This is a genomic window from Streptomyces sp. NPDC028907, from assembly GCF_055564995.1.
Genome location: NZ_JBVHVE010000004.1, coordinates 285545 through 342384 on the forward strand (window position 1 = coordinate 285545; position 56840 = coordinate 342384).

The following is a 56840-nucleotide window of genomic DNA, read 5'->3' on the forward strand; positions in this document are numbered from 1 at the left end:
GTCACCGGCGACCACGAGGGCGCCGCGCTCGCCTTCGACGCGATCTACGACGCCTTCCCCGGCGAGCCCGCCCCCAAGCTGGCCCTCGGCCTGTGCGCGGAGGTGCTGGGCCAGTTGGACAACGCCGCCGAGTACTACCGTCTCGTGTGGTCCACCGACCCCAGCTATGTGAGCACCGCCTTCGGCCTCGCCCGCGTCCAGCTCGCGACCGGCGACCGCGGCGGCGCCGTACGGACCCTGGAGTCCGTTCCGGAAAGCTCCATTCACTACACGGCCGCCCGGGTCGCGGCCGTCCGCGCCCGGCTGCGTGGACGCACGGCCGCCGCCGCTGACGTACCGTTCCTGGACGACCTGACCGCCGCCGCGAGCCAGGTCGAGGCGCTGGACGCGTACGGTCTGGACCCGGCGCGCCGGGAGCAGTTGTCGGCGGAGGTCCTCGGCTGCGCGCTGGACTGGATACTCTCCGGTGGCCAGGGTTCCGCCCCTCCCCCAGCCGCCGGAGGACGGACGCTGCTCGGCAGCGGCCTGGACGAGCGGGAACTGCGTTTCGGTCTGGAGCGCTCGTACCGCACGCTGGCCCGGCTCGCTCGGGGCGGCGAGGAGAGGATCGACCTGGTGGAACGTGCCAACCGTTACCGCCCCCGGACGTGGGTGTAGTTGATGTCGCAGATGCCCCAGTTGTCCGCCTGCCCGAGCTGCGAATGGCCGCTCGAGTCGGGTGACCGTTTCTGCGGTGCGTGCGGATACGACCTGTCCGCCGTGCCCGTACGGCCGGACGACAACCCGACCATCGCCATGAACGGCTCGTCGGCGCCCCCCGGCGTGCCCGGCATGGGCTGGCCCGCCGCCCCCGCGCCCGACGCCGGGGCCCACGGCCTGCCCCCGGGCACCCCGCCGCCCCCGCAGTCACCGCCCCCCGCGGCGCCGGTGCCCCCGGCGGCGAGCGGCCCGGACGGACCACCCGGACCCCGGACGCCCCCCGACCCGACCGGCTCCCCCGTCTCCCCGGCCTCCGGCGTCCGTTTCGACCGTCCCGCGCAGCCCGACCCGTACGCGCTGCCCGACGAGTTCACCCTTCAGGCGCCCGACCCGCGTGTGGCCCCCGCCGCCCCACCGACCCCGCCGGAGGGCACCAAGGTGTGCGTGGCGTGCCGCGCGGGCCGCGTCGACCACGACGGGTACTGCGAGAACTGCGGGCACGCCCAGCCGCGCGAGCGGGACCACATGGAGCAGGACGCCGGTCCGGTCGCCGCCGTCAGCGACCGCGGCCTGCGCCACCACCGCAACGAGGACGCGTTCGCCGTCGGCGCCACCACGCTGACCGACGGCCGGCCCGCGGTCCTGGCGGTCGTCTGCGACGGCGTGTCCTCGGCGACCCGCCCCGACGACGCCTCGATGGCCGCCTCGCGGGCCGCGAGCGAGTCGCTGCTGGCCGCCCTGCCGCGCGGCACGCACCCGCAGCAGGCCATGCACGACGCGATCATCGCCGCCTCGAACGCGGTCAACGCGCTGGCGGCCGAACCGGCCACGGCCCGCGAGCAGGGCCCCCACCAGAACGCGCCCGCCTGCACGTTCGTCGGCTCGGTGGTCACGCCCGAACTGCTGATCGTCGGCTGGGTCGGTGACAGCCGCGCCTACTGGGTGCCGGTGGACCGCAGCACTCCCCCGGCCCGGCTCACCGAGGACGACTCCTGGGCGGCGCAGATGGTCGCCGCGGGCCTGATGAACGAGGCAGAGGCGTACGCCGACGAGCGCGCCCACGCCATCACCGGCTGGCTCGGCGCCGACGCCTACGAACTGGAGCCGCACACCGCGTCCTTCAAGCCGGACCGCCCGGGTGTGGTCGTGGTGTGCACGGACGGGCTGTGGAACTACGCGGAGGCCGCCGAGGACATGGCCGACGTCGTGCCGCTCGACGCCGCCGTACGTCCCCTGCACAGCGCGCAGGTCCTCGTCGGTCACGCGCTCGACGGCGGGGGCCACGACAACGTAACAGTGGCCGTCCTGCCGTTCCCGGCACCGCCGATGGGGGCAGGATCGGCCTGAGGCCGCATCGCGGGGGCGGCCTCAGCGGACCGGAGGGGACCGGTCCGTCGACAGCCATTGCCCCACCACGGGGTGCTTTAGGGGGATTTGAGAACGCATGGCCAATTTCTCGAAACCAAGCGTGCCGCAGTTCTCGGTGGACGTGTACCAGAACGAGTACCTGCCGGAGGGCGGGCGCGAGGTCAACGCGATCGTCACGGTGACCGCGACCGGCGGCGGCACGATCGGCAGCGCCGTCGGCGCACCCCACCTGTACGCGCCGGGCGGGGGCCCGTCCGCGGCGGTGGCGATCATGGTCGACTGCTCGGGCTCGATGGACTACCCGCCGACCAAGATGCGCAACGCCCGCGACGCCACGGCCGCCGCGATCGACACCCTGCGCGACGGCGTGCACTTCGCGGTGGTCGGCGGGACGCACGTGGCCAAGGAGGTCTATCCGGGCGGCGGCCGCCTGGCCGTGGCCGACGCCACCACCCGCGACCAGGCCAAGCAGGCACTGCGCCGGCTGAGCGCGGGCGGCGGTACGGCCATCGGCACCTGGCTGCGGCTCGCCGACCGCCTGCTGTCCTCGGACGACGTCGCGATCCGGCACGGCATCCTGCTCACCGACGGCCGCAACGAGCACGAGTCGCCGGAGGACCTCAGGCGGACGCTCGACGATTGCGCCGGACGGTTCACATGTGACGCACGCGGCGTGGGCACCGACTGGGAAGTGAAAGAAGTCACAGCCATCGCCTCCGCCCTGCTCGGCAGCGCCGACATCGTCGCCGATCCGGCCGGACTCGCCGCCGACTTCACGCAGATGATGGAGACGGCGATGGGCAAGGAGGTCGCGGACGTCGCCCTGCGGGTGTGGACGCCGGTGGGCACCACCATCAGGTTCGTCAAGCAGGTCGCGCCCACGGTCGAGGAGTTGACCGACCGCCGCACCGAGGCCGGCCCGCGCGCCGGGGACTACCCCACCGGCTCCTGGGGAGACGAGTCCCGTGACTACCACGTCTGCGTCGAGGTCCCGGCCGCGAACCTGGGCCAGGAGATGCTCGCCGCCCGGGTCTCCCTGGTGGTCCCGCAGCCCGACGGCACCGCCCGGAACCTCGGCGCACAGGGTCTCGTAAGGGCCGTGTGGACCGACGACATGGTCGCGTCGACCTCGATCAACCCTCAGGTGGCCCACTACACCGGCCAGGCCGAACTGGCACAAGCCATCCAACAAGGCCTCGATCTTCGCAAGTCGGGCGATATCGATGGAGCAACGGCCAAACTGGGCCGCGCGGTTCAGCTCGCCAGCGCGTCCGGAAACGCGGATACGGCGAAACTCCTTGCGAAGGTGGTGGACGTGGTCGACGCCGCGACAGGTACTGTGCGACTGAAGGCGAAGGTCGCGGAGGCCGACGAGATGACTCTCGAGACACGGTCGACAAAGACTGTTCGTGTAAAGAAGTGACCGAGTAACGCCCTAGTAGTGCCTCAGCAGTGCCCTAGCAGGACCCTGAAAAGCAGCGAGCCTGACCCCTTGGGGTTGGAGAAATCCGGTCGAAGCGGCCGGAAAGGAGAGGGGGAAGCGCCGACATGCCGACCTGCCCGAACGGACACCAGTCGGGTTCCGACGACTGGTGCGAGGTCTGCGGTCACCGCATGGCCGGTGCCGTTCCTCCGCCCCCGCCACCGCCGCCCCCGCCCGGTGGCGGCTACGGCTTCCCGCCGCCCGGCGGCCCCGGTGGCCCCGGTCCGGGCCCCGGCCCCGGCGGTCCGTTCGGTGGCCCGAACACCGGTCAGCCGGGCGGCCCGCCGCCCATGTCCGCCGTTCCCGAGCCGGAGCTCTGCCCGCAGTGCCGTACGCCCCGTGAGGGCGGTGCGCCGTTCTGCGAGGAGTGCCGGTGGAACTTCCTGACCAACACGGCGACGTCGTACACCCCCGCCGCCCCGCGCCAGCCGGCCCCCGGCCCTGGCCCTGGTCCTGGCGGCCCGTTCCAGCAGCCGCCGGGCCCCGGCCCGTCGTACGGCGGCGGTGACTCGTACGACTACCAGAGCTCACGCCCGTCCCAGGTGAACCGCCCGGCCGAGCCGATCCCGCCGTTCGGCGGCGAGCCGCAGGGCCCGGGCGGCCCCGGCGGACCTGGCGGCCCCGGGGGCTTCGGTCCCGGCCCGGGTGGCCCCGGTGGCCCTGGCAACCCCGGTGGCCCTGGCGGCCCGGGTGGCTTCGGACCCGGCCCCGGCGGTCCTGGTGGCCCCGGCGCTCCGGGCGGCCCTGGCGGTCCGGGATCCAACGGTCCCTCCGGCCCGCCCGCCTTCGGTGGCGACCCGTCCCGTCCGGCTCCGCCCCCACCCGGCCCCACACCTCCCGGCGGCCCCGGTGCCACCGGCGGCCTTCCGCAGGGGTTCATGCAGGGCGCTCCGGCCGGTCCGCCGGCCCCGCCCGCCTTCCCGCAGGAGACGAACCGCCCGCAGCAGGGCGGCCCGTCCTTCGGCGGCGGTGACGACGACTGGGTGATCTCCCCGCCGTCGTCCGGTCCCGGAGGCGCGCCGGGCGGTCCCGGTGGCCCCGCGCAGGGCGGGTACGGCTACCCCCACCGCGGTGCCACCCAGGCCCCGCCGCCGCCCGGCCCCGCCTTCCCGCAGCAGCAGCAACAGCCGCTGACCTGGATGGCGACCATCGGTCCCGACCGCGAGTACTTCATGGCGATGATGCAGCGCTCCGGCCCGGAGGCCGCGGGCCTGAACCTGCCCGCGTACTCGCCCGAGCAGCAGCGCACGCTCACCGGCAACCAGGTCACGATCGGCCGTCGCCGCCACTCCACCGGCGACACCCCCGACATCGACCTGTCGGTACCGCCGGAGGACCCGGGCGTCTCGCACCAGCACGCGGTCCTGGTCCAGCAGCCGGACGGCACCTGGGCGGTCGTCGACCAGAACTCGACGAACGGCACCACGGTGAACGGCTCCGAGGACCCGATCCAGCCCTTCGTGCCGGTGCCGCTGCAGGACGGCGACCGGGTGCACGTGGGGGCCTGGACGACGATCACGATCCGGCGCGGCTAGATCCGTCGCTCTCTCGACACCGGGAGGGGGGGGGGGGGGGGGGGGGGGGGGGGGGGGGGGAGGCCCCCCCCCCCCCCCCCCCCCCCCTCTTTTTTCTTTTTTTTTTCTTCCCCCCTCTTTGGGGGGGGGGGGGGGGGGGGGGGGGGGGGGGGGGGGGGGGGGGGGGGGGGGGTGTTGGGGGGGGGGGGGGGGGGGGGGGGGGGGGGGAAAAAAAAAACCCCCCCCCCCCCCCCCCCCCTCCCGCGTCTCAGCCGGGCAGCGGCCACGCGTACGGCCCCTCGGGGTCGTCCAGCCAGGCCCACTCGTGCTCCCCGCGGACCGTGATCCCGTAGCGCTCCCGCTGCGGCTGCCCCTCGCGCTCCCACAGCGCGTACGCCTCCTGTGGATCGAGGCTGCCGCGGGTCAGGGCCAGCAGGAAGCGGAACAGTTCGTGCTCCCGGGCCCGGCGCGGCAATCCGCCCACCTGCACGGCCTCCGGCTCGGACCGGGTGCCGCCGCGCAGCGGCACGAAATAGGCGGGCGTGTGCAGGAAGCGCCCTTCGGCGTGCTCGGCGTCCCGGACGGCGAGGGCGATCAGGCCCGTGGCGAGCGGGGTCAGGACGCGAGCGCCCGGGCGGCACTGGGCGAGCCAGGCGCGCGGGATGGACGGCAGGGTGCAGGTGGCGATGACGCGGTCGAAGGGGGCGCGTTCGGGCACACCGCGTGCGCCGTCGCCCGTGACGACGACCGGGTGGTATCCGGCCGCCTCCAGGTGCCGTCGGGCGGACTCGGTGATCTCCGGCTCCAGGTCGACGGTGGTGACGAGGTCGTCGTCGCCGAGCCGGTGGGCGAGCAGGGCGGCGTTGTAGCCGGTGCCGGCGCCGATCTCCAGCACCCGGTCGCCGTCCGCCACCTGCAGCGCGACCAGCATCATCGCCATCAGGGACGGCTGGCTGCTGGAGGAGAGCAGCTCGCCGTCGCGCAGCCGGGTGGCCAGCGGGGTGTCCGCGTACGCGCCGCGCACCCAGCGCTCCCGCGCGGCCGGGTCGGGGCTCTGGCCCCAGCGCCGCTCGTAGCCGCCGACGACGCCCACGTAGTAGTACGGCACGAACAGATGCCGTGGCACGGCGGCGAAGGCGTCCCGCCACACGGGATCGCCGGCCCAGGCCCCGCTCAGGTCGATCTCACGGACCAGCGCGGCCCGCGCCGAGGCGGCGAGGTCCTCCAGGTCGGGGTCGAGAGCGTGCGCGGTCATACGTCCACTGTCCTGCGGGAGACGACGCGAGGCGAGCGCCCCGCCGGACGATCACATGGCCTGGGAGCGCTGGTCCTAAGCCTTGAGTCCTCGGTCGCCGCGTCTGAGACCATGGACGGGTGAATGAGATTCGGCGCGGCACGCTTCAGGAGCAGACCTTCTACGAGCAGGTCGGCGGGGAGGAGACCTTCCGCCGCCTCGTCCACCGCTTTTACGAGGGTGTCGCCGGGGACCCGATCCTCAAGCCCATGTACCCGGAGGAGGACCTGGGCCCGGCCGAGGAGCGCCTCACTCTGTTCCTGATCCAGTACTGGGGTGGCCCGACGACGTACAGCGAGAACCGCGGCCACCCCCGGCTGCGGATGCGTCACGCCCCGTTCACCGTGGACCGCGCGGCCCACGACGCCTGGCTGAAGCACATGCGGGACGCCGTCGACGAGCTCGGCCTCTCCGAGGAGCACGAGCGGACGCTGTGGAACTACCTGACGTACGCGGCGGCGTCGATGGTGAACACGGCGGGCTGAACGCGGCGGGCTGAACGCGGCAGGAGCCGCTCTCAGCGCACGCTGACGTCGAGCGCCCCGAGCCCCGCACGCCGTACCGCGATCGAACCGTACGGCGTGCGCAGCCGCAGCCACGCGCCGGACGAGAGCAGCGCCAACTCCCCGTTGGCGCGCAGGAATCCGAGCGACTGGGCCGCGTGCAAGGCCCGCACCGGCAGCTGGGTGTCCCCGACGGTCCGGGACCAGATCTCCCGCCCGATCCGGTCGAGTTCGTTCCGGGTGCGCCGCTCTTCCGGCAACTCCTGTGTACGGGACCGGAATTCGGCGATCCCCGCCCCGATCATCGCCCGCAGCGCATCAGGCGCGGGCAGCCCCGGCACCGGCCGCCAGCCGCCGCGCGGCGGGAGCACCCCGGCCCAGGGCGGCCCGGTCACGGCTTCCGGTACGAGGGCGGTGGCCGCCGACTCGTCGACGGACTCCAGCAGTTCGCCCGCGGAGACGGTCACGTCCAGGGTGACGTCGAGCCCGTTCTCGTACGGCTTCGCCAGCCGTACGGCGCGGATCGCCAGCACCTCGAAGGACGGCGGGCGCCCGAAGACGGCGAGCGCGGTGCCCGCCGCCTGGAGGCGTACCGCGGCACCGCGGTCGTAGTGGAGCAGCCGGGAGAGGAAGGCCGCGAGGTCCGCCGCCTCCCCCTCGTCGGCGAGGTGGAGCACCGTCATGCGGCGACGGCCTCCTCCTCGTCGGCTCCGTCGGCCACGTCGTCCATGTACTCCCGGAGGAACTCCTTCTCCTCCGCGGTGATCCGGCGCGGCCGTCCCGCCTCGAAGTCGAACGGCACGACGACCGTCGAGGCCCGGACGTAGAGCAGGTCGTCGTCCTTCACCTCGTAGGTGATGGTGAAGGACGCCGCCCTTATCTCACTGACCCACAGCTCGATGTCCACCGGGTGGTGCCGGTGGACGAGCTGCCGCTTGTAGTCGATCTCGTGGCGCGCCACCACGGACCCCTGCTTGAAGTCCTTCTCGGGACGGAACAGGAAGTCGATACGGGCTTCCTCCAGGTAGCGGAGGAAGACCACGTTGTTGACGTGGCCGTACGCGTCCATGTCCGCCCAGCGCAGCGGGCAGCGGTAGATGTGCCGCAAGATCGATCAGCCCCGGGTCAGCTTCTTGTAGGTGGCGCGGTGCGGACGGGCGGCGTCCGGACCGAGCCGCTCGATCTTGTTCTTCTCGTAGGACTCGAAGTTGCCCTCGAACCAGAACCACTTGGACTCACCCTCGTAGGCGAGGATGTGCGTGGCGACCCGGTCGAGGAACCAGCGGTCGTGGGAGACGACCACGGCCGCGCCCGGGAACTCCAGCAGCGCGTTCTCCAGCGAGCCGAGGGTCTCGACGTCGAGGTCGTTGGTCGGCTCGTCGAGGAGCAGCAGGTTGCCGCCCTGCTTGAGGGTGAGCGCGAGGTTGAGACGGTTGCGCTCACCACCGGAGAGCACACCGGCCGGCTTCTGCTGGTCGGGGCCCTTGAACCCGAAGGCCGAGACGTAGGCACGGCTGGGCATCTCGACCTGCCCGACATTGATGTAGTCGAGCTCGTCGGAGACGACCGCCCACAGGGTCTTCTTCGGGTCGATGTTCGCGCGGCTCTGGTCGACGTACGAGATCTTGACGGTCTCGCCGACCTTGATGTCGCCGGAGTCCGGGGTCTCCAGACCCTGGATCATCTTGAAGAGGGTGGTCTTGCCGGCGCCGTTCGGGCCGATGACACCGACGATGCCGTTGCGAGGCAGCGTGAAGCTCAGATCATCGATCAGGACCTTGTCGCCGAAGCCCTTGGTGAGGTTGGAGACCTCGACGACGATGCTGCCCAGGCGCGGGCCCGGCGGGATCTGGATCTCCTCGAAGTCCAGCTTCCGCATCTTGTCGGCCTCGGCTGCCATCTCCTCGTAGCGGGCGAGACGGGCCTTGGACTTGGCCTGACGCCCCTTGGCGTTCGACCGCACCCACTCCAGCTCTTCCTTGAGCCGCTTGGCGCGCTTGGCGTCCTTCTGGCCCTCGACCTTGAGACGGGTCTGCTTGGTCTCCAGGTACTTGGAGTAGTTGCCCTCGTAGCCGTGCAGGCGGCCGCGGTCGACCTCGCAGATCCACCCGGCGACGTTGTCGAGGAAGTACCGGTCGTGGGTCACGGCCACGATGGTGCCCTCGTACTTGGCGAGGTGCTGCTCCAGCCAGTTCACCGACTCGGCGTCGAGGTGGTTGGTGGGCTCGTCGAGAAGCAGCAGGTCAGGAGCCTCAAGCAGGAGCTTGCAGAGCGCCACGCGCCGCCTCTCACCACCGGAGAGGTTGGTGACGGCCCAGTCGCCGGGCGGGCAGCCGAGCGCGTCCATGGCCTGCTCCAGCTGAGCGTCGAGGTCCCACGCATTGGCGTGGTCGAGCTCCTCCTGGAGCTTGCCCATCTCGTCGAGCAGCGCGTCGGAGTAGTCGGTCGCCATCAGCTCGGCGATCTCGTTGAACCGGTCGAGCTTGCCCTTGACCTCGGCGACACCCTCCTGGACGTTCTCCAGGACGGTCTTGTCCTCGCTCAGCGGCGGCTCCTGCAGGAGGATGCCGACGGTGTACCCCGGCGACAGGAAGGCATCGCCGTTCGACGGCTGCTCCAGCCCCGCCATGATCTTCAGAATGGTCGACTTACCGGCGCCGTTCGGACCGACCACACCGATCTTCGCGCCGGGCAGGAAGTTCAGCGAGACGTCGTCAAGGATGACCTTGTCGCCGATTGCCTTGCGCGTCTTGCGCATGGTGTAGATGTACTCAGCCAAGAGAAACCGTCCGGCAGCTTGAAATCTGGCAGTGGGCAGATACACCCCATCTTGCCGGATCGCCACCCCTGGGGGGAAACCAGTATGGGTGAGCGGCCATGACCTGGGCATTCACCGACCCCGGCATGCGCCGACCGCACCGGTAGCCGTCCCGTCACCGAGTGTCATCACTCCCCCAGGCATTCCATCGTAAGGACATACTCCCGACGGGTGTTCATCGGAATACCCGTCCGGTGAACTAAAGCCCCCACATGGCTCATCCGTTCGAGTCGAACCCCTCGAACGAGGTACACGCCGTCAATTCTGCGACGCGTGATCAAGAACCTCAGACGCATCGCACCGGCGGCCGCGCTCCTACTCGCGGCCCTCGCGACACCCACCCCGGCCCATGCCCATCACCGCCCGGCCGAGACCTACACGCTGCCCATGGCGGCCTCGGTCCATCTCCTCCCCGTCGCCGCGGAGGTGAGGGACGGCTACCAGCGCACGAGCTTCAAGCACTGGAACGCCGGCCAGCACCCCACCGACGGCTGCAACACCCGAGCAGAGGTCCTGCTCGCCGAGGCGATCGAGCGGCCCCAGATCCTCCCCGGCTGCAAGCTCTCCGGCGGGCGCTGGTGGTCGTACTACGACGCGCGCTGGCTCACCTCCGCGTCCGCCCTGGACGTCGACCACATGGTCCCGCTCGCGGAGGCCTGGGACTCCGGGGCGTCGCAGTGGACCGCCGCGCGGCGTGAGGCGTACGCCAACGACCTGGCCGTCAACCCCTCCCTCGTCGCCGTCTCCGCGGCCTCGAACCGCAGCAAGGCCGACCAGGACCCGGCCGAATGGCTGCCGCCGGCCGTCGAGGTCACGTGCCGGTACACCGCGGAGTGGATCGCCACCAAACTGCGGTGGGGCCTGACCGCCGACGCCGCCGAACTCGAAGCGCTCACCCAGCAAGCGGAGGCATGCCCCGGCACCACCGTGACCTACGAACCCGCGCCGTAGAACCGGAGCCCCGCCCTCTGACGGATGGGCGGGGCCCACCAACCGGGTTCTCGTGCGTGACACACCGATGATTCCCGGCGCGCCATCAGGACATATAGGAATTTTTCACATTAGCCTCTCGTAACTGTACGAAGTCGATCTCTCACTGATCGCACCCACCTCACTCCTTCGGAGATGACATGCACAAGCTTCGCAAGGCTGCCGTCGTGGTCGTGGCCATCGGCACCGCCGGGCTCCTGGGCGCCGGGACGGCGACGGCCGACGGTCACGGTGGCAAGGGCGGGGACAAGGTCAGCGTCCTGCAGAGCTCCAACTGCAAGTCGCACGACCTGAACCTCGACGTCCTCGGCCAGGTCGGCATCCTCAACGGTGCGCTGGGCAGCGCGCTCAACGGCGAGGGCGACCCGGGCGCGCAGGCCACCCACCTCGGTTCGACCATGGGCTGCGACAACAGCGCCTGGTAGGTCGGGCTCGGAGCGCGGCCTCGAGCCGCGTCTCATGCCGTAATACCGGTGGAGTACGGACCGTGACGCACGGTCCAACGCCAGGGGCCTGATCCACGCAGGTGGATCAGGCCCCTGGTCCGATGTCGGCCTGGTCTCAGTCCTGGGTCGGCAGCTGCTTCTTCCGTACGACGACCAGCGCCGCGCCGCCGATCACGACGAGGCCGATGGCGATGCCCGCGATCAGGGGGGTCATGGTGGAGCCACCGGTCGCGGCGAGGTTGGTGTCGTCGGACCCCGCGCCCACCGTGGCCGGGCTCGGCTCACTGAGGGTCTGGACGGCGTCCCCCGCCTCGTCGGCCTCGCTCACCTGTGTCTTGCAGTCCAGCACGCCGGTGAACCGCTTCTCGAAACCGCCCGGCCCCTCGATGGTGAAGTCGTAGGCCTGGTCCTCCTGCAGAGGGACCGTCACCGTCCTGGACTTGCCCGCCGGAACGCTGTACTCGACCCCGAGCAGCTCGAAGGCGAACGGCTCGGTGCCCTCGTTGGCCGCGGTGATGTCGACGCCGCCCTTGGCGCAGTTCTCCGCGGCCGACAGCGCGGGTATCGCACCGGTCCTGGCCCAGGTCGCGGTCGCCGTCGCCGACACCGTCGACTCGCTGGAGCCGGCCAGGATCTGCGTCTGGCTGCGGCTCTCGGCGGCGAAGGCACGGCCCACGGGCACGGTCGTCGACGCCTGCACGGTCAACTCCGCCTGGCCGTCCGCCGCCTTCTCGGGCACCTCGAAGTAGACCTGACTGCCGTTCGTGGCGGACGTGACGGCCACGCCGTCCTTGTCCACGATGCGCACTCCGCTGGTGGCGGCGTCCGCGGGCGGTGTCACCGTCGCGCTGCCGGCGTTGGTGTGCACCGTCACCGGTCCCAGCCGCTCACCGGGGTGGCCGGAGACCGCGGGCGGGTCGAGCGTGAGCGAGGCCTGGGGCTCCGCCACGCTGCGCGCGTTCTTCTCCAGATAGTCGGCGAGCCACTCGGCCTGCGGGTCGACGGCGTCGACGTCCACCCCGTCCGAGTAGCGCCAGATGGCCACCTGGGTGCCGGCCGCGGCGTCCTGCTCGGTGAGGCCGCCCTTGACGCCCGCCTTCCCGGCGAGCGCGGCGAGGTCGTTCACCTGGGGGTAGGAGTTCTGGAGGATCCAGCGGATCCTGCCCGCGTCCTTGTTGGCCCCCAGCGAGGTGCCGCTCCAGGGCGTCTCGTGGTACTTGGCGTCGCGCTGCGTCGGGTTGTGGATGTCGACGCAGTACGTCTGCAGCATGCCGCCGCCGTCGACGGACATCTCGAACAGGCCGGCCGAGATCTCCTGGTCGCCGGAGTCGGCGTGGACGACCGCGGCACCGTAGGTCTTCAGACCGCCCATGGTGGCCGTCGCCCCGCCCTGGCCCCACGCCGCCTCGTCGGCCGCGGCCGGGCCGGCGCCGGACAACACCGAGGCGGCTACGAGCCCGGAGACCAGGGACGCGGCGGCGACACGGGCCGCCCCTTGTTGCCTGTGGACCGACAGCGCAGAGAACGCAGCAAACACAGAATTCCCCTTCGAGCAGGACCCGTTGACGTGGGGGGAACGGTCCCACCAGCAGAATCAGAAGCCCCGAGAGCTACGTCCGGCATCCTAGGTACGCGATGCGCCACGCTTCCCTGGGATCCCGTCGGAGGGCCGATCCGACTCGGAATCGTTATCGCCAAGATCCCTTACGAGCAGGGCTTATCGACAAATCCACCGGGGTCGTTCGGAACGCATTCGCCGATAAGCCGCAGTTCGGTCGGCCCGTTCAGGTGACTGACGTCACGTCACCGACACGGGTTCCTGGGCCTGTTGGACGTCGGCAGCCGCATCGGCGGGTGGTGTCTCCCAGTCGGGCTCGGGCCGGGCCGCCGATGCGGCGACGGCTCCCGCCTCCGGCCTCGGGGTGCGGCGGAAGGCCGAGGTGCCGCGCGCCAGGTCGTGGCCGATCGCCGTCGCGTCGATGTCGGCCGAGGTCCAGCTCTGCCCCTCGCGGACGTCCGAGCGCACCTTCAACCTGCCCTGCACCACGACGGGATCGCCCACGTTCAGCGATCCGGCGGCGTTCGTCGCGAGCTGACGGTTGGCCCACACCGTGAAGAAGTTGGTGTGTCCGTCGGTCCACTCGTTCTTCCCGCGATCCAGATAGCGCGAGGTCACCGCCAGCCGGAAGCGCGCGGACGGTCCCGTCGCCAGCTCCCGGTACACCGGCTGCGTCGCCACGTTGCCCACCGCGCAGATGGTCGTCTCGTTCATCGCGAACCCCTCCCTCACCCGGCCGCTTCCGCCGGGCCGATACGCGCACGGGCCCGTCCCGTACGGCTGCGTCCGACATGACGGCCGCGCGGCCAGGTACGTCCTGGTGCACCGCCGTCACCGCGATCGACCGCGTCCGCCGCGATCGCCGCGAAGCCAGACTGCCTCCGTCGGGCCGAGCCCGCTGAGCCCTGTGGACCATCGCCCGCCTGTGGACATCTTCGCCACTCGAACGGGTGACCAACGCTCCGCCGACCAGGTCAGCCCCTGATCGCGGGTCACGTCCCCGGGCTCTGACGACCTCCCTGGTCCCGGGTCAACGCGCCGAGGACCCCACCCCCATGACCCGCCCGTACTGCTCCCGGACCTCCCGGTACCGCAACAGCTCCGCCGCCACCGGATCCAGCACGCGGGCCCGTCCGCAGCCGGCCGCCGCCTCCCGCAACCGGCGTTCCGCGTCCAGGCCGTACCGTCTGGCGGGACCTCGGGCAGCCATCCGGCAGCCCCACTCGACCAGCGGGCCGCCGGCGATGCCGGCCACCATCAGCAGCACCGGCACACCCAGGTTGGGCGCCATGACCCCGACGATCTGGCCCACCAGCCAGAGTCCGCCGATGACCTGAAGGATCGTCATGGAGGCCTGGACCAGGACGGCCGCCGGCCACCAGCCCGGCCGCGGGGGCCGTCCGGGCGGCAGTCCGGCCCGTGCGGCCAGCTCGTCCAGCGCCTCCGGCAGCCCTTGGGCGCCCCGTACGGCCGCCTCGCGCACCGCCTGCGCCCACGGCGTGGGCAGCCCGGCCGACGCCTCGTCGGCGACCGTCCGCACCGCCTGTTCGACGCGCTGCCGCGCGGTGGCCTCCTCGTCCGTCTGGGCCCGCAGGGACAGGCGCCCCGTCGGGGGCTCGCCCCGGTCCTGGTACCAGCGCCACAGCCGCAGCCAGGGCGTTCCGCACGCGCGGTTGGCGTTGCGCAGCCAGGCCCGCTCGGCGGCCTCGCCCGCCGCGGTGGCGCCGATGGCGTCCGCGAGCCGGGCGGAGAACTCGTCCCTCGCCTCCTCGCTGAGCCCGGTCCGCCGCCGCGCCGCGTAGACGGGCCGCAGCTTCCACCCGGCGGCGTCGACGTCGGCCGAGATCCGGCGCGCGGCCGCCCCGCGCTCCGCGACGAACTGGCCGAGGGCATCCCTGAGGTCGCCGACGCCGTCCCCGGTGAGCGCGGACAGCGCGAGCACGACGGCGCCCGGTTCGCCGTGCTCGCCCAGCGCGATGCCGTCCTCGTCGAGGAGCCGCCGCAGGTCGTCGAGGACCTGGTCGGTGGCCTCGCCGGGCAGCCGGTCGATCTGGTTGAGGACGACGAACATGATCTCGGCGTGCCCGGCCATGGGCCGCAGATAGCGCTCGTGCAGCACGGCGTCGGCGTACTTCTCGGGGTCGACGACCCAGATGACCGCGTCGACGAGCGCCAGGACGCGGTCGACCTGTTCGCGGTGCTGTACGGCCGCCGAGTCGTGGTCGGGCAGGTCGACCAGGACGAGCCCGCGCAGCTGACCGTCCGCGGCCGCGTTCTGCGCGGGCCGCCGGCGCAGCCTCGGCGGGATGCCGAGCCGGTCGATGAGTCCGACCGCGCCGTCGCTCCAGCTGCACGCGAGCGGCGAGGCGGTCGTCGGCCGTCGTACGCCCGTCTCCGAGATGGTCACTCCGGCGAGCGCGTTGAACAGCTGCGACTTGCCGCTGCCCGTGGCGCCCGCGATGGCGACGACGGTGTGCTGCCCGGACAGCCTGCGCCGCGCCGCCGCCTCGTCGAGGACCCGGCCCGCCTCGGAGAGCGTTCTGTTGTCGAGCCTGGTGCGCGAGAGCCCCACCAGTTCCCGCAGCGCGTCGAGCCGGGACCGCAGCGGGCCGTCGTACGCGAGCGGCGTCACGACCTGCGCCCCGGAAGCACGCGGCTCCGCGATGGCGGGTTGCTCCGGAGCAGCGGTCTCATTCACCCTCCGCGCGATCAGTCCGTCGTCCCAGGGGGACGCGGATTCGGTACCGGTGGGGGCATCCGCACCGGTCGACGACTCGGTACCGGTGGAGGACTCCGCACGCGCGGGGGTCTGCGCACGTCGGGAGGTGCCCTCGCTCCTGCGTCCCCCCGAGCCGCGGTCGCCGTCACGCGCGGGAGCGTCCCCGCCCGTACGGCCGCCGTTGGAATCAGAGGTGCCCTTACGCACTCCGGGCTCAGGGACAGCGACACGTACCTGTGCGTCGCCGCCACCACGGCCACCGGAGTCGGGGACGTCCACGCGCGCGGGCGTGTCGTCGGACTCCCCGTGTTCCGCGCGTGGGGGTTCCAGCCGCGGATGCTCCACGCGCGCGTGGTCGTCGCCCGCGCGGCACTCCTGCTTCGCCAGCTTCCTCCAGAGCTTGCGCATCTCCGGCTCCTCGGCAACCACGGAATCCTCGCCCTCGTCGGGCTCCTTCTCCGCGCGGTCGCCCGCCACGGGGAAGCCGTTCTCGCAAGCGCCGTCCACAGGGGGTGCGCTCACCGGGACGTGGTGCTCGCGCTCGTCGTCCTTGGCGGCGCCGTCCTCCTGCTGATCGGCGTGTTCCGTGTGGTCCTGGTCAGTGACGGCAGTCACCGGTCACCTCTCCTTCTGCAGTACGGACAGCGCGGCGATGAGTTCGGCCTGGGGTTCGGGGTGGACCTCCAGGGCGTCGAGCGGGGCGAGCCGTCGCTCGCGTTCGTTGTGCATGACCCGGTCCAGGTGCTCGTTGAGCAGCCGCCCGGCCCGGTCGCGCAGCCGCAGCGCCCCGTGCGCCCCGATCCGCTCGGCGAGCCCCTCCCCCGCGGACCGCGCCCGGCGTCCGCCCAGCAGCGCGGTGGCGACGAGTGCGGTGACGACCTCGGAGTCCGGGGCGACGCTGCGGTCGAGGACGCTCACCTCGTCCTCGGCGTACTCCTCCAGCTCCCTGCGCCAGCGCCGTACGGCCACACCGATGCGGTGCTCGACACTCGCGGGCCGCGGGTCACGTCCCGTCAGCTCGGGGGCGGAGGCGGCCGGTTCACGCCGCCAGGCGTCGTCGACACGCTCGTCTGCGGCGGTGACGGCACACAGCAGGAGGGTGCTGAGGCTCTCCACCAGCGAGTCGAGAAGCTCACCGGCGGTGCTGTCGAGCGGGAAGGCGCGCCAGCGTTTCAGCGCGTCCCCGGCGAGCACGGCACCGGCTTGCAGCCGGCTCCGCACGCGCGCGTACTCGCTGTCGTACGCACTGTCCACGGCGTTGGTGAGCCGCAGTGCCGCCGCGTACTGGGCGGCGGCGGCGTTGGCCAGCTCGGGCATGCGGACCTTGAGGGAGTCGAGGAGGCCGTGGGCCGTACGGGCGACGGCGTGTTCCCGCGCCCCCGGGTCCAAAGCCTGCTGGCTGAGCCAGGTGCGCAGCGGTGCCACCGCCGTGGCCGGCAACAGCCCGCCGCCCCAGGCCGACTCGGGCAGCTCGGGCACGGTGAAGCGGGGTACGTCGCCGAGGCCCGCCTTGGTGAGGAGTGCCCCGTACTGCCGGGACACCTCGGACACCACCTGGTGGGGCACCCGGTCCAGAACGGTCACCAGGGTGGCGTCGTACTCCTTGGCGGTGCGCAGCAGATGCCAGGGGACGGCGTCGGCGTAGCGCGCGGCCGTGGTCACCATCACCCAGATGTCGGCCGCGCAGATCAGTTGCGCGGCCAGGACACGGTTGTCGGCGATCAGGGAGTCGATGTCGGGTGCGTCGAGGAGGGCGAGGCCGCACGGCAGTGTGTCGGCGGTCTCGACCCGCAGTACGCGCGCGGAGTCCTCGGCGGACAGCATCAGCTCGTCCGCCGGATCGTGTTCGGTCACCCACACGCGCGTGAGGTCGGGTAGGACGCGCATCCCGCTGAACCAATGATGGTCCTCGGGATGGCAGACCAGCACAGGGTTTCGCGTCGTGGGCCGCAGCACGCCTGCCTCGGTCACGCGCCGGCCCACGAGGGAGTTGACGAGCGTCGACTTGCCGGCGCCGGTGGACCCTCCCACCACGGCCAGCAAGGGCGCTTCGGGCTCCTTCAAGCGGGGCACCAAATAGTCGTCGAGCTGCGCGAGCAGTTCGTCGCGGTTGGCACGCGCGCGTGGCGCCCCCGCCAGGGGCAGCGGGAAGCGTGCGGCGGCGACACGGTCGCGCAGGGCGGAAAGTGCGTCGAGCAGCTGAGGCCGTACGTCCAAGGTCACCACATGCGAAGAATGCCCAATTTTAGGGGAATTCTGAAGCATATGAGCATGTCTGCGCGCCGACGGGACACAAGGGATGGAAGGGACGACTGGGACACAGGCACAGTCCAGGCATAACGAGTGCACAACACCCGGGGCGCAAGAGGCCAAAAGCGGTGCGCGATTCGCACCTGCCTGCGATTATCAGGACCGCTTCACCGAACCTCCACATCGAGCCGCGGAGGCGAAGCAGCAGGGACACGGATGCGGGAGCCCTATCCTTGTCTCCGGCATCGTCACGGGTCAGCCCACGACCGAGGCCAACACAACCCGGCCCCCGTAGCTCAGTGGATAGAGCAGGCGCCTTCTAAGCGCTTGGCCGCAGGTTCGAGTCCTGCCGGGGGCGCCCATGCTCCGCCCTCCTTCGGGAGGGCGTTTTTGCTGGTCAGTGCAGATGCCGCCCCCACACAGAGGCGTCGCGCCACCGTCGCCATCACGCCCCCCGCTCCAGAACGCCGGTTAGGGTGGCAAGAACGTGTCAACGCGCAGCCCGCCCGGGCTGGTCCTGCTGGGGGGCGGCCGTGGTGGCGCTGGTGTGGGCGAACAGGCCCTTTGCCGACATCAAGCGCGAACTCGTGGTCGGTGAGCTCCGCACCCCTCGCCACCGCCGCCTTGCCCGTCATCGCCGCCTTCTCCGGCATGATCGTGCCCGCCGCCTTCTACGCGATCACCGCGTCCGCGGGAGGCGGCAGCCTGGACGGCTGGGCCGTGCCCATGGCCACCGGCAGCGCACGACGGGAGTGGGCCTTCGTCACGGACCGGGTCGCCCTGACCGGCGGTGCCTGACAGCCCGTTGTCGTAGGCGCCCTGGGCTGGACGTACGGAGAGTAGGGGGCGGTGGCGTGGGTCCTGATCGTCGGGCTCCTGGTCGCCCAGGTCATGGGTCGACGCGCGGAACGCTGACACCCGCGGGCCGCCCTCGACCCGCGTTGCGTCGTGCGATCCCAGGTCAGAGGTCTTCTGCGCCTGGTTGCCGACCTGCCGCATGCCGGGCCCGGGAGGGTGCCGGCAGGTGGTGTGGGTCGGCGGCCCGGTTGATCGCGGTCTCGATCGCGGCGATCCGGTCGGCGAGCAGGCCGAGCGCGTTGATCGCGCGGGGCAGGGGCGCGTCCCCGGGGCCACCGAGGGCTTGGGAACGGACGTGGGCCGCCTTCACCTCCGCCCAGCGCGACGCCTGGTGCGCCGTCAGTGTGCCGCGCAGCTCGGCCAGTTTGAGCAGGTTGGCCTCGGCGCCGGTGGTGAGGGTCTGTGCCTCGGCCCTGTAGTGGTCATCGATCAGCGCGGCGAGCTCGATGTCGTTCATGACGGGCTGGATGCGCTGGGCGATCTTGTTCATGTCGCGGTAGGAGCCTTGCAGTCGGAAGGGCGGTTCGGTGCGGGTCGCGTCCGACTGGGCCGCCGAGGCGATGTACGCCGCGTTCACGGCCAGGATCGTCCGTCGGGCGGCGAGCAGGTGGCGCAGGACGGCCAGGATCCGCTCCAGCTCGGCGGGGGCGTACGGGTGGCTGAGACGGTCGGCTCGGGACGCTTCGTCGCCTTGCGCGAGGCGGACGAGCAGCTCCAGGTCGGCGCGTTCGCGGCCGGCCAGTGGAGCGAGCACCGGGTTCGACGTCAGGGCGTTCTCGATGAAGCTGAGCGCGAAGGCGTCCTCCTTGCCGGTCAGGACGTCGCCGAGGTTCCAGACGTCGGCCCGGTTGGCGAGCATGTCGGGCACGCGGAAGCGGCTGCCGGACTCGGTGTAGGGATTGCCTGCCATGCAGACGGCGAACCGCTTGCCGCGCAGGTCATAGGTGCGCGGCTCACCGTCCCACACGCCCTCGACACGGCGGGTGGCGTCGCACAGCGGGATGAACTTCTGCAGCAGCTCGGCGGAGGTGTGCTGGATGTCGTCGAGGTACAGCAAGGTGTTGTTGCCCGCCTCCAGCGCGAAGTTGATCTTCTCGATCTCCTGGCGGGCGGTGGCGTTCGGCGCCGCGGCCGGGTCGAGCGAGGTGACGGCGTGGCCGAGGGCCGGGCCGTTGACCTTCACCAGGATCAGGCCGAGCCGGTCGGCGACGTACTCCATGAGGGTCGTCTTGCCGTAGCCGGGCGGGGAGATGAGCAGGAGCAGTCCTCCGGTGTCGGTGCGCCTGGTCTCGCCCGTGGTGCCGAGCTGCTTGGCGAGGCTGTCGCCCACGAGCGGCAGGTACACCTCGTCGATGAGCTTGCTCCGCACGAACGCGGACATCACGCGCGGCCGGTAGTCGTCCAGGCGTATCCGCGTGCGCTCGGCGGTCACCAGGTCCGTCCGGCGGCGCTGACAGGCGCGCTGGGCGGGGACCTCGTGCAGACGGAAGTGCCGCGTACGGGCGAGGAATTCGTCGATGCGGACGGTGAGCGTACGGCCGTCGATGCGCGGGTGCGTGCCGAGCAGCCCCTCGACGGTCTCGGTCAACGGCGCGTCGGACTCGTACCGGACCAGCTCCGGGCAGAGCTCGGCCGCCACCGCCTCGGCGAGGTCGCCGGGCGGGACGTCCGTGCCGGTGGCGGAGGTGTACGAGGAGAGCCAGGCCTCGACGAGCTGCCTGCGGGCGGCCAGGTCGTCGAGTGCGGGAAGGTCGTCGTCGTAGGCGGACGTGCCCACGGTGCGGCGGAACTTGTCGAGCAGCGTGCGGGTGCCGGCGCTGATGACGAAGCCGTCGGGGCCGGTGGTCAGCTCCTCGAACAGGTAGGCGGCGGCGCTGCTCGCGTACTCGCCTCCGATGGCGTCCGCCAGTTCTGCCCGCAGGTCGAAGATGGCGGGCGCGAGGCCGAACGTGTCCCGTGCCCGGGCCAGCGACACCGCCCGCCGCGTCCAGCGTGCGCGTGTCCCGGCCGTCGTCGCGTGTTCCCAGTACAGCTGGGCCGCGGCCCGGGCGTGGGGCTCGTGGCGGAGCGGGCCCGCGTCGTCGTGCAGGCGCAGGAGCGCGGTGAGGATCGCTGTCGCGTCGTGGTCGTGGACGCCGCGCTCGTAGCCCTCGTCGTACGCCGTCTCCGCGGCTTGTCGCACGAGGGTGGGCAGGTCGGCCGCCGCGAGGGCCGCGGGGCCGTGTTCGTCCAGCAGGCGGGCGGCGAGGTGTTCGGCGCGGTAGACCTCGGGCGACTCGGACGGCAGCGGGCGGTCCCAGTACGGGCGGGTGGCGGTGAAGTCGGGGTCGGTGACCGGGGAGCGGTAGTCGGTGCCGGTCAGGGCGAAGGCCAGTCCGTCGCCGTGGGGGACCAGGGTGAGGTCGAGGGGCTGGGTGTTCACGGCGAATCGGTGATCGCCCAGGCGGAGGGAGCGGCCGTCGTCGGAGTACAGGTCGGTGCGGTCACGCAGGGCGCGGAGGGCCTCTTGGCGGGCGGCCTTGAGGCGGCCGTCCAGTTCCTCGGCCCGTACCTGGTCGCCGAGGTCGCGCAGCTCGCCGGCGAGGCGGCGGACCTTGACGGGCATCGGGTCGGAGGTGAAGTACGTGGTGACCGCGTCCGCGTCCGGCAGGGCGGTGGCTCGGCGGACGACGGTCCGCAGGACCCGGGCCGCGGAGTCGGCCAGGCGCTCGGCGTGCCGGGCGCGGGCGTCGGCGAGGGTCTGTTTGCGGGCGGAGAACGCCTCGTGGATCTCGTCGCGCCGGTCCGCGAGGGTGCCGAGGAATTCGTCGAACTCGGCGAACCGGGATTCGAGGGTCTCCACCTGGACCAGCAGGCGGGCGAGTTGTTCGTCGCACGTCTCGGGGCTGTCGGCCATCGCGAGGGCACCCGCGACGGCCTGGCCCAGCAGCCCGATCTCGGCGGCGAACCCGGCCCGGCTCTCCTCGTCGAGGAGGGCACGGCGGTGGGTTTCGAGGACGGCGCGGGCCCGGTTGACCGCGCCGACGACCTCGGCGATGCGCTCCAGTACGGACGTACGGACGGTGGTGTCACCGATGTCGAGCCCGGTGACCACCTCGGCCACCACCCGCATTCCTTCGGCCAGTTCGTCGAGGCGGGCCACCAGGGGCACGGCCTCGGCGACGGTGGCGAGGGCCTCGGTGTCCGCGACGAGCCGTTCGATGTCCGCGTGGTGGCCGGCGAAGGCGTCCTCGCGCGCCAGGTGGGCGACGGCCCGCTGTCCGAAGGCGGCCAGATCGGCCTCGGTGTTGGAGGCCAGTGCGTCGATGCGGGCGGTGTCGGCGTACCGCATCTCCTTGAGGGTCAGCAGGTGCCCCTGCGCCTGACGGAGCTCGGTCAGCCCGGTCACCCAGGCGGCGGCTCCGCGCGGCGCCTCACCGCGAAGCCGTCGTACCACCGCGGCGACCCGGGCGGCCGCCTCGTCGAGGGCGTCGGCGGCCTGCCGGGTCAGGGCCTGGACGGTCTCGAACTCGGCAAGGACCTGTTCCGCCGTGCCGCGCACCTGGGCCAGGGGGGCGTGCAGGTCGCCGAGTTCGGGGTCGGCCAGCCAGTGGTGGGTGTCCGTCACCCGGACGCAGGCGGCCACCAGGGCCTCGTACACCTCGCTCGTGGGGGCCATCCGGTTGACGGCCCCGGTGATGGACAGGCAGTCGGAGATGCCCCGCACGAGGTCGGCGTTGCCGACGCGGGCCAGTGGGCCGGTGCCGACGGGCCGGGTGGCGGCGTGGGTGTCGGAGACGTAGGGGGAGTTCCACAGCTGGGCGGGGTGGACCCGCTGTGCTTCGTCGGCGTCGGCGCGCAGGAGCACCAGTGCGCCGTCGTCGAGGAGCGCCCAGCCGTGACAGGGCAGCGGGGCGGCCATCTCCTTGCGGATCGTGTTGTACGGCAGGAGGACGCTGCGGCCCTCCACGCGCGCGTGGAAGGCGTAGAGGACGTCCTCGCCGTTCGGTGAGCGGACCTCCCGCTCGAACTCCAATTGCTCCGTGTCGAGTTCGTACGCCTTGTGGGTGCCGTCGGCCAGGCAGTAGCCGCCCGGGAAGACGATGCCCTGGTCGTCCGGCAGGCGGCGACAGGCCCTGCCGATGCCGTCGAGGCGGACGACGGTCCTGGTGAGGGTGTTGAGGACCAGGTGGCGGTCGGTTTCCTCCTTGTAGGGGCGCACACGCAGCAGGATCAGCGGCCCCACGCGCGCGTGGGCGATGTCCGCGTCCGCGAGGGCTTGCAGCGGCTCGTCGACCGGCTCGCTGTGGACACCCTCATCGGTCTCGGTGTCGTCGTCGGTCTTGACGGTGAGGGTGCCGCCGACCGTGGAGACGAACGCCTCGCCGTTTATGGAGACATGGGGATGGCGGCCGAGGACGTGGTCGTCGCGGGTGGCCGCCGTCCATTCGACGTCGTGGGAGGGCGGCAGGACGTGGTCACGGTCACCGCGCGCGTCCAGGAAGGTGGCCCGGCCGTCGTCGGACAGGGCCCAGCGCAGCACACGGATGTCGGCCGTCTTCTCACCGGTCTGGAAGACGGCGAGCACCTTGTCCTCGACCGTGCGGAGCCGCAGGAGACGGGCCTGCCGGTAGTAGCGGTGCAGCGCGGCGAACTCCCGGACGAAGACGGGATCGTCGAGCAGGCCGGGTACGGCGTCGTCGGGCAGCCGTCGAAGGGTGCGGTCGTGCAGGGCGAGGACATCTCCGACACTGGTGTCCGCCGCACGGCCCGGGACGGCGTTGTGGCCGAAGAGCAGCACGTCCCCCACGGCGACGATGTCCCGGGGCTCCGCGGCGTGCTCGGTACGCAGTCGCCCGGTGCCGGCGAGTTCCAGCCGCATCGAGCCGAACTCCTCGCCTCGGCGGGCGTTGAGCGCCTCGGTGCGGCGGGCGAGCTCGGCGGCCTGCGCGGTGAGGCGGTCGCGCAGCACGTCGTAGGTACCCGCGTCCAGTGGCTCGTGGGTGCCGGTGTCCAGGCCGGTGGTCATGGGTCCCCTCTCAGGAAGCCGGAAGTAGTCGGTCCGGAGCCGCCCTCCCCTGCGCGGCGGCTCCGGACCGAGGCGGGGCGGGTCAGACGTGGGCGGCCTTGCCGTTGAGGGCGGTGAGCGGGCGGTCCGCCAGTCCCAGTTCGCCGGCCCGGTCGAGCAGTTGCTGGAGCTGCCCCGAGTCGGCCCCGCCGTTCCCCATCAGCTTCATCAGCAGTGCCGAGACGGTCAGGTTCTGCACGTCGGCCGTGGAGACCGCGCCGAGGACGCGGCTCAGGTCGTCGGTGAAGCAGGAGGTGCCGTCCAGCCAGGGCCCGGCCAGCGCCTGCGCGGTCTCGGAGTGCTGGACGAAACCGTCGACGCCCTTGCCGAGCGCGATCGAGGACACCAGCCGGTCGAGGAAGACCGAGTCGCCGCCGACGATGTCGATATCGGCGTTCTCCAACCCGGTGGCGAGCACCGTGGCCTGCGCCTCGGCGACCTGCCGCTGTACGTCGAGCCCCGCGAGCCGGATGTCCTTCTCGGCCTCCAGACGCAGCCGGTACTCCTCGTGGGCGCGGGAAGCGTCGTCGAGGGCGGCCATCGCCGCAGCCTTCTCGGTCAGACCGGCCGCCTCGGCCTTCAGCTTCTCGCCGATGCCCTCGGCCTGGGCGAGGGCCTGCGCCCTGGTGCCCTCGGCCTCGGCCCTCATCCGGGCCTGCGTCGCCTCGGCCTGCGCACGGCCGGCCTTCTCGATGACGTCGGCCTCCTTGTCACGGACCTGTACGGCGGCCAGCCCTTCGGCGGCGGCCTCGGCCTGGACGCCCTCGGCGAGGCGGAGCTTGGCGCGGGCGTCGAGGTCGGCCGTCTTCAACCGGGCCTCGGCCAGGGTCAGTTCCTCCGACGCACGGTGCGTGGCGGCCTGCTCGGCGGCCTCGGCGGCCTTGATGTCCTTGACCAGCTTCTCCTGCGCCTCGGCCTCGGCGGCGATGATCACCGCCTGCCGCTGCCGCTCCGCCTCCTCCACGGCACGCAGCTTCTTGATGGACTCCTCCTGCTCGGCGACCGTACGGTCCACCGCGACCCGCTCGCGGATGACCTCGGCGATCTCCCGCTTCTCCGCCTCGACCTCCTTCTCGGCGGCGATCCGGGTCAGCTGCGTCTCCCGTTCCCGGGCGATGGCTTCGAGGAGGCGGTCCTTCTCGATACGCTCGTTCTCGACAGCGATGACCCGCTCGCGGTTCTTCGCGGCCACGGCGACCTCGCGGGCCTGGTTCTCACGCTGCACGCCGAGCTTCTCCTCGGTGGCCAGGAACGCGGCCTGCGCCCGCAGCCGCTCCTCCTCCACCACCCGCGCCGTCTCGGCCTCCTCACGGGCCCGTACGGTCGCGATCTCCCGCTTCTGCTTGATCTCCGCGTCGGCCTGCCGGCGCTCCAGTTCCAGGATGGCCTCGCGGGCGTCGACGTTCTGCCGGGTGATCTCCTTCTCCTCGGTGCGCTGGGCCTCGTTGGTGCGCACGTGCTCCAGGGCGGTCAACTCCGTGATCTTGCGGATGCCCTGGGCGTCGAGGACGTTGGCCGGGTCGAGCTGGGTCAGCGGCGTCTGCTCCAGGTAGTCGATCGCCGCGTCCTCGAGGTGGTAGCCGTTCAGGTCGACGCCGATGACCTCGATGATCCGGTACCGCAGCTCGTCGCGCTTGGTGTAGAGGTCGGTGAAGTCCAGTTGCTTGCCGACGGTCTTCAGCGCCTCGGAGAACTTCGCGTGGAACAGCTCCTGCAGTGTGTCCCGGTCACTGGCCCGTGCGGTGCCGACCGCCTGGGCGACCTTGATGACGTCCTCGATCGTCTTGTTGACCTTGACGAAGAACGTGATCCGGATGTCGGCGCGTATGTTGTCCCGGCAGATCAGTCCGTCCTTGCCGGTCCGCGTGATCTCGATGGCCTTCACCGAGATGTCCATCACCTCGGCCTTGTGCAGCACGGGCAGCACGACCTGACCGGTGAAGGTCACGTCGACCTTGCGCAGCTTGGAGACGATCAGCGCCTTGCCCTGCTCCACCTTGCGGAACAGCCGGGAGACGACGAGGGCGGCAAGCGCGACGACGGCGATGAGCACGCCGACGCCCAGAATCATGGCATTCATGGCATACGTCCTTGAGGCGTAAGGATGGTGAGGCGAGTTGAGGTCGCGACACGGGTAAGGAGTGGCGGGGGCCGCCGCTGCCCGGGGGCGCCGTGCGTCAGGCCGCCTGGTCCACGTGGTCCCGGTCCCGGTCCCGTGCCCGGCCGAGGCCGGGCGGACCGGGTTCGTCGGGGAAGAGGCGGTGCAGGGGCCGTACGAAGAGGCGGGTCATCCGCCATGCGGCGAGCAGTGCCAGGACCGGTACGACCATGCGCAGCAGTCCGGTGGCGGGGCCCGGAGAGGTGAACACGGTCAGTGCGAGACTCCCGCCGACACTCAATGACCAGGCGAGAACGGTCAGCACGGAGACGGCGATCGTCGCCGGTACACCGCCCATGCCCCAGTCGCGAAGGTCCAGGTCGGCGTCGAAGCTGTCGATGCCGGCGAAGCCCGCGGCGACCAGGAACCAGAAGCACACCGTGACGACGAGGGCGGCGGTCAGCAGGATCGTGGGCAGGCCGGTGGCGACCGCCAGAAACGTCCGCATGGGCTGGTCACCCCTTTCCGCCCGCAGTGTTCGTCAGCCGTGTTCGACGGCGCATCGACTGTTCCGGGCTCCGGTGCCGAACCCCTGCCGGTGTCCGGCACCGGAATCCCCCGTAGTGCTCCCCGTACGTCATGGTGCCCGGCCGGCGCACGCCCGCGCATTGCCGCTTTCCGGCAATGTTCACTAAGGTCTGAATGCCGGTCAGCCGCTAAGAGGCCGTCAGAGGCGCGTCAAGAATCCGGGGGCGATATGACGGAACGGCAGATTCCCGAGCAGTATCTGGAGGGGTATGCCCGGATCCTGGCCGAGGTCGCGGCCACGGGGCGGCGGCTCACCCGGGAGGAACTCACCTCCCGCCGGGACCTCGGTGAGCTGGCCGCGGACGCCGGTCACGGACTGCGCGCCCTCGTCAGTGCCCACCTGGCCGCCGCCCGCGCGGCATGGCCGGCCACCCCCGGCTCGGCCGACAGCGCCCTGGCCGCCGTGCACCAGGTCGTCGACGCCTTCTCCGAGGGCTACGAACGCGCCCAGCGCAACGCCGTACGTCAGGAGGAGGCCGCCCGCCGGGAGTTCATCGACGATCTCCTCTACGGACGCAGCGACCTGGGCCGCCTCGCCGAACGCGCCGAACGCTTCGGCCTGCGCCTCGCGCACGCCCACGCCGTGGCCGTCGCCCAGGGTCCCACCGCCTACGAGGAGGGCGACAAGGTTCCCCAGCGGGTGGAACGCGCCCTCATCGCACGTTTCGGCGACCGCAGCATCCTGCTCACCACCAAGGACGGCCGCCTGCTGTGCATCGCCCCCGGCCACCAGGAGGAGGTCCTCGCGCACTTCGCCAAGCAGGCCCACGCGGCCACGGAAGGCGGCCGGGTCGCCATCGGCCGCGCGCAGTCCGGGCCCGGCGGCGTCGTCCACTCCTACGAAGAGGCGCTCAACACCTTGGAACTGGCCGAACGCCTGGAGCTCGAGGACCCGGTCCTGCACGCCGCCGATCTGCTCGTGTACCCCGTCCTGACCCGCGACCGGCAGGCCATGGCCGACCTGGTGCTCAACAGCCTCGGCCCGCTCACCGCCGCTCGGGGTGGCGCGGAACCCCTCCTGCGGACCCTCGCCACCTACTTCGACGCGGGCTGCGTGGCCGCCGAGGCCGCCCGCCGCCTCTCGCTCAGCGTGCGCGCCCTCACCTACCGGCTGGAACGCATCCACAAGCTCACCGGCGCCGACCCCGCCGACCCGGCGCACCGTTACCTGCTGCAGACCGCGGTGATCGGCGCCCGACTGCTGGACTGGCCGGCCCAGGACCTCTGAAGGTCCTCCCGGCCATGCCCGTGGAGCCTGCCGGGCGACGGGCCCCGCTGTCACAGGCTGATGGCACACTTCGCGCCATGCTTACCGACGATGTCTTCGCGTCCGCGGCGCCGCGGGCCCTGCGTGATCCGGACATGCTGCGCGTCCGGCTGGGTGCGGTGCGGACCGCGCCCTCGGTACGCCCGTTGAACGACTGGGTGGAGGACCTGCGCGGCCGGCTCGGTGACGGTGGGGCCGTGCCGTGGTTCGATCCCGCTTCCGGCGGGGTCGGCGCCCGGAGCCTGTTCTTGCTGGAGGCTCCGGGCCAGAAGTCCATGGGGGTGGAGGCCGAATTGCGGCGCACCGGCAGCGGCATCATCTCCATCGACAACGACGATCCCACGGCACAGAACTGCTGGACCCTGCGCGCCGAGGCCGGTCTGCCGTACCGGGAGTCCGTCCACTGGAACGTGGTGCCGTGGTATCTGGGCACGGCGGACCGCATCGCCGCGCCCGGACGGACGGAGATCCAGCGTGCGGCACCCTTCCTCCATGAAGTGATCACCATGCTGCCGGACCTGGAGGTGGTGGTTCCCATGGGACGCAAGGCCCAGGCGGGCTGGGCCGCTTACCAGGAACGGTATGCGCCGAAGGTGCACACCCTGCCCACCTGGCACCCGAGTCCCCGCGTCTTCGCTTCCCGCCCCACCGCCCGCCAGGAGATCCTTGAGACCCTCCGCCGAGCCGCCCGCCTGCTGGGCAGCGCGTGACGGTTGATCACCGACCGCCCTGACGCGGCCGGCCCCCTCAGCGCGCCGGAAGGAACACGGTAAGGCGCCCCCAAGCCGCCACCGTCAGCGCCACGCACGCCACGAGCCACCACGGCCGCAACCACCGGCGTGCCACCGCCAGCGCGGTGATCGGTGCGGTGAGGAGGGCGCAGGTGAGGGCGATGGTTGCGAAGAGGTGGATGTGGTCGTAGGCCTGGTGGTCCCAGGGGCCGAGAGGGTGGGACAGACAGGCGATGGCGGTGGCGGCACCCGATACCAGGAAGCCCATGAGCAGCAGGGCCGCGCAGGCGGCGCCTTTCAGCCGCGAGGACCGCGACGACGCCTTCGGCGTCCGAGGGGTCTGCGGGGCCCGTGGCTCCGGGGACACGGTCACGACTCCAGTGCCCGCTTCGCGTCCTCGACGTTGCCGTCGAACCCGCGGCCGTACCGCTGGGCGTCGTCGCTGCGGTAGTAGGGGCCGCCGTTGTAGCGTGCCGCGAGCTCCTGCATCTGTTCTCTCGTCATCCGCTCGGGCGGAACGTCGGCGAACTCGCTCTCGGCCTTGAGCTGGGCGAGGTACTCCGAGGCGAGGTAGATGTTCTGCCCCGGGTCCTTGGAGGCGTTGACCACCTCTTCGCGCTGGGCGTCGGTGAGGTTCTCCGGGTCGTAGCCGAGGACTTCGGCGGACCGGCGTACCTGGATGGCGATCGGGCCCATGGAGGTCTGGTCCGCCTCCCCCGTGCCGGGGATGTGGCGACGCACCCCGTAGGCGGCCTCGTCGATCCAGGAAGGGTCGCCCTCGACCTCCATCCAGGCGATGCCCGCGACCATCTCGGGCGGCAGTCCGGAGCTCCGCGCGGCGTCGTTGATCAGCGCCTTGTTGCCCGCGATGTACTGACGGCGGCCGGCGTCGTCGTCGGACGGCAGATACAGGTAGTGGTCCTGCGCCTCCGGCAGACGCGCGAGCCGGTCCCGTATGCGCTGGAGCGACGGCGAGACCGGCGTGTCGCCCGACACCCCCGGGATCGAGTCGACCTTCGTGCCGGTGCCGGGAAGCTGGGTGTTCGGGTCGCGGCCGGCCTCGCTCACCTCGCGGCGCAGCGCGTCCACGGCGCCGACCAGCAGCGCCGGATAGCCGCTGTCCCCACCGCGGAAGTCCGGCAGGGACCGCAGGGCCGCGCGTATCTCGTGCACGCAGTCCTCCCGGGCCGCGGACTCCACACGCTCGGCGTCGCCGTAGTGGTCCCTGGTGGCGTTGTAGTACTGCTCGGCCTCTTCACGGATCGCGTCGACGTCGACGGTGAGTTCGGCAGCCCAGTCGAGGAAACCGGTCGTGGCCCGCAGGTCCTCCCACTGGCGCAGCGGCTCGGCTGCGCGCGCCGTGGGAGTGATCGCCTGTGCTTCCCGGGACATCACCTCGACCAGCCGGTCCTCGGTGGTCCGCCCGCTCTCGTAGCACCCCTTGGCCCGCTGGACAGCCGTGGCGTAGTCGTCCAGCGCCTTGCGTACGCGTCTGAAGGCGGCCGCGAGGTGCTCCGCCAGATCGAGCGCCTCCCTCAGCCGCCTGGTGTACCGCTCCCGGTGTTCGCTCTCCCACTCGACCTTCCCGGCCTTGCGGAAGTCGTCGTCGCACGAGGCCAGGAGGGTGTGCAGGCGGCCGTACTCGGCCGCGGTCCGTTCGATCAGCTGTGGGTTCGACGCGTCGAGGAACTCCACGTCCGCACGGTGGGCCACAGCGCTCACCGGTCCTCGGGCGCGATGTAACGGCCCTTGTCGAGCAGGTCGTCCATGGCGCGTTGCGTGTTCGCGTCCGCCTGCACGTAGGCGTTCCCCGTCGACCGCAGCCTGGTCGACAGCGCCGACAGCAACGTCACCAGGTCGCCGTACTGATCCTGTGCGTAGCGGGCGAAGTCCTCGACGGCTCCGGCCACTTGGGGATGTGAGCGCGGCACACGGCACTGCGTGGCGTTCTCCCCGTCCATCCGCCCCGCGTACAGCAGTCCGGCCAGTTCGTTCAGAAGATGCGAACTGCCGTCCATGGACTCGGCTCGTGCCGAGAACCCTCCAGGCCCTGTGCTCATCGCTCCCCCGATGTCGACAATGATCGCGACCGTGAGCATGCCAGTTGCGGATGCAATCTGTCACGCTGTCACAGGTCGGTGCCGCCGCTGACGTCCAGATACTGGCCGGTGATCCAGCGGGAGTCGTCGGAGGCGAGGAACGCCACCACGTCCGCCACGTCGGAGGGCCTGCCGATCCGGTCGAAGACCGACCGTGCGGCCAGGGCGGCCCGCGCCTCGGGAGTCGTCCTGCGCCGGGCGTTCATGTCCGTCTCGACGAACCCGGGCCCGACCGTGTTCACGGTGATACCGCGGGGGCCGAGTTCCTTCGCCAGAGCCAGGGTCATCGTGTCCAGCGCGCCCTTGGACATGGCGTACGCCAGCGACTCGGGAAAGGCACGCCGTGAGGCGAGGGAGGAGACGTTGACGATACGGCCACCGTCACGCATCCGCGGCAGCGCGCTCTGCACGAGGAAGAACGGCGCCTTGGCGTTGACGGCGATCATGCGGTCGAAGACCTCGGGCACCGCCTGCCCCACCGACCCCGAACCGCTCGCCCCCGCGTTGTTCACCAGGATGTCCAACGGGCCCTCCACACCCGCCCCCTCGTCGCCCCACTCCTCCCGCAACCCGGCGTCAAAGGCCTCGAAGACGGCGGCGGCGTCACCCGGCACCCCGAGTTCGGCCCCGAGCGCGAAGGCCCGCCCGCCGCTCTGCCGTATCTCGCCCACGACTTCCAGAGCGGCGGCCTCACTGCGCCCGTAGTGGACGCCGACCAGCGCCCCGTCACGGGCGAGGCGGGTGGCGATGGCCCGGCCGATGCCCCGCCCGGCCCCGGTGACCAGTGCGATCTTGCCCGTCAGTGCGCGTTCGATGTTCACGAAGACCCTGTGTCCGTAGAGGTATGGGAGGGAGTGCTGCATACGTAAAAGCGGCGGCGCGCCTGCCCTCAGCCGTCAGCCGTCAGCCGTCAGCCGTCAGCCGTCAGCCGTCCAGGAACTGCCGGTACCACTCCGCGTGTTCGGTCAGTCCTCGCGCGAACCCCACCCCGGGGTCCACCCCCACCCCGGCCCAGAAGCCGTCGTCCGCGAACCAGTGGTCCACGGCGAGCATGTCGAGGTGGTGCAGTGCGCGCGGCTGCCCGGCGAGCCGTGTCCGGGCCTCGTCGACGTCCAGCGGGGCGCCCGGCAGGTGCGGGTCGAGCAGGTCGGCGACCGTGTCGAGCAGTTCCGAAGTGCCGACCGGCTCGGGGTGGTTGACGTGATGCACGCCCGGCAGTTCCCGCTCCGACAGCCCGGCGGCGAGCACCGCACGTCCCAACGCCCGTACGTCGACGACGGACTGCCGGGCGGCGCTTCCCTTGAGGCGCGCTGACAGCAGTCGCACCACGGTGACCAGGCCGGGCACCACCCATCGGTCGCCGGCCCCGAGCACGAGGTGCGGGCGCAGCACGACCCCGCCGGCGCCCAGCACATGCCGCTCCGCGGCGGCGCGGGAACGGCTGGTCGGTGAGGCCGGTGCGAGCGGTGGCCCGCCCGGGAGCGCGGCGGTGAAGGGGCCTCGTCCATATACGGCGGCCGTGCTCACGTAGACGACGCGGGCCACCCCGGCGCGCGTCGCCTCCTCGACGAGGGCGCGGGTGCCGTGATCGTTGACGGTCTCCGTGAGCCGTTCGTCGGAGCCGACGTGCGAGGCGCAGTGCAGGACGACGTCGACGCCGTCGCAGGCACCGCGCAGGGACGCGGGATCGGCCAGGTCGGCCCGTACGACGTCCGCCACCTCGGCATGAGCGTCCGGCAGTCTCCCGGGATCGCGTAAGACGAGCCGGAGCGGGAGCGGTGTGTCGCCGCCCGGCGACTCCCGTACCGACTCCCTTACCGCCGCGACGACATGGCTGCCGACGAAGCCGCTGCCTCCGGTGACGAGGATGCGTGGTGACAAGGTGGGGCCTCCCTCTGACCGACCGATCCGCGCGCCGTGATCAACAGTCGGTGACGGACCCGCCGCGGGTCAATCACGCCCGGGCTCGCCGCACCCAGCACCCCGACTGTCGGACCCGTTCCGTAGAGTCGGTCCAGTCGGTGGCCCGGCCATGGAAAGGAACCCCCGTGCGGCTGCGCTGTGCTGTGCTCGACGACTTCCAGAACGTGGCGACGGAGGTCGCAGACTGGTCGCCGCTCGCGGACGACGTGGAGGTCGTCCCGTTCTCGACCCACTTCCCCGACGAGGACAGCCTGGCCGCGGCGCTCGCCGACTTCGACATCGTGGTCACCCTGCGGGAGCGTGTCCCCTTCCCCGCCTCCCTGATCGCCCGGCTCCCCCGGTTGCGGCTGCTCATCGCCTCCGGCATGCGCAACACCGTCATCGACTACGCCGCCGCCGAGGCACACGGCGTCACGGTCTGCGGTACGGCCAGCACCTCGACCCCGCCCGTCGAACTCACCTGGGCCCTGCTGCTGGGCCTGGCCCGCGGTCTCGTCGAGGAGAGCAACGCCCTGCGCTCCGGGGGCCCCTGGCAGCAGACGGTCGGCGCCGACCTGCACGGGCGTCGCCTCGGACTGCTCGGCCTCGGCAAGATCGGCAGCCGCGTGGCCCGGGTCGGCCTCGCCTTCGGCATGCATGTCACGGCCTGGAGCCAGAACCTGACCAAGGAGTACGCCGACGAGGTGGGCGTCCACCTGGCCGCCTCCAAGGAGGACCTGCTCGCCGACAGCGACTTCGTCTCGATCCACCTCGCCCTCGGCGACCGCACCCGCGGTCTCCTCGGGCCCGCCGAGATCGCCCTGCTCAAGCCGACGGCGTATCTGATCAACACCTCACGCGCGGCGATCGTCGACCAGGACGCCCTGCTCGGCGCCCTGCACGAGGGCCGTATCGCCGGCGCCGGCGTGGACGTCTTCGACATCGAGCCCCTCCCCGCCGACCACCCGATGCGCACGGCTCCCCGTCTGCTCGCCACCCCCCACCTGGGCTATGTCTCGCAGGCCAACTACGCGACGTACTACGGCCAGGCGGTCGAGGACATCCAGGCTTACCTGGCGGGTTCACCGGTGCGGCGGCTGCCCTGAGCTCGGCTGCCGGGGCCCCGCGATCCGGTGGCGGCGGTCAGGCGATGTCGGCGGCCTCGGCGGGCGCGGTCGCGGCCGGCCTTCGGTAGATGCCCTCGCTCCGGCGCAGATGGTGCAGGTCCACCAGATAGCGCCGGAGCGTCACATGGTCGATGTCGTCGCTGTCCTCGCACCAGGCGCGCAGCTTCTCGTTGACGGTGCGCTCCGGGTACTCGACACCCGGCTCGAAGGTCTGTTCGGCGATGTGCCGCAGCACCAGCTTCTTACGGGTCCACCGCGCGGGCAGCCGGACCAGCCGGCCGTCCCGGACGAAGGTCCGCAGGACCGGGTCGGCGGCCCGCTGTTCCCCGGTCACCGGGCTCTCGGCGGCCGGGGCGCCGCGCTCCCGCCGGGCAGCGGTTCGCGCGTACTCCTTGAGCAGTCCGTACGCCACGCCCAGTTCCCCGTCGGCTCCGGTCGTCACCACGCCCTGCTCCCGCAGCCGCAGCAGCGCCAAGGCCGTCTCCTTCGCGGGCAGCCCCGCCGCCCGGGCGACCTGCTCGGCGCTCCCCGCGCCCAGCGCCACGGCCGCGAAGGCACGCACCCGGCTCTCCTCGGCGAACAGTCGGACCAGTTGTTCCGTCGGATCGGTTGCCATGCCCGGAGGCTAGTGGACCCCGGCCCGCGGGGCTGAGTGATTTTTCGCGGAACCCGGCCGGCCTCACCCGTACCGATAGATCCCGGACATGTCCTCCAGCTCGTCCGGAGTGACGTCCCACGGCGGCAGCTTCTCGTTGCGGGCGACGATCCGGCCGTACTGGATGCTGTTGCGGCCCGGCGGTTTCGCCGGGGCATAGCGGTGTTTGCGGTGGCGCCGCTGCCAGCGCTGCCACTGCATGTCGACGAAGGCGTGGACCAGCCAGAACACGGGGTCGTTGACGGACGCGCCGCCGAGCATGGCGCCGCCGACCCAGCGATGGACCCGGTTGTGGTTGCGCCAGGGGTTGTTGCTCCTGCCCCACCCCTCCATCTTGTTGCGGAAGCCCTTGGTCACCGTCGAGTCCCACGGGGAGACGTCGTAGACGGGGTCCTTCAGCGCCCAGTTCAGATCGTCCCGGGTGGGCAGGTCGATCGGCCGGCGCGAGCGGCCCAGGTCCCGGGTGAGGAACTCGACGTTGGTGATCCTCGCCCTGAGCGTCCAGTTGCCCGTCGCGTAGGCGAACGGCCCGGTCATCACCTGCCGGTCCACGGACCGCCCGTTGCCGCCGAGCAGATCGTCGGTCCACGGCACCGCGGTGGTCGAACGGTCCCGGGTCCAGTCCCAGTACGGCACCGTCACCGAGTCGTCGACGCGGCGCAGCGCGTTCTCCAGGTCCAGCACGAACCGGCGGTGCCAGGGCAGGAAGGAGGGCGTCATGTGGGCGGCGCGCAGGCCCCGGTCGCCGTCCCCGCGGAAGTGCTCGATGTGCAGCCGTACGAACTCGTCGTACTCGCCGCTCCGTTTGACCTCGAGCAGTGCCTCGACGAACCGCCGCCGCTCGGTGCGCGTCAGCTTGCTCACGTTCTTACGCACGTACACCATGCTGTGCCTCCCCGTGCGGGTGCCCGCCGTCGAACGGCCCGGGGGCCAGGTCACGCAGCCGCCGCAGGGGGCCGAGTTCGTCGACGGCGGCGCGGGTCGCCTCCAGCGGCGTCCGGTACCAGCTGTAGTGGTCGACCATGCTGAGCCAGGTGCCGTCGGCACGGCGCATCAGATGCAGCGGCCGGCCGTCCACGGTGACCTGCCACTCGGCTCCGAGGGCGGAGAGGCCCTGGAGGGGAAGGGGGGCGCCCTGGATGCGGCGGCCGCGGTAGGTCTCGTCGAAGGGGGTGCCGGTGTCCGGCTGCACGTCCGCGGGCCGTGCGGGCCGGGAAGCGGTGACGACCGGGGTGAGCGCGACGGCGGCGAGCAGCACCCGCGCCACCTCCCGCCGTGTCCGCCTCTCCGGCTCGCTCTGCACCGGGGTGCCCGCCCCTTGCACCGCACCCACCGACACTCCGTCTGCGCTGACGGCCATCGCTCACTCCTCGTACGGTTCGGCTGTTCGTACGAGTAACCGTGCGGGGCCCTCCACGGTCACCGCCGAAGCGCCCATACGGTGCAATGGTCAGCTGGTCCAGAAGTCCCACCAGCGGGTCAGGATCAGCATGCCGACGATCCCGATGTGCAGTACCGGAAGCACCCAGGTGAACTCCGAGAAGAACGTCTTCACGGGGTCCGGCGCGGGCAGGAAGTCGTGGCGTACGACGAAGGACGTCACGTACCAGAAGAGCGGGATCGTCGCGAGCCAGGCCAGGCAGCACCACAGGCACAGGGCGTCGATCCGGTACAGGGACTCGAACTGGAGCCAGGAGACGAACCCGACGCCGAAGAGGCAGCCGGCCGCGAAGGTCAGCCAGTACCAGCGTGGAAACGTGGCCCCGGCCAGCAGGCTGACGCCGACACAGATGACGATGCCGTAGGCCACCAACCCCAGCATCGGGTTGGGGAACCCGAAGGCCTCGGCCTGGTCGCTCTCCATGACGCTGCCGCAGGACACCACGGGGTTGAGGCTGCACCCCGGTGTGAAGTCCGGGTCCTCCAGCAGCTTGAACTTGTCGAGGGTGATGACCCAGGAGGCCAGCAGTCCGGCCGCCCCGCAGACCACCAGCAGCAGGGCGAACGCGCGGCTGCCACCGGCGGTCGGGCGGATCGGCCGTGCGGAGTCGCTCGAGTCAGGGGCCACCGCGCGACCTTATCGACGGCCCGCGGAACTTCCCCGCGTACGCTCCCCCGTCCGGCCGACATGGCGGCGGCCATCCGCCCGATCGGGGGACCGGGCGGTGAGGGGCGGCCGGATGCGGTGCGGTCAGCGGTAGACGCGGAGGAAGTCGACGTCGAAGGTGATGGGCGCCGGACCGCAGGGGGACGGATGGTGCTCGCCCGCGCTCAGCGACAGGTTGAGGATCAGATACGCCGACCAGCCGGGGCCGACGCCGGTGCCGTCGCAGAAGACGTGCTCGCCGTTGACGTACCAGTCGACGCGGTGCGCGCCGTAGCCGGTGCCGATGGTCACCCAGCGGTCCGGGCCGATCGCGTCGGGGTCGGTGTAGTAGTTCGCGGCGTGCCGGACGTGGTTGGACAGCTCCAGCAGATGCGGGTTGTCCGGGTGGTACTCGAAGGAGTCGACCTCGTTCCCGCCGCCCTTCCAGGTCCACAGCGCCGGCCAGGCTCCGGTCCCGGCGGGCAGTCGGACACGGGTCTCGACGTGGTCCCCGGTCCGCACCTGGAAGCCCTCGGCGGAGTACTCGGTGGTGAGCAGGCCGGTGTGCCAGGCCGGCCGGCCGTTCTCGAGGGTGCGGCCGGCCGGTACGGCGGTGAAGGTGGCCACCCCGTCGCGGACGGTGACACAGCGGGGGTCGAGCCAGTCCAGCTTGTTGTCGTCCGGGTTGTGGTCGCAGTAGCGGTAGGCGCTCGATCTGTCGCCGACCCACTTGGTGCCCCAGGCGATCGGGCCGTCGAACTCCTCCGACCAGACGAGCGACCTGCCAGGGGGTGCGCTCGGCGTGGACGTGTCGCTGTAGGTGGTCATGGCGGCGAGGGTAGGCCGCGGGACGTCTCGGACCGGACCGGCGCGACGGAGACCCGGGCAGACAATTCCGAAATTCATCTTTCCGACCAGATGTCAATCCCCCGGAATCCTCCTGCGCATTACATTCTTCACTCGACCGACTTTCATGCGTATGGAGTAACGCGTCGCTTTTACAGGGCCCTTGGACTGCTATGTTCTCCAACCGTCGGATCAGAGGTACTTTCAAGCGAGGTGAATCATGAAGAAGGCAGTTTTCACCACTGCGGCGTTGGCCATCGGTGCGGGTCTTGTGGGTGGCTCCGCCGCAGCGGCGGTCGCCGCCGGGGGTTCGGGCGCTTCCACCAGTCCGATCGGCGGGCTCATGTCCCCGACCAAGGTGGCGCCTGCGGTCGTGCCCGCGGCCGACGTGGTGACGCGACTGGCCCGGGACGGCGGTGTCGCCAAGGGCAGCGCGTTCGACAAGAACAAGTCGGGCGGCATGTCCGGTGTCTACCTGGACGGCATGGACCCGAATGCCGCCAAAAGGCCCACCATTCCGGTGAAGAACCCGGCCGGAAGCGGCGAGGTACAGATCCACCCGCTGCACGCGCCGACGGCCACCGGCCTCGGCACCCTGCTTCCCAACAAGTGACGACCCGGCACCCCTTTGAGTCGGCCGTACCGGCGTATGCCGGCCCCGGAATTCTGAGACTCTGATCCGGTTCTCGACAACCGGAGACCACAGGCAGGCCCGGATACCGAATCCGGACCGGCGACCCGGTCTCCGTACAACGGCGGCCCGCACCCACTGGCCGCCGTGCATCATCCGTCCGGCCCACCGGCCCTCACCCGCCGGTGGGCCGGACGCATGTCGGCGGCGTTCCGGCCGCTCTATTCGGCCCGTCGCACCGCAGATTTCACACGTTGCGCCATCCGAAGGAATCTGGCCGCGTTTGATTGTTCCCGCCGTGACTTATGCATGCATATACGGGTTTCCTTTTCGTAAGCGTGCGCAACCGTGAATTCAGGAAGGAACCGAGTTGCCCAAGAAGTTCGCGGTCATCACGGCCCTCGCCCTCAGCACCGTCGTCGGCACCGCCGGCCTTGCCTCCGCCGGCGAGTACGACGGCAACGGCAAGACCACCACCGTCAAGGGCGGTGACGGCTTCTCCCAGTCCCCCGTCGTCGTGAACGCTCCTCAGCAGGGCGTCCTCGTCGTCAACGGCACTGTCGTCGACGGTCGCTGCCTCGCCCCCTGGTCGAACGGTGCCGTCCTCGGCGGCGTCGTGCCACCGAACTCGCACTACGCCGCCTGCAACACAGCCAAGGTCGACCAGGCGCAGAACGCCCCGTACTCGGGCGGCTTCCTGTTCTGACCGCTGCTCCGAACTATTCGCAGCAGGTGAATTACCCCAACGCAGCCCGAAAGGCGGAACTCATGCGTAAGAAGGTTACGGCCATCTCCGCGCTCGCGGCAGGCATCGCCCTGGCGACCGGCGGCACCGCGGCCGCCGACTCCGACACCACCACGGTCAAGGGCGGCACCGGTTTCTCGTCGTCCCCCGTTGTCGTGAACGAGCCCCAGCAGGGCGTCGCCATCGTGAACGGCACGGTCGTCGACCTGCGCTGTGCCGTGCCGTGGTCGAACGGTGCCGTCCTCGGCGGCGTGGTCGCACCGAACTCGCACTACGCCTCCTGCAACACGGCCAAGATCGACCAGGCGCAGAACGCCCAGTACAAGGGCGGCTTCCTGTTCTGACTCCTGCTCCGAGCAATTCGGAGCAGGTAAATCCCGAACGCAGCCCGGAAAGGCTCAACTCATGCGTAAGAAGGTTACGGCCATCTCCGCCATCGCCGCGGGCATCGTCCTCGCGACCGGTGGCACCGCCGCGGCCGACGGTGACACCACCACGGTCAAGGGCGGCAGCGGCTTCTCGACGTCCCCGGTCGTCGTGAACGAACCGCAGCAGGGCATCGCCGTCGTGAACGGCGCCCTGCTCGACGCTCGCTGCCTCGCCCCGTGGTCGAACGGCGCCGTCCTCGGCGGTGTCGCTGCTCCGAACTCGCACTACGCGGCCTGCAACACGGCCAAGATCGACCAGGCGCAGAACGCCGCGTACAGGGGCGGCTTCCTGTTCTGAGCAGTCTTCGCCCGAGGGCGGTCCGCCGGAATTCCGGCGGACCGCCCTCGGCATTTGTGCAAACAAAGACCGTGGGCCCTGTCTGCGTCAGCGTCAGACAGGGCCCACGGTCAAGAGCGCCGGCAAGGAGGAAAGAGCGCCCGTTCACCGGGTTCAACGCAGCTGTTCCCTCCGTGGTCACCCAGAGTCCTCCGTTCGGCCCAACCGGAATACCAAAAGGCAATCGCACTCCGCCGCACGTGACCAATGCGGTCCGTACACACCGAAGGGCCGGCTCCGATCGACTCGGAGCCGGCCCTGGTCATCGAGCCGAAGGCCAACGGCGCGGCAGAAAGGAACGAGGGGCCGCCGGACCTGCTACTTGATCGGGAGTCCGCCGAGCAGCCGACCGTCGACGGGGTTCGGCAGGGCGCCGCCGAAGACGGGGGTCTTCACCATGCCCTGCGACTCCACGCCCTTCTTCACCTTGTCCGCGGTGCGCTTCACGTTGTTCCCCACGTAGCCCGTCGGCACCTTGGCGGCCGAGGGGAGGCTGCGGGCGACCGTCTTCCCGTTCTCGACGAGGCCCGACGACGGCATGTCCACCGCGGCGGCGCCGGACGCGGTGGCACCGGCGATGGCGAGGGAGCCGGCGACGACGGCAGCAGCCTTGAGGTTCTTCATCATGTTCCTTTCCAGGAATTACACGGTCTCGGTTCTCTTGGGCTAACGAGAGCGGATCCCTCTGGAAACCCTCGTGGCGCCAAATGGGTGGTCCCGCGAATGAAACAACTCCGAAAACACCACCGTTCCCCCACACTTGACCGCTTCTCAGATAAGTATGGATAAGTGTCTTTATTCGAAAGGGCAGCCTCGGTCATGCGCATTGCGCCGCACATCCTGCATGTCACACAGCCCGTCGAGGGCGGTGTCGCGCGGGTCGTGGCGGATCTGGTGGCGGCTCAACTCGCCGCGGGAATGCGGGTGTCCGTGGCCTGTCCGGAGGGCGGCACGCTCACGGACGAACTCAGGGCGCTGGACTGCGCGGTGGTCCGCTGGGACACGTCCCGCGCACCGGGGCTCCGACTCCCGGGCGAGGTACGGCAGTTGGCGCGCGTGGTGCGCGGGGTGCGGCCGGACCTGGTGCACGCGCACAGCGCGAAGGCGGGTCTCGCGGCCCGGCTGGCGGTGCGCGGCGCTCTGCCGACCGTATTCCAGCCGCACGCCTGGTCGTTCGAGGCCGCGGACGGAGTCGTCGCGCGACTGGCGCTGGGCTGGGAGCGGTTCGGGGCCCGGTGGGCGACACGCGTGCTGTGCGTGAGCGAGGCCGAGCGGCGCACCGGAGTGCGGTCCGGCATCGACGCCCCGTGGCGGGTGGTCCCCAACGGGGTGGACACCTTCCGGTTCCGGCCGGAGGGGGACCGCGCGCGATCGGGGGCGGGCCCGCTCGTGGTGTGCGTGGGCCGGCTGTGCCGTCAGAAGGGGCAGGACGTGCTGTTGGCGGGCTGGCCCGAGGTGGTGCGGCAAGTGCCGGGCGCGCGGCTGGTGCTGGTCGGTGACGGTCCGGACGCGGACGGGCTGCGCGCGGGTGCGCCCGGGTCGGTGGAGTTCGCCGGCGCGACGGCCGACACCGCGCGCTGGTACCGGGCCGCGGACGTCGTGGTGCTGCCGTCCCGCTGGGAGGGCATGGCGCTCGCCCCGCTGGAGGCCATGGCGTGCGGCCGGCCGGTCGTCGTCACGGACGTGGACGGGGCGGTCGAGAGCCTTCCGCCCGGCCGTCCGCCGACCTGTCCGGTGCCGCCGGAGGACCCCGAGGCGCTGGCCCGGGCGCTGACGGCGCTGCTGCTCGACGAGCCACTGCGCGTGACGCTGGGCGCTCAGGCCCGGGCGCATGTGCTCGCCCGCCACGCTCTGCGGCACGCCACGGACGCGGTGACCGACGTCTACCGCGAGTTGCTCGGCCTCGCCACCACGAGAGTCGTCGAACCGAACGGGGGCAGGGAGTGCGTCACCACATGACCGCGGAGAGCACCGTCGCGTCGCCGGGGCAGCGGCGGACGGCGCAGGACGCCGTCACCGTTGTCGACCCGCGCGGCCGGGCCGCCGGTCGCCGGGCGGGCTCCGGGCGCGGCTCGCGTCGTCCGCGGCCGGGCTCCCGTGCGCCGCTGTGGCTGGTGGACGGCGGGGCCGCGCTGTCGGCCGCGGTGCTGGTCCTGCCCGCACCGCACCGGTTCTCGCCGGTCATCGTGGTGCTCGTCCTCGGTGTGATCGGGATGAACCGCCGGGCCACGCTGTACGACACCCTCGTCGTCCCCGGCGTACTCGACGAACTCCCCGCCGTCTGCGGCCGGATCGCCGTCGGCTGGGCGGCGGTCGTGGCGGTCTCCCCGCTGCGCTCGCTCCCGCCGGCCGTGCTGGTCGCCGCGATCACCGTGCACTGTCTCGCGGCCTGTGCGGGCCGTGAGGCGGTGCACGCGCGGCGGCGCCGGGCGCTGCGGCGGCGGCCCTGTCCGGCCCTGGTGGTCGGTCCGCTCGCGGTGGCCCGGCTGGTCTCGGCCGCGCTGCTGCGCCAACCGGCTTGTGGCGTACGGCCGGTGGGGCTGCTCGCCGACGACCTGGACGTCCTCGGCGACGCCGACGACGAGGCCGGGCTGCCGGTGCTCACCACGGCGCAGGACGCGCGGCGGGCGGTGATCCAGAACGGGGTGGAGACGGTACTCGTCGTGGGGGCCGCCACCCGGACGGAGAATGCCGCCGTGCTGCGGGGGCTGGCCGCGTACGGCTGTGTGCTGTGGGAGCTGGACGCGGATCCGCCGTCGTACGGCCTCGGTGGGCGCAGTCGGAGGGCGGGGCATCTGGCCGGGTTCCCGCGCAGGTTGCTCGGGCCGCAGGGCGGACAGCGGCGCGGGACCGCGGGCAAGCGAGTGCTGGACGTGGTGTTCTCGGGTCTGCTGCTGGTGCTGGCGGGGCCGGTGCTGCTGGTGTGCGCGGCCGTGCTGCGGATCATGGACGGGCCCGGTGTGGTGTTCCGGCAGGAGCGGATCGGCAAGGACGGTCGGCCGTTCACGATGCTGAAACTGCGCACCCACCGGCCGGCCAGCGCGCACGAGGCGGCGACCCGCTGGAGCGTGGCGAACGAGCAGGACATGAGCCCGTTCTGCCACTTCCTGCGGCGCACCTCGCTGGACGAGCTGCTCCAGCTGTGGAACGTCTTCCGCGGCGACATGAGCCTGGTCGGTCCGCGGCCCGAACGGCCTTACTTCGTCGCCAAGTTCAGCCAGGCCCACCCTGGCTATCCGGCCCGCCACCGGATGCGGACCGGGATCACCGGACTCGCGCAGATCCACGGGCTGCGCGGTGACACCTCGATCGAGGACCGGTGCCGTTACGACAACGCCTACATCGACAACTGGTCGCTGTGGCAGGACATCTGCATCCTGCTGCGCACGGTGACCCAGTTCGTCCGGCCGACAGGGAGCTGAGCACCGGTGAGTACTTCCCCCACGGCCTCTCCCCCGCTCGCGCCGCCCCGGCCGCAGCCGCGGGCCCCGCTGCGCCTGACCGGCCTCCCCGTCCGGTCCGCCCTGTCCGCCCCGTCCCTGCTGTCCGTACTGCCGGTCCTCGCGGTCGTCGTGCTGCTGGGGCTGCCGGTCACGCCGGGCGGCTCGGCCACGCCCGCCGACGCCGCCTCGGGACTGGTCGTGCTGTGTGCGCTAGTCCGGGCCGTGCGAGGGGCCCGGCGTCCGCTGACCCGGACGGCGGCGGTGCTGTTCGGGCTGCCCGTGGTGGGCGTCGCGGTCGCCGCGACGGGGGCGCTGACCACCAGTGACACGCTCACCGGACTGGCCCGCTACCTCCAGGTGTTCGTGCTCGTCCCGGTGGCGGTGCTGCTGCTGGTGCGCGACCGGCGGGGCGCCCGGCTGGTGCTGTGGTCCCTGGTCGGCCTCGCGCTGTGGCAGGGGGCCATCGGGGTGCACCAGAACCTCACCCGGACCGGGGCCCTGTACCAGGGGGCCGACATCCGCGCGGTGGGCACGTTCGGGCCGTCCGACGTGATGGGGATGGCGACCGTCGTGGCGTTCGGCGTCGTGGCCGCGACCGGACTCGCCCTCGGCACGCGGGCGCGGCGAGAGCGGCTGGCCGCGGCCGTGTGCGCGCTGGCCCTGCTCGTGCCGCTCGCGCTGTCCTTCAGCCGGGGCGCCTGGATCGCCACGGCGTTCGCCTGCGGGACCCAGCTGCTGCTGGTCGGGGTGCGCCGGGCGGTGAAGGTGTTCGCGGCGGCGGCCGCGGCCGCGGTGGTGCTGGTGGGCGGGCTCGGCCTGGGCGCGGCGACCTTGCAGGAGCGGTTGACCAGCGTCACCCAGGTCACCGACGCGCCGGACCAGTCGGTCGTCGACCGGTACACGATGTGGGCCGCGGCGGGCGAGATGTGGCGTGGGCATCCGATGACGGGCGTCGGCCTGAAGGCCTTCCCCGCGCACCGGGACGGCCATGCCTCGCTCGCGCTGTCGTCGGGAAGTGACACGGCCGGAGCCGGCCAGGCCTTCCGCCGCCAGCCGCTGCTCTCCCCGCACAACATGTACCTGCTGATCCTCAGCGAACAGGGCATGCTGGGCCTGCTCGCGTTCGCGGGCAGCTGGCTCGCCCTGCTGGTGATCGCGCTGCGCCGGCTGCGGCGCGACGGACGCGCCGTGCGGGACTGCGCGCTCCCGGCGTGCGGGCTGCTGCTGTGGCAGCTCGTCAACTTCCTGTACGCCGACATCGGCGGGCCCTCCACCATCCTCGCGGGGATCTGCCTCGGCCTCGCCGCCTGGTGGGCCCTGGCCCCCGACCGGGACACGGCACCGACCACGGAATCGGGCCCGCGATGAGGCCCCGCCCGGCCACGACCGCGAGCGCCCCCGAGCAGGCGTCCGGCGGGGGCGCCCCGCCCGTCGCCGACGGCGTCCGTCCCGACCCGCCGACCGTCCGGCGGACCGGGGCGCCCTCGCGGCGCTTCCTCGCCAGGGCGACGCTGCTCTCCGCCGCGCTGTCGATGGCCGGGGCGGTCCTCGGACTCGGGCGGGACCAGACGCTCGCCCACCTGTTCGGGGCCGGGGTGGACAGCGACGCGTTCCTCGTCGCGTGGACGCTGCCGGAGCTGGCGTCCACGCTGCTGATCGAGGACGGGATGGCGTTCGTGCTCGTGCCCGCGTTCAGCGTGGCGCTGGCTCGGCGGGCCCGTGGCGCGGACGCGCCCGACCCCGTGCGCGCCCTGGTCACGGCCTCGCTGCCGCGGCTGTGCCTGGTCCTCGCCGGCTCGGCCGCCGTGCTCGCGGCGCTGGCCCCGCAGGTGGTGGCCGTGCTCGCGCCCGGCCTGCCCGACCCGGCCCTGGCCGTGTCCTGCACCCGGCTGACGGCGACCTGTGTCCTGAGCTTCGGGCTCGCCGGGTACTTCAGCGCGGCGCTGCGGGCCCACCGCGACTATCTCGCGCCGGGCGCCATCTACATCGCCTACAACCTCGCGATCATCGCGACGATGTTCGTGCTCGCCGACCGCTGGGGCGTACGGGCCGCCGCGCTCGGTGTCGCGATCGGCGGGTGCGTCATGGCCGCCGTACAGGCGCCGACCCTGTGGCGGCGGATCGCCGAGGGCCGGGGACCCGGCCGCTTCGCGCCGGTCTCCGGGTACGACGGGGACGCCGAGTACGGCGAGGACGGCGGCCGGACGCTCGTGCCGGCCCTGGTCTGCGCGGTCCTGCTGTTCACCCTGTGCCGGCAGTCGCAGGTCCTCATCGAGCGCTACTTCGCCTCCGGGCTGCCCGCCGGTGCCATCTCGCACCTCAACTACGCCCAGAAGGTCGCCCAGTTGCCGATGTCGCTGGCGATGATGGTGTGCGTCGTCACCTTCCCGGTGGTGGCGCGGGCCATCGCCGAGGGCGACCTGCGGCGGGCCCGGGACCGGGTCGAACGGGACCTGACGCTGATGGGCTGCCTCGTGCTGCTCGGCGCCGCCGTGGTCGTGGCCGGCGCCCCGCAGATCGTCCAACTCCTCTTCCAGCGCGGCGCGTTCACCGCCGAGGACACCGCGGCGACCGCCGCCGTCATGCGGGTGTACGCGGTGGGGCTGCTCGGGCACACGCTGGTCGGGGCGCTGGTGCGGTCGTACTTCTCGACCGGCCGCACCACCTGGTTCCCGCTGCTCGCCATGGGGGCCGGCGCGCTCGCCACCGCCGTCATCGGCGCCTGGGCCGTGGACCCGTGGGGCGCACGCGGTCTCGCCGCGGCCAACGCGGCCGGCATCACCCTCACGGCACTTGTGCTGCTGAAGGGGCTGGGGCCGCGCAGCGTGCCCGTGCGGGTCGGGTCGGTCGTCGCCGAGTTGTCGCGGCCGGTGCGTGCGGCCGTGTGCGCCGCCGGAGCCGGGCTGTTCTGCGGGGGGCTGTTCGACTCCCCCACGGCCGCCCTCGCCGTCGGCTGCGCCTGCGCGACCGTCGTCTTCCTGTCGCTGGCCTGGATCCTCGACGCGGCGGGCGTCCGGGCCCTTCTGCTTCCCGTCACGCACTCCGTCCGCAGCTCCCTCACCCGAAAGCTTCGCCATGGTCGCTGACATCTCCGCCGCCCCACGCGCGGCCGAACCCGATCCCGACCCGGTCGCGGGGGGACGCCCGAGAAGTGGTTCCGCCGCCTGGGTGGCCATGTACCACTCCGTCTCCGACTGCCGGGACGACCCGTACAACGTCACCGTCACGCCCGATCGCCTGGACCGGCAACTCGGCTGGCTCGCGGCCCGCGGACTGCGCGGGGTGAGCGTCCGGGAACTGCTCGCGGCGCGCGCCCGGGGTGCCGAGCGCGGCCTGGTCGGACTCACCTTCGACGACGGGTACACCGACTTCCTCACCCACGCGGTGCCCGTGCTGCACCGCTGGGGCTTCTCGGCCACCGTGTTCGTCCTGCCCGGGCGGCTCGGCGGCGAGAACTCCTGGGAGCCGACCGGCCCGCGCAAACCGCTGTTCGACGTGGCCGACGTCCGCCGTGCCGTGGCCGCGGGCATGGAGGTCGCCTCGCACGGGCTGACCCACGTCAACCTGACCAGGGCCACCGACGAGGCGCTGCACTCCGAGGTCGACGAGAGCCGGCAGCGGCTCGCCGCCCTCACCGGAGGCGACGTCGACGGCTTCTGCTACCCGTACGGCTGTCTCGACGAGCGTGTCGTCGCCGCCGTACGCCGGGCCGGCTACCGCTACGCCTGCGCGATCTCCCACGGCCCGGCCGGCGCCGGCGACCTCGCGCTGCCCCGCATCCACCTCGGGCAGGCGGACACCTCGCTGCGGCTGGAGCTCAAGCGCCGCCTGGCCCGGTACTACGGCCGCGCCCTGGAGGCCGTGTGAAGGCCCTGCACGTCATCACCGGCCTCGGAGTGGGCGGCGCGGAGCAGCAGTTGCGGCTGCTGCTGCGGCACCTGCCCGCGCAGTGCGACGTGGTGACGCTGACCAACCCCGGTTCCGTCGCGGCCGGGCTGGCCGCCGACGGCGTCCGGGTCGCGCATCTCGGGATGAGCGGCAACCGTGACGTCGACGCGCTGCCCCGCCTCACCCGGCTGATCCGCGCCGGCCGCTACGACCTGGTGCACACCCACCTGTACCGGGCCTGTCTGTACGGCCGGATCGCGGCGCGGCTCGCGGGGGTCCGGACCGTCGTCGCCACCGAGCACTCGATCGGCACGAGCCGGCTGGAGGGCCGGCCACTGACCTCGGGTGTGCGCGCCCTCTACCTGGCCGGCGAGCGCCTCGGCCGCGCCACGGTCGCCGTGTCGCCGACGGTGGCGCAACGGCTGCGGCACTGGGGTGTGCCCGGGCCACGCATCCGGGTCATCCCGAACGGCGTCGACGCGCCCCGGTTCCGCTTCGACGAGGGGCGCCGCAGTCAGGCCCGGGCGTTCCACGGGCTGCCGGCGGACGCGTACGTCGTCGGCGGCGTGGGACGCCTCACCCCGGGCAAGCGGTTCGACGTGCTGGTGCGGGCGCTGCACCAACTGCCCGGCGACGTACGGCTGCTGCTGGTGGGTGCCGGACCCGAGGAGGCGGCGCTGCGGCGCACCGCGCAGCGGCTCGGGGTCGCCGAGCGGATGGTGCTGGCGGGCGAGCGCCCGTATCTGTCCCTCCCCGGCGACGACGCGCCCGGTCTCGCCGCCCTGCTGTCCGCGATGGACGTGCTCGCCTCGCCGTCACCCGAGGAGGCCTTCGGCCTGGCCGTGGTCGAGGCGCTGGCGGCCGGGCTTCCCGTGCTGTACGCGAGCTGCCCCGCCGTCGACGACATGCCGCCGGACGCGGCCCCCGGAGCCCGGCGTGTCCGGGGTGGGGCCGAGGCGTACGCGCGGGAACTGCTGCGGCTGCGGGCGGCGGTGGGACGGGACGAGCGGACCGTCCCCGACGTCGTACGCCGCTATGACATCGCGCGTACCGCGCGGCAGTTGATGGATCTGTACACGGACGCTCTGTCCGGCTCGAACCTGGAAGTGAGTTCCTCATGACAGACAACCCCGATGAGGGTGCCCGGGTGGCCGACCGTCCGCGCTTTCGCGTGACACGGCTGGCCTCATGGTGGTGGCTGCCGGCCGCCGCGCTGGTCGGTGCCGCGGCCGGTGGCGCCTACGGTCAGCTGAGACCCCCGCAGTACACGGCGACCAGCTCCGTCGTCGCCGTCCCGAACGGCACGACCGAGGCCGACTGCACCGACGCGCTCGGCTTCGCGCAGGCCTACGGCCGGGTGGCCACGCAGCTCGCGGTGCTCGGCGACGCCCAGGTGTGGGCGGGGGTACCGGTCTCGACGCTGCGCGAGAGCGTGGACGTGGCGACCTCGCCGGACGCGCCGATGGTGGCGGTGTCGGCGACCGCGTCGAAGCCCTCGCAGGCCGTCGACATCGCCAACGCCGTGTCCCGTGCGCTGATCACGGAGGCGGACCACAGCCGTTCGCGCACCGGCATCCGGCTCGAACGCCTCTCCCGTGCCCTGAAGCCCACCGAGCCGTCGTCCGCGTCCCCGGCGCTGGCCTCGCTGGTGGGTGCCGGCGCCGGCGGTCTGCTGGGCGGCCTCGCCCTGCTGGCCCGGCCGCGGCGTACCCCGGAGGACGACGACGACCAGAGCCACGCCTCGGTCCCCGGCCCGGCAGGCGCCGCCGACGCCCGCGGGACGCTTGGGTGAGCGGGTACGGGCGCGCGCTGTCGGTGGAGGTGTGCACCGACGAGCGCGCCTTCGCGGAGCTGGCCGGCGACTGGGAACGCCTGCACGGCGCGTGCCCGTCCGCGACCGCGTTCCAGAGCCATGCCTGGCTGCACTCGTGGTGGCAGTCGTACGGCAGGCCGGGCCGGCTGCGGCTGGTGCTGGTGCGCAAGGGCGGTGCGCTGGTTGCGGCGGCGCCGCTGATGCAGGTACGGCGGCCGTTGCCGGCGCTGGTGCCGATGGGCGGTGCCATCACCGACATCTGCGATGTGCTCATCGACGACGAGGTGGCCGCTCCGGCCGCCGGGGCGCTCGCGGACGCGCTGGCGGAGCTGGCGCGCACCGCCCTGGTCGACTTCCGTGAGGTGCGGCCGGGCGGCGCGATGGAACGTGTCTACCTGTGCTGGCGCGGCCCGCGGCACCGGCTGCCCGACTCGGTGTGCCTGGAGCTGCCCGCCGTACCGATGGACGAGCTGGTCGGGCGGCTGTCGTCACGGCACGCCCAGCGGGTCCGCAACAAGGTGAACCGGCTCGCGCGGCTCGGCATCGAGTGGCGCCTCGTGTGCGGCGACGACACCGACGCCGCGCTGCGTCGGCTGCTCGCACTGCACCGCCTGCAATGGCAGGGCAGACGGATGTCGTCGGAGCACGCGCGGCCGCGCTTCCTGGAGCACCTGGTCCGCTCAGCGGCGCCGATGACCCGGTCCGGGCAGGCGGCGGTGATGGAGTTCCTGCTCGACGGCACGGTGGTGGCGGTCAATCTGAACCTGCTGTCGGGACGGCCGGGAGGTCTGGCGGGCACCTACCTCTACGGCTTCCATCCGCAGCTGCGGGAACGGAAGGTGGACGTGGCGGCGATGCTGCTGCACGCCTCCACCGAACACCTCACGTCGGTCGACGGACACCGGGTGCTGAGCCTGCTGCGCGGTGACGAGCCGTACAAGTACCGCTGGCACCCCGAGAGGGTCGTCAACCAGCGCCTGCTGCTGGCCCGGCGCCGCACCGCTCCGCTGCTGGCGGCGGTCGTCGCGCAGGCGGGTGCGCGACAGCGGGTCAAGCGGATGCTGCGCCGCGAGCCGGAACAGTCGCAACAGGCGGAACAGGCGGAACAGCAGTAGCTCCGTTCCCCCCTCACTCGGTCCCGGTCCCTTCACTCAGGCCACTTCACACAGGCGCGGAGTTCCCCGCCGACCTGGTGCTTCAGCCATTTCGCGAGCTCCAGCGGGGTGCAGCGCGGCAGCTGCGAGGGCATGGGCGTCGGCGTGGATGCCGGCGTCGATGCCGGCCGCGGTGGCTGGGCCTGGGTCGTGGGCCGGTTCGGGAACGAAACCGGCGGCCCCGGTTTCGGCCGTGGGGTGGTCGGGGTGGAGAGCAGGGCGCGGTACAGGGCGGAGGCACGCGGGTTCTCGGAGCACAGCCACACGCCGTGCGGGCAGTAGTCGGTGATGGTGTTGTACAGCGGCTTGTGCTCGTCCATCCAGGCGAGCATGCGCAGCATGTACGTGATGTTGTCGCCGTTGTGGAACAGGCCCCATTCCGGATACGAGATCGGCTTGCCGTGCCCGCGTACGAAGTCCACGTGGTGCTGGAGGCCGTAGGGCTCGGAGACCTGTTCGTCGAAGCTCATCCCGCGCGGCTGGTCGTAGGCGTCCATGCCGATGATGTCGACGACGTCGTCGCCGGGGTAGCACTCGGGCCAGGGGATCGCGTCCATGCCGCGGCTCGGGGCGAAGTCGAACCTGAAGTGCTGGCCGTCGACCGCTCGCATGACGCCGACGATGCGCTTCCAGTACCGCTTCCAGCTGTCCGGGTCGGGGGCGCAGCGGTGGGTGTAGCTGAGGCCGTTCATCTCCCAGCCGAGCACGATGACCGTGTCCGGCACGCCCAGGTCGACCAGGCGTTCGGCCAGCACCCTGAAGTGCTCGTCGAACGCGCCGTCCGCGCCGAGCCGCAGCAGCTCGCGCACCTCGGCGTCGGGCACGTTCTCCTCGTTGCGCTCCATCATCGGCACGTTGAGCACGAGCATCCGCTCTGCCTTGGCCCGCCGCCAGCCGGCCCAGCTGTCGAGAAACCCGGGCGCCCCCTCGATGTTGTGCCACACGTCCCCCGGCAGATAGGTGTGCCCCACCCGCGGCTCCTGCCCGTCCAGCCAACGGCTGAGCTCCTGCATACGCCGCACACCGGCGGGCCCGTAGTGCAGGTACGCCCCGAACGCCGGGCCGCGCGCGACGGCTCCCGGCGGGGAGTGGGCACCGCCCGGGGGCGACGGCTGGTCGGAGGAGACCGCGAAGGCCACCCCCGGCCCCAGGGCGGCCACCCCGACCAAGCCGGCGACGAGGAACGCCGTCCCGCGGCGAACGGTCCGACGAGAGGCAGGGGCCATGCGTCCTCCTTGGTACGGCTACGCCTTCGGAGCTCCTTCCGCACCTGATACATAGTCATATACGCTCACATTTCACCAACCGGACGCACCCGAATGGCCCCCCTCACCCCACCCCACCCCCCACCTCACCTCTCGTACAACGCCTCGATCTCCCCCGCATACGCCCCCATCACCGCCTGCCGCTTCACCTTCATCGACGGCGTCAGCATCCCGTTGTCCTCGGTGAACTCGCCCTCGACCAGGGCGAAGGCGCGGATCGACTCGGCGCGGGAGACGGCCTCGTTGGCGTGGTCGACGGCCTTTTGGACATCGGCTCGCAGACGGGGGTCCGCGAGGAGCTCGGAAAGAGGGGTGTCGGCGGGGAGTTTGCGTACAGCCAGCCAGTGGGTGATGGCCTCCGGGTCGAGGGTGATCAGGGCGGCGACGAAGGGCCGGTTGTCGCCCACGACGAGGCACTGGCCTATCGGGGGGCGGCTGCGCAGGCGGTCCTCCAGGACCGACGGGGAGACGTTCTTGCCGCCGGAGGTGACGAGGATGTCCTTCTTGCGGCCGGTGATGGTGAGGTAGCCGTCCTCGTCGAGGGAGCCGAGATCGCCGGTGGCGAACCAGTCGTCCTGGAGTACGGCGTCGGTGGCGGCGGGGTTGTTCCAGTAGGCGCCGAAGACGATGCCGCCCTTGATGAGGACCTCGCCGTCGTCGGCGATGCGAACCGCCGTGCCGGGGACGGGTTGGCCGACGGTGCCGGGGCGGGGCTTCAGGGGCGGGACGATGGTGGCGGCGGCCGTCGTCTCGGTGAGGCCGTAGCCCTCGTAGACGATGATGCCGGCGGCGTAGAAGAACAGGTTGAGGTCGCGGTCGAGGGGGGAGCCGCCGCTGATGGCGTAGCGCAGGCGGCCGCCGAGTTCCTTGCGGACGCGGCGGTAGACCAGCAGGTCGTAGAGGGCCCAGGCGGCGTAGAGACCGGGGGTGGGACCCTTGGCCGGGGCCGTGCCCAGGAACTTGTTCAGGTGGGCCTCGGCGAAACGGACGGCGATGCGGTCGGCTCGGTCGAAGGAGGCGCCGCGGCCCATCTTCTCGGCCGTCGCCCGTCCGGTGTCGTGGATCTTCTCGAAGAGGTACGGGACTCCGACGACGAAGGTGGGGCGGAATTTCCGTAGGGCCGGGCGGAGTTCGTCGGGCTTGATGCTCGGGCAGTGGCCGATCTCTATGCGGGCCATCAGGCAGGCGATCTGGAGAGTGCGGCCGAGGATGTGGGCGAGGGGGAGGAAGAGGAGGGTCGAGGCGGTCTGGTGGGTGACCTCCTTGAAGATGGGGTGCAGGAGTTCGACCGTGTTGGCCGCCTCGGCGTACAGGTTGGCGTGGGTGAGGACGCAGCCCTTCGGTCTGCCGGTGGTGCCGGAGGTGTAGCAGACGGTCGCGATGGTGTCGGGGGTCAGTGCCGTACGGCGCTTGGTGACCTCCTCGTCGGGGACGTCACGGCCCAGAGCGGTGAGGTCGGCGAGCGCGCCCGCGTCCAACTCCCAGATGGGCGGGGCCTGTTCGTGCCCCGCCGTCCCCCTCGTCACCGTGGCGGTGTTCTCGGCGGTCTCGGTGACGACGTGGCGGGCGCCGGAGTCGCGGACGATCCACTCCACCTGCTCGGCGGAGGAGGTGGCGTAGACGGGGACGGTCTGGCCACCGGCGGCCCAGACGGCGAAGTCGAGGACCGTCCACTCGTAGCGGGTGCGGGACATCACGGCGACCCGGCCGCCCGGTTCCAGACCGGCCGCGATCAACCCGGCCGCCACGGCGGAGACTTCACGGGCGAAGGCCGCGGCCGTCACGGGCTGCCAGGTACCCGCCCGCTCCCGACGGAGGACCACCGCCCCGGGGGCCTCGGCCGCGTTGGTGAAGGGCAGGTCGGCGATGCTGCCGGTGGTGACGTGCGGGGCGAGGGGTGGCGTGCGGGCCTCGCGGACCACGCCGTCGGCGTCCTTGACGACCTCGACCCTGGTGCGGTCCATCAGGTCGGTGCGTTGCTTCGCCCGCTTCAGATCCTTGCGTACGCCCATGGCGGCTCCCGGGTACCAGTCGTACTTACTGGGGAGTCAACTTACTCATGCGTAAGGGAAGGTCAATGGTTCACGCAAAGTGCGGGCAAGGCGCGTCGGAAGGCACGTCCGCCTCGGTACGTTGCTGTACGACCACCCCCCACGGAAGGAACCCCCGTGCACTCCCGACGTCTTCGGTCCGTCCTGGTCGCCGTCTGCGCCGCCGCGGCCGTGTCCCTCGCCGGCGCCGCACCCGCCGCCGCACACCCCGCGACTCCCCCGGCGACCCACGCCTCGGCCTCCGTCCGGGCATCCTCCGTCTCCTCCGGCCTCACCCCGCTCACCGACCTGTTCGCCGAACGGCTGCTGCTCGCCGACAAGGTCGCCGCCGCCAAGTACGGCACCGACAAGCCGATCGACGACCCGGTGCGCGAACAGCAGATCCTGGACGACGTCGCCGTACGGGCGAGCGAGCTCGGGCTCGATCCGGACGAGGTGAAGGCCGTCTTCCGGGACCAGATCGAGGCCAACAAGCTGGTGCAGCGCGGCCTGTACGCACGCTGGGCCGCGCACCCCGAGGAGCGGCCCATCGAGCGCCCCGACCTGGTCAAGGAGGTCCGTCCGCAACTCGACCGCATCACCACCGAGTTGCTGGAAGCGCTGAAGGACACCCGGCGGCTGCGGACGTCGCCGTCGTGCGCGCCCCGGCTGGGGGTGGCCGCCGTCCGGTCCGCGTACGGCCATGAGCTGGACGCGCTGCATGTCGAGGGCCTCGTGCGGGCGCTGCCCTCCGTCTGCGCGGACTCCTGAGGCGCCGGCCGGTCGCACCGTCGCCTCAGTCCATCAGCCGGTCCGCCCGGCCGATGGCCTCCGCAAGCTGCCGCACCTCCTCGTCCTCCGTCTCCTTCGCCAGGTCCTCGGCGTGCTCCGCGAGGTCCCGCAGGGACGGGGCGGCGGGCAGGGAGCTCCAGCGGGAGTCGCCGTCGCGCAGGGCGTCGGCGAAGTAGGCGGCGGTGGCCGTGACCTGGAACCTCGCGGACGTGTCGTCCAGGGAGTCGTGCAGGGAGCCGGTCTCCAGCTGTCCCGACTTCTCGTGCGGGGAGCGGGTCTTCGGGTCGAGCCAGCGGACGCTCGCCGTGGCGAGATGGCCCTCGGTGCCGGGCCTGGTGCGGACGGCGTAGAGGGCGGTGACGGTGTGGCCGGGGCCGATCTCGCCGCCGTCGACGCTGTCGTCGCGGAAGTCGTCGTCGGCGACCTGCCGGTTGTCGTAGCCGACGAGCCGGAACTCCTTGACCGTCTCGGGGTCGAAGGCGACCTGGGCCTTGGCGTCGCGGGCGGTCAGGTCGATGTTCTGGGGCAGTTGGCGGCTGAAGACCTTGCGGGCGTCGTCCTCGTCGGAGACGTACACCGTGTGCCCGTCGCCCTTGTCGGCGAGGCGTTCCATCAGGGCGTCGCCGTAGTCGCTGCCGACGCCGACGCCGAAGAGGGTGATGCCGTGTTCACGGCGCTCGGACGCGATGCGTTCGAGGATGGCGTCGGCGTCCGTGTCGCCCGTGTTGGCCAGGGCGTCGGAGATGAGGACGACGCGGTTGGTGGCGCCCTCACGCAGGCCCTCGACGGCTGTCTCGTAGCCGGTCTCCATGCCCGCGCCGAGGTTGGTGGAGTCGGTGGGCTCCAGGCTGTCGATGGCGTCGTGGATCTCGTCCCGGTTGCCGTCCAGGCGGGTCATCGGCAGGACCGTCTCGGCCTCGTCGCTGAAGGTGACCAGGGCGACCGAGTCGTCGTCGCGCAGTTGGTCCGTCATGTGCCCGAGGGAGTCCTGGGCGAGGTCCAGGCGGCCCGGTTCGGCCATGGAGCCGGAGATGTCGATGACGAAGGTGAGGGCGGCGGGCGGGCGTTCGCCGGGGTCGGCGGCGGGGCGGGTGGCCAGGCCCACGCGGACCAGGGACCAGTCCTCGCGGTCGGTGCGGGCGCCGTCGACGGTGACCGTGAAGCCGTTGCCGTCCGGGCGGTCGTAGTCCTGGCGGAAGCTGTTGACGAACTCCTCGGGGCGGACCGTGGACGGGTCGGGCAGCCGGCCCTCGGCGAGGGTGCGGCGGGCGTAGCCGTAGGAGGCGGTGTCGACGTCCAGGGCGAAGGTGGAGAGGTAGTCGGGCTCGGGGGCGAAGTCGCGGGAGTCCTCTCCCTCGTTCTCGCCGTCGCGCTGGCCGCCGCCCTGACTGTACGCGGGGGCGGGGAAGCCCTTGCCGCCTTCCTTGCTGTCCTGCGCGTAACCCCCGCTGCTTCCGCCGTCGCTTCCACCGCATCCGGTGAGCAGCAGGCCGCCCGCCGCGGTGAGTGCGAGCAGTGTCCGGTGCAGCCGTCGTGTGCGGTACCGCTCCATCGTCCGTGCCCCCTTGGTCCGTTGACGTCGACTTCTGTGACTGTGACGGGCCAGGGGGCCGGAACGTGCGCTACGGAGCGTTGCGGATGAGTCTCGAAGAGGGCACGGTGACGGGCCGCCGAGACCGGTGGGTGATCTTCCGTTGACCTACGACACCACGTCCTTGCGGGCAAAACCGCGGAAGGCCAGCGCGAACAGCACGAGGGCGTACGTTACCGACAGGGACGTGCCCTGGATCATGTCCGACCACTCCAGCTGGGGTCGTACGGCGTCCAGCCAGGCGTACTGCCAGTGGGCCGGCAGGAAGTCGCGCCAGTCACCGAGGGCCGTCACCTCGTCGAGCACGTTGCCGATGATGGTCAGGCCGACCGCGCCGCCGACCGCGCCCAGCGGTGCGTCCGTCCTCGTGGACAGCCAGAACGCCAGGGCGGCGGTGACCAGTTGGGAGATGAAGATGTACGCCACCGTGATCAGCAGGCGCTGTGCGGCGGTTCCGGCGGCCATGGAGTCGCCGGTGGGGAGCTGGAGCGGGCCCCAGCCGTAGGCCGCGGTGCCGACCGCGAGGGCGACCACCGGGAGCAGGATCATCGCGGCCAGGCTGAGGCTCAGCCCGACGACGAGCTTGGACCACAGCAGCCGGGCCCGGGGCACGGGCGCGGCCAGCAGATAGCGCAGGGAGGACCAGCTGGCCTCGGAGGCGACCGTGTCCCCGCAGAACAGGGCGACGGGGACGACGAGCAGGAAGCCCGCGGAGGCGAACAGGTTGACCGCGGCGAAGTTCGCCCCGGACAGCGTGGCCGTGTCCATCAGGTTCACGTTGTTGTTGCCCGAGCCCGGGCCGCCGCCCACCTGGAAGGCGATCAGCAGGACGAACGGCAGGGCGAACAGGATGCCGCCCATGACCAGGGTGCGGCGCCGCTTCAGCTGCCGGACCAGCTCGACCCGGATCGGCAGCGTACGGCCCGCGCGGTAGCCGTCGGCGACCTCCGCGCGCTCGGTCGTCGTGCTGCTCATGCGGAGTCTCCGATCAGGGTGAGGAAGGCGTCTTCGAGGCGGCGGTGCGGGCCCACCGACTCGACGGGCACTTCCAGCCGGACGAGTTCGGCGACCAGACGCCGTGCGCTGCCGTCCGCGTCGAGCCGTACGACCAGGCCGGCGTCGGCACGCACCGCCGAGGCCACGCCCGGCAGGGCGGCGATCTTCTCGACGACGGGCTCGTCCACGGGCTCGGTCGTGCCCACGAGCAGGGTGTCGCCGGAGCCGACGATCTCCCCGACCGGGCCCGCCTGGACGAGTTGGCCGTGATCCATCACCACGAGGTGGGTGCAGGTCTGCTCGACCTCGGCCAGCAGGTGGCTGGAGACGATGACCGTGCGGCCCGCCGCCGCGTAGCGGATCATGACCTCGCGCATCTCACGGATCTGCGGCGGGTCGAGTCCGTTCGTCGGCTCGTCGAGTATCAGCAGGTCGGGCAGGCCGAGCATGGCCTGCGCGATGGCGAGGCGCTGGCGCATGCCCTGGGAGTAGGTGCGCACGGCTCGGGCGAGCGCGTCGCCGAGGCCGGCGATCTCCAGGGCCTCGTCGAGGTGGGCGTCCTGCGGCGGGCGGCCGGTGGCCTGCCAGTACAGCTCCAGGTTGGCGCGGCCGGACAGGTGCGGGAGGAAGCCCGCGCCCTCGACGAAGGCGCCGACGCGGGAGAGGACGGGGGCGCCGGGCGCGATGGCGTGGCCGAAGACGCGGATCTCGCCGCCGTCCGGCTTGATCAGGCCCATCAGCATGCGCAGTGTCGTCGTCTTGCCCGCACCGTTCGGTCCGA

General features: G+C 71.9%; 51 protein-coding genes and 1 tRNA gene (2 of these 52 running past the window's edge). 25 read left to right on the forward strand and 27 right to left on the reverse strand.

Annotation, left to right across the window (positions count from 1 at the left end; translation table 11 throughout):
- From ACZ4UU_RS13935 to ACZ4UU_RS13950, 4 genes are all read left to right on the forward strand, one after another.
- Positions 1-657, forward strand: partial view of a serine/threonine-protein kinase gene (locus ACZ4UU_RS13935; protein WP_468039611.1) — the final stretch only. 1602 nt of this gene lie to the left of the window's left edge; the window shows 657 of its 2259 coding nt (coding positions 1603-2259); its start codon lies beyond the left edge, outside the window; its stop codon occupies positions 655-657.
- Positions 658-2046: a PP2C family serine/threonine-protein phosphatase gene (locus tag ACZ4UU_RS13940; protein ID WP_468039613.1), complete on the forward strand. Its 1389-nt coding sequence runs from the start codon at positions 658-660 to the stop codon at positions 2044-2046.
- Positions 2047-2143: 97 nt separating this feature from the next.
- Positions 2144-3490: a vWA domain-containing protein gene (locus tag ACZ4UU_RS13945; RefSeq protein WP_468039615.1), complete on the forward strand. Its 1347-nt coding sequence runs from the start codon at positions 2144-2146 to the stop codon at positions 3488-3490.
- Between the two features lie 125 nt (positions 3491-3615).
- Complete coding sequence (locus ACZ4UU_RS13950; protein WP_468039617.1) at positions 3616-5085, forward strand: FHA domain-containing protein; 1470 nt, start codon at positions 3616-3618, stop codon at positions 5083-5085.
- Between the two features lie 247 nt (positions 5086-5332).
- Here the strand turns inward: ACZ4UU_RS13950 and ACZ4UU_RS13955 are convergent, their stop codons facing one another.
- Positions 5333-6319, reverse strand: coding sequence for a methyltransferase domain-containing protein (locus ACZ4UU_RS13955; protein ID WP_468039618.1), 987 nt, complete (start codon positions 6317-6319; stop codon positions 5333-5335).
- Between the two features lie 119 nt (positions 6320-6438).
- On the opposite strand from ACZ4UU_RS13955, the gene ACZ4UU_RS13960 reads away from it, so the two are divergent.
- Positions 6439-6843, forward strand: coding sequence for a globin (locus tag ACZ4UU_RS13960; protein WP_468039620.1), 405 nt, complete (start codon positions 6439-6441; stop codon positions 6841-6843).
- A gap of 32 nt (positions 6844-6875) precedes the next feature.
- On the opposite strand, the gene ACZ4UU_RS13965 is transcribed toward ACZ4UU_RS13960, so the two are convergent.
- The 3 genes from ACZ4UU_RS13965 to ettA are packed head-to-tail and all read right to left on the reverse strand — an operon-like array spanning position 6876 to position 9640.
- The gene (locus tag ACZ4UU_RS13965; RefSeq protein ID WP_468039621.1) at positions 6876-7544 is read right to left on the reverse strand and encodes a DUF8185 domain-containing protein; all 669 of its coding nucleotides are present in this window, start codon (positions 7542-7544) and stop codon (positions 6876-6878) included.
- A complete protein-coding gene (locus ACZ4UU_RS13970) occupies positions 7541-7969 on the reverse strand; it encodes an acyl-CoA thioesterase (RefSeq protein WP_468039622.1) in 429 nt (142 codons plus the stop codon). Before ACZ4UU_RS13970 ends, ACZ4UU_RS13965 begins: the two co-directional genes overlap by 4 nt.
- Before the next feature lie 6 nt (positions 7970-7975).
- Complete coding sequence (gene ettA, locus ACZ4UU_RS13975) at positions 7976-9640, reverse strand: energy-dependent translational throttle protein EttA (RefSeq protein WP_468039624.1); 1665 nt, start codon at positions 9638-9640, stop codon at positions 7976-7978.
- A gap of 312 nt (positions 9641-9952) precedes the next feature.
- On the opposite strand from ettA, the gene ACZ4UU_RS13980 reads away from it, so the two are divergent.
- Together ACZ4UU_RS13980 and ACZ4UU_RS13985 are read left to right on the forward strand one after the other, a co-directional pair.
- Complete coding sequence (locus tag ACZ4UU_RS13980) at positions 9953-10630, forward strand: HNH endonuclease family protein (protein ID WP_468039625.1); 678 nt, start codon at positions 9953-9955, stop codon at positions 10628-10630.
- Positions 10631-10809: 179 nt separating this feature from the next.
- On the forward strand, positions 10810-11094 hold the full coding sequence (locus tag ACZ4UU_RS13985) for a hypothetical protein (protein ID WP_062720717.1): 285 nt from the start codon (positions 10810-10812) through the stop codon (positions 11092-11094).
- 136 nt (positions 11095-11230) lie between these two features.
- On the opposite strand, the gene ACZ4UU_RS13990 is transcribed toward ACZ4UU_RS13985, so the two are convergent.
- The 4 genes from ACZ4UU_RS13990 to ACZ4UU_RS14005 form a co-directional block, all read right to left on the reverse strand.
- Complete coding sequence (locus tag ACZ4UU_RS13990) at positions 11231-12652, reverse strand: Cys-Gln thioester bond-forming surface protein (RefSeq protein ID WP_468039627.1); 1422 nt, start codon at positions 12650-12652, stop codon at positions 11231-11233.
- 261 nt (positions 12653-12913) lie between these two features.
- Positions 12914-13387, reverse strand: a complete 474-nt coding sequence (locus ACZ4UU_RS13995) for a single-stranded DNA-binding protein (protein ID WP_468039629.1) — start codon at positions 13385-13387, stop codon at positions 12914-12916.
- Between the two features lie 316 nt (positions 13388-13703).
- Positions 13704-16007, reverse strand: coding sequence for a YfjP family GTPase (locus tag ACZ4UU_RS14000; protein ID WP_468039631.1), 2304 nt, complete (start codon positions 16005-16007; stop codon positions 13704-13706).
- Positions 16008-16010: 3 nt separating this feature from the next.
- Positions 16011-17618 (reverse strand): dynamin family protein, encoded by a 1608-nt coding sequence (locus tag ACZ4UU_RS14005; protein WP_468039632.1) that lies wholly within the window; start codon positions 17616-17618, stop codon positions 16011-16013.
- Positions 17619-17927: 309 nt separating this feature from the next.
- On the opposite strand from ACZ4UU_RS14005, the gene ACZ4UU_RS14010 reads away from it, so the two are divergent.
- Both ACZ4UU_RS14010 and ACZ4UU_RS14015 read left to right on the forward strand, forming a co-directional pair.
- Positions 17928-18000 (forward strand) — tRNA-Arg (locus tag ACZ4UU_RS14010).
- 236 nt (positions 18001-18236) lie between these two features.
- The gene (locus ACZ4UU_RS14015; RefSeq protein WP_468039634.1) at positions 18237-18440 is read left to right on the forward strand and encodes a Na+/H+ antiporter NhaA; all 204 of its coding nucleotides are present in this window, start codon (positions 18237-18239) and stop codon (positions 18438-18440) included.
- Between the two features lie 163 nt (positions 18441-18603).
- Here the strand turns inward: ACZ4UU_RS14015 and ACZ4UU_RS14020 are convergent, their stop codons facing one another.
- The 3 genes from ACZ4UU_RS14020 to ACZ4UU_RS14030 all read right to left on the reverse strand — a co-directional run bounded on the left by ACZ4UU_RS14020 (position 18604) and on the right by ACZ4UU_RS14030 (position 26153).
- Positions 18604-23508: a DNA repair ATPase gene (locus ACZ4UU_RS14020; RefSeq protein ID WP_468039636.1), complete on the reverse strand. Its 4905-nt coding sequence runs from the start codon at positions 23506-23508 to the stop codon at positions 18604-18606.
- A gap of 82 nt (positions 23509-23590) precedes the next feature.
- Positions 23591-25627, reverse strand: coding sequence for an SPFH domain-containing protein (locus ACZ4UU_RS14025; RefSeq protein WP_468039638.1), 2037 nt, complete (start codon positions 25625-25627; stop codon positions 23591-23593).
- A gap of 97 nt (positions 25628-25724) precedes the next feature.
- Positions 25725-26153, reverse strand: coding sequence for a hypothetical protein (locus ACZ4UU_RS14030; RefSeq protein WP_468039639.1), 429 nt, complete (start codon positions 26151-26153; stop codon positions 25725-25727).
- A gap of 249 nt (positions 26154-26402) precedes the next feature.
- Between ACZ4UU_RS14030 and ACZ4UU_RS14035 the strand changes: the two genes are divergently transcribed.
- Together ACZ4UU_RS14035 and ACZ4UU_RS14040 are read left to right on the forward strand one after the other, a co-directional pair.
- Entirely contained in the window at positions 26403-27461 is a 1059-nt protein-coding gene (locus tag ACZ4UU_RS14035; protein ID WP_468039640.1) for a PucR family transcriptional regulator, read from the forward strand.
- 77 nt (positions 27462-27538) lie between these two features.
- On the forward strand, positions 27539-28210 hold the full coding sequence (locus ACZ4UU_RS14040) for a uracil-DNA glycosylase (RefSeq protein ID WP_468039641.1): 672 nt from the start codon (positions 27539-27541) through the stop codon (positions 28208-28210).
- Positions 28211-28247: 37 nt separating this feature from the next.
- On the opposite strand, the gene ACZ4UU_RS14045 is transcribed toward ACZ4UU_RS14040, so the two are convergent.
- The 5 genes from ACZ4UU_RS14045 to ACZ4UU_RS14065 all read right to left on the reverse strand — a co-directional run bounded on the left by ACZ4UU_RS14045 (position 28248) and on the right by ACZ4UU_RS14065 (position 32211).
- Positions 28248-28604 carry a hypothetical protein gene (locus ACZ4UU_RS14045; RefSeq protein WP_468039643.1) on the reverse strand — a complete coding sequence of 119 codons (357 nt, stop codon included), beginning with the start codon at positions 28602-28604 and terminating at the stop codon, positions 28248-28250.
- The gene (locus ACZ4UU_RS14050) at positions 28601-29953 is read right to left on the reverse strand and encodes a hypothetical protein (RefSeq protein ID WP_468039644.1); all 1353 of its coding nucleotides are present in this window, start codon (positions 29951-29953) and stop codon (positions 28601-28603) included. Before ACZ4UU_RS14050 ends, ACZ4UU_RS14045 begins: the two co-directional genes overlap by 4 nt.
- A complete protein-coding gene (locus ACZ4UU_RS14055) occupies positions 29950-30291 on the reverse strand; it encodes a hypothetical protein (RefSeq protein ID WP_468039646.1) in 342 nt (113 codons plus the stop codon). The genes ACZ4UU_RS14050 and ACZ4UU_RS14055 overlap by 4 nt, the downstream gene beginning before the upstream one ends.
- 68 nt (positions 30292-30359) lie before the next feature.
- Positions 30360-31151, reverse strand: a complete 792-nt coding sequence (locus ACZ4UU_RS14060) for an SDR family NAD(P)-dependent oxidoreductase (RefSeq protein WP_468039647.1) — start codon at positions 31149-31151, stop codon at positions 30360-30362.
- 103 nt (positions 31152-31254) lie between these two features.
- Positions 31255-32211, reverse strand: a complete 957-nt coding sequence (locus ACZ4UU_RS14065) for an NAD-dependent epimerase/dehydratase family protein (protein ID WP_468039649.1) — start codon at positions 32209-32211, stop codon at positions 31255-31257.
- A 167-nt stretch (positions 32212-32378) separates the two neighbouring features.
- On the opposite strand from ACZ4UU_RS14065, the gene ACZ4UU_RS14070 reads away from it, so the two are divergent.
- Positions 32379-33338: a D-2-hydroxyacid dehydrogenase family protein gene (locus ACZ4UU_RS14070; protein WP_468039651.1), complete on the forward strand. Its 960-nt coding sequence runs from the start codon at positions 32379-32381 to the stop codon at positions 33336-33338.
- Positions 33339-33375: 37 nt separating this feature from the next.
- On the opposite strand, the gene ACZ4UU_RS14075 is transcribed toward ACZ4UU_RS14070, so the two are convergent.
- From ACZ4UU_RS14075 to ACZ4UU_RS14095, 5 genes are all read right to left on the reverse strand, one after another.
- Positions 33376-33975, reverse strand: a complete 600-nt coding sequence (locus ACZ4UU_RS14075; RefSeq protein ID WP_468039652.1) for a DUF2087 domain-containing protein — start codon at positions 33973-33975, stop codon at positions 33376-33378.
- A gap of 63 nt (positions 33976-34038) precedes the next feature.
- A complete protein-coding gene (locus ACZ4UU_RS14080) occupies positions 34039-34899 on the reverse strand; it encodes a tyrosinase family protein (protein ID WP_468039654.1) in 861 nt (286 codons plus the stop codon).
- The gene (locus ACZ4UU_RS14085) at positions 34883-35374 is read right to left on the reverse strand and encodes a tyrosinase family oxidase copper chaperone (RefSeq protein WP_468039656.1); all 492 of its coding nucleotides are present in this window, start codon (positions 35372-35374) and stop codon (positions 34883-34885) included. Before ACZ4UU_RS14085 ends, ACZ4UU_RS14080 begins: the two co-directional genes overlap by 17 nt.
- A gap of 90 nt (positions 35375-35464) precedes the next feature.
- Positions 35465-36082 carry a vitamin K epoxide reductase family protein gene (locus tag ACZ4UU_RS14090; protein WP_468039658.1) on the reverse strand — a complete coding sequence of 206 codons (618 nt, stop codon included), beginning with the start codon at positions 36080-36082 and terminating at the stop codon, positions 35465-35467.
- Positions 36083-36205: 123 nt separating this feature from the next.
- The gene (locus ACZ4UU_RS14095) at positions 36206-36928 is read right to left on the reverse strand and encodes a glycoside hydrolase family 16 protein (protein ID WP_468039659.1); all 723 of its coding nucleotides are present in this window, start codon (positions 36926-36928) and stop codon (positions 36206-36208) included.
- Positions 36929-37166: 238 nt separating this feature from the next.
- On the opposite strand from ACZ4UU_RS14095, the gene ACZ4UU_RS14100 reads away from it, so the two are divergent.
- The 4 genes from ACZ4UU_RS14100 (at position 37167) to ACZ4UU_RS14115 (ending at position 39048) form a co-directional block, all read left to right on the forward strand.
- Complete coding sequence (locus ACZ4UU_RS14100) at positions 37167-37559, forward strand: hypothetical protein (RefSeq protein WP_468039661.1); 393 nt, start codon at positions 37167-37169, stop codon at positions 37557-37559.
- A 388-nt stretch (positions 37560-37947) separates the two neighbouring features.
- Complete coding sequence (locus ACZ4UU_RS14105) at positions 37948-38283, forward strand: hypothetical protein (protein WP_468039663.1); 336 nt, start codon at positions 37948-37950, stop codon at positions 38281-38283.
- 62 nt (positions 38284-38345) lie between these two features.
- Positions 38346-38666 (forward strand): hypothetical protein, encoded by a 321-nt coding sequence (locus ACZ4UU_RS14110; RefSeq protein ID WP_468039665.1) that lies wholly within the window; start codon positions 38346-38348, stop codon positions 38664-38666.
- Positions 38667-38727: 61 nt separating this feature from the next.
- The gene (locus ACZ4UU_RS14115; RefSeq protein ID WP_468039667.1) at positions 38728-39048 is read left to right on the forward strand and encodes a hypothetical protein; all 321 of its coding nucleotides are present in this window, start codon (positions 38728-38730) and stop codon (positions 39046-39048) included.
- A gap of 357 nt (positions 39049-39405) precedes the next feature.
- Here the strand turns inward: ACZ4UU_RS14115 and ACZ4UU_RS14120 are convergent, their stop codons facing one another.
- Positions 39406-39714: a hypothetical protein gene (locus ACZ4UU_RS14120; protein WP_468039668.1), complete on the reverse strand. Its 309-nt coding sequence runs from the start codon at positions 39712-39714 to the stop codon at positions 39406-39408.
- Between the two features lie 192 nt (positions 39715-39906).
- Here ACZ4UU_RS14120 and ACZ4UU_RS14125 point away from each other — a divergent pair, with 192 nt between their 5' ends.
- From ACZ4UU_RS14125 to ACZ4UU_RS14160, 8 genes are all read left to right on the forward strand, one after another.
- Positions 39907-41046: a glycosyltransferase gene (locus ACZ4UU_RS14125; protein ID WP_468039670.1), complete on the forward strand. Its 1140-nt coding sequence runs from the start codon at positions 39907-39909 to the stop codon at positions 41044-41046.
- Positions 41043-42509 carry an exopolysaccharide biosynthesis polyprenyl glycosylphosphotransferase gene (locus ACZ4UU_RS14130; protein WP_468039672.1) on the forward strand — a complete coding sequence of 489 codons (1467 nt, stop codon included), beginning with the start codon at positions 41043-41045 and terminating at the stop codon, positions 42507-42509. Before ACZ4UU_RS14125 ends, ACZ4UU_RS14130 begins: the two co-directional genes overlap by 4 nt.
- Positions 42510-42578: 69 nt before the next feature.
- Entirely contained in the window at positions 42579-43898 is a 1320-nt protein-coding gene (locus ACZ4UU_RS14135) for an O-antigen ligase family protein (protein ID WP_468040196.1), read from the forward strand.
- Complete coding sequence (murJ, locus tag ACZ4UU_RS14140) at positions 43895-45616, forward strand: murein biosynthesis integral membrane protein MurJ (protein WP_468039674.1); 1722 nt, start codon at positions 43895-43897, stop codon at positions 45614-45616. Before ACZ4UU_RS14135 ends, murJ begins: the two co-directional genes overlap by 4 nt.
- Positions 45606-46397, forward strand: a complete 792-nt coding sequence (locus tag ACZ4UU_RS14145) for a polysaccharide deacetylase family protein (protein WP_468039676.1) — start codon at positions 45606-45608, stop codon at positions 46395-46397. The genes murJ and ACZ4UU_RS14145 overlap by 11 nt, the downstream gene beginning before the upstream one ends.
- Positions 46394-47539 (forward strand): glycosyltransferase, encoded by a 1146-nt coding sequence (locus ACZ4UU_RS14150; protein ID WP_468039678.1) that lies wholly within the window; start codon positions 46394-46396, stop codon positions 47537-47539. Before ACZ4UU_RS14145 ends, ACZ4UU_RS14150 begins: the two co-directional genes overlap by 4 nt.
- Positions 47536-48210 carry a YveK family protein gene (locus ACZ4UU_RS14155; protein WP_468039680.1) on the forward strand — a complete coding sequence of 225 codons (675 nt, stop codon included), beginning with the start codon at positions 47536-47538 and terminating at the stop codon, positions 48208-48210. Before ACZ4UU_RS14150 ends, ACZ4UU_RS14155 begins: the two co-directional genes overlap by 4 nt.
- Complete coding sequence (locus ACZ4UU_RS14160; protein WP_468039682.1) at positions 48207-49346, forward strand: GNAT family N-acetyltransferase; 1140 nt, start codon at positions 48207-48209, stop codon at positions 49344-49346. The genes ACZ4UU_RS14155 and ACZ4UU_RS14160 overlap by 4 nt, the downstream gene beginning before the upstream one ends.
- Before the next feature lie 32 nt (positions 49347-49378).
- Here ACZ4UU_RS14160 and ACZ4UU_RS14165 read toward each other — a convergent pair whose 3' ends face one another.
- Together ACZ4UU_RS14165 and ACZ4UU_RS14170 are read right to left on the reverse strand one after the other, a co-directional pair.
- Positions 49379-50611 carry a glycoside hydrolase family 26 protein gene (locus ACZ4UU_RS14165; RefSeq protein ID WP_468039683.1) on the reverse strand — a complete coding sequence of 411 codons (1233 nt, stop codon included), beginning with the start codon at positions 50609-50611 and terminating at the stop codon, positions 49379-49381.
- Between the two features lie 125 nt (positions 50612-50736).
- Positions 50737-52662, reverse strand: coding sequence for an AMP-dependent synthetase/ligase (locus tag ACZ4UU_RS14170; RefSeq protein ID WP_468039685.1), 1926 nt, complete (start codon positions 52660-52662; stop codon positions 50737-50739).
- Positions 52663-52818: 156 nt separating this feature from the next.
- On the opposite strand from ACZ4UU_RS14170, the gene ACZ4UU_RS14175 reads away from it, so the two are divergent.
- Positions 52819-53451 carry a chorismate mutase gene (locus tag ACZ4UU_RS14175; protein WP_468039687.1) on the forward strand — a complete coding sequence of 211 codons (633 nt, stop codon included), beginning with the start codon at positions 52819-52821 and terminating at the stop codon, positions 53449-53451.
- 25 nt (positions 53452-53476) lie between these two features.
- On the opposite strand, the gene ACZ4UU_RS14180 is transcribed toward ACZ4UU_RS14175, so the two are convergent.
- The 3 genes from ACZ4UU_RS14180 to ACZ4UU_RS14190 form a co-directional block, all read right to left on the reverse strand.
- A complete protein-coding gene (locus ACZ4UU_RS14180) occupies positions 53477-55024 on the reverse strand; it encodes a vWA domain-containing protein (protein ID WP_468039689.1) in 1548 nt (515 codons plus the stop codon).
- Positions 55025-55171: 147 nt separating this feature from the next.
- A complete protein-coding gene (locus ACZ4UU_RS14185; protein ID WP_468039691.1) occupies positions 55172-56038 on the reverse strand; it encodes an ABC transporter permease in 867 nt (288 codons plus the stop codon).
- Positions 56035-56840: the 3' portion of a CocE/NonD family hydrolase gene (locus ACZ4UU_RS14190; RefSeq protein WP_468039693.1), read on the reverse strand. Its footprint extends 1852 nt past the window's final position; the window shows 806 of its 2658 coding nt (coding positions 1853-2658); its start codon lies off the right edge, out of view — the gene reads right to left on this strand; the stop codon is at positions 56035-56037. The genes ACZ4UU_RS14185 and ACZ4UU_RS14190 overlap by 4 nt, the downstream gene beginning before the upstream one ends.

Bases quoted from the DNA above. Each gene is read 5' to 3' on its own strand.
- ACZ4UU_RS14120 (WP_468039668.1), bottom strand. From the start codon at position 39,714: ATGATGAAGAACCTCAAGGCTGCTGCCGTCGTCGCCGGCTCCCTCGCC.
- ACZ4UU_RS14170 (WP_468039685.1), bottom strand. From the start codon at position 52,662: ATGGGCGTACGCAAGGATCTGAAGCGGGCGAAGCAACGCACCGACCTG.
- ACZ4UU_RS14125 (WP_468039670.1), top strand. From the start codon at position 39,907: ATGCGCATTGCGCCGCACATCCTGCATGTCACACAGCCCGTCGAGGGC.
- ACZ4UU_RS14055 (WP_468039646.1), bottom strand. From the start codon at position 30,291: ATGAGCACAGGGCCTGGAGGGTTCTCGGCACGAGCCGAGTCCATGGAC.
- ACZ4UU_RS14185 (WP_468039691.1), bottom strand. From the start codon at position 56,038: ATGAGCAGCACGACGACCGAGCGCGCGGAGGTCGCCGACGGCTACCGC.
- ACZ4UU_RS13950 (WP_468039617.1), top strand. From the start codon at position 3,616: ATGCCGACCTGCCCGAACGGACACCAGTCGGGTTCCGACGACTGGTGC.
- ACZ4UU_RS14080 (WP_468039654.1), bottom strand. From the start codon at position 34,899: ATGGTGTACGTGCGTAAGAACGTGAGCAAGCTGACGCGCACCGAGCGG.
- ACZ4UU_RS14145 (WP_468039676.1), top strand. From the start codon at position 45,606: ATGGTCGCTGACATCTCCGCCGCCCCACGCGCGGCCGAACCCGATCCC.
- ACZ4UU_RS13965 (WP_468039621.1), bottom strand. From the start codon at position 7,544: ATGACGGTGCTCCACCTCGCCGACGAGGGGGAGGCGGCGGACCTCGCG.
- murJ (WP_468039674.1), top strand. From the start codon at position 43,895: ATGAGGCCCCGCCCGGCCACGACCGCGAGCGCCCCCGAGCAGGCGTCC.
- ACZ4UU_RS14110 (WP_468039665.1), top strand. From the start codon at position 38,346: ATGCGTAAGAAGGTTACGGCCATCTCCGCGCTCGCGGCAGGCATCGCC.
- ACZ4UU_RS13995 (WP_468039629.1), bottom strand. From the start codon at position 13,387: ATGAACGAGACGACCATCTGCGCGGTGGGCAACGTGGCGACGCAGCCG.
- ACZ4UU_RS14095 (WP_468039659.1), bottom strand. From the start codon at position 36,928: ATGACCACCTACAGCGACACGTCCACGCCGAGCGCACCCCCTGGCAGG.
- ACZ4UU_RS14025 (WP_468039638.1), bottom strand. From the start codon at position 25,627: ATGAATGCCATGATTCTGGGCGTCGGCGTGCTCATCGCCGTCGTCGCG.
- ACZ4UU_RS14085 (WP_468039656.1), bottom strand. From the start codon at position 35,374: ATGGCCGTCAGCGCAGACGGAGTGTCGGTGGGTGCGGTGCAAGGGGCG.
- ACZ4UU_RS14155 (WP_468039680.1), top strand. From the start codon at position 47,536: ATGACAGACAACCCCGATGAGGGTGCCCGGGTGGCCGACCGTCCGCGC.
- ACZ4UU_RS14115 (WP_468039667.1), top strand. From the start codon at position 38,728: ATGCGTAAGAAGGTTACGGCCATCTCCGCCATCGCCGCGGGCATCGTC.
- ACZ4UU_RS13945 (WP_468039615.1), top strand. From the start codon at position 2,144: ATGGCCAATTTCTCGAAACCAAGCGTGCCGCAGTTCTCGGTGGACGTG.
- ACZ4UU_RS14075 (WP_468039652.1), bottom strand. From the start codon at position 33,975: ATGGCAACCGATCCGACGGAACAACTGGTCCGACTGTTCGCCGAGGAG.
- ACZ4UU_RS13985 (WP_062720717.1), top strand. From the start codon at position 10,810: ATGCACAAGCTTCGCAAGGCTGCCGTCGTGGTCGTGGCCATCGGCACC.
- ACZ4UU_RS14040 (WP_468039641.1), top strand. From the start codon at position 27,539: ATGCTTACCGACGATGTCTTCGCGTCCGCGGCGCCGCGGGCCCTGCGT.
- ACZ4UU_RS13955 (WP_468039618.1), bottom strand. From the start codon at position 6,319: ATGACCGCGCACGCTCTCGACCCCGACCTGGAGGACCTCGCCGCCTCG.
- ACZ4UU_RS14165 (WP_468039683.1), bottom strand. From the start codon at position 50,611: ATGGCCCCTGCCTCTCGTCGGACCGTTCGCCGCGGGACGGCGTTCCTC.
- ACZ4UU_RS14100 (WP_468039661.1), top strand. From the start codon at position 37,167: ATGAAGAAGGCAGTTTTCACCACTGCGGCGTTGGCCATCGGTGCGGGT.
- ACZ4UU_RS14180 (WP_468039689.1), bottom strand. From the start codon at position 55,024: ATGGAGCGGTACCGCACACGACGGCTGCACCGGACACTGCTCGCACTC.
- ACZ4UU_RS14030 (WP_468039639.1), bottom strand. From the start codon at position 26,153: ATGCGGACGTTTCTGGCGGTCGCCACCGGCCTGCCCACGATCCTGCTG.
- ACZ4UU_RS14020 (WP_468039636.1), bottom strand. From the start codon at position 23,508: ATGACCACCGGCCTGGACACCGGCACCCACGAGCCACTGGACGCGGGT.
- ACZ4UU_RS14035 (WP_468039640.1), top strand. From the start codon at position 26,403: ATGACGGAACGGCAGATTCCCGAGCAGTATCTGGAGGGGTATGCCCGG.
- ACZ4UU_RS14130 (WP_468039672.1), top strand. From the start codon at position 41,043: ATGACCGCGGAGAGCACCGTCGCGTCGCCGGGGCAGCGGCGGACGGCG.